The sequence below is a fragment of the Kitasatospora sp. NPDC002227 genome, from assembly GCF_040296285.1.
Lineage (GTDB): Bacteria > Actinomycetota > Actinomycetes > Streptomycetales > Streptomycetaceae > Kitasatospora.
Genome location: NZ_JBEOWY010000048.1, coordinates 1 through 55,005 on the forward strand (window position 1 = coordinate 1; position 55,005 = coordinate 55,005).

Genomic DNA, 55,005 nt, shown 5'->3' on the forward strand with positions numbered 1-55,005 from the left:
CTCTCCAGGCCTTCGACATCGCCTTCGACGGTCGCCTCTCCGTCGGCCGCCGGTAACTCACACAACACGAGATACACCAGTCGCTGGACACACCCCAACCCGGCGGCGGGGTCGTCCTTCGCGTCCGCGAGGGTCGAGAGGCTCGGCGCCCGGCTGGGACCGCTTCTCGGCGGTCTTGCCCTCACCGGCGTCAGATCCACCTGCCGGGCTACCCCGGACGGTGCCACCGGCAACGGCACCATCGCCGGCGGTACCGTCACCCTGCCGTTCCCCCTCCCTTCCGTCTCCCTCGCGGCCGACGCCGCCCCGAACACCGGCGTCAGCCTCCCGCTCGTCGGCACGGTCCTACTCAACGAGCAGACCAGGGACGCCCGAGGTGTCCTGACCGTCAACGCCCTGCACCTCACCCTGCTCCCGGTCCTCGGAGGCACTGACGTGATCATCGGGCACGCCCGGTGCGGCGGTGCCGCTCCCGTCGTCCCGGTGCCCATCGCCGACCCCCAGATCCTGACCGGGGCGGCCGCGCTCGCCATCACCGTCACCGTCCTGCGCCGCCGTCGCTCGGGTATCTCCAGCTCGACGAGACCGTCGGGCTCTGCGATCTGCTCCGGTCCCTGGACCGAAGCGGCACGAACGATCCTGCTCGAAACCGGCGGGAACACCCACGACCCGGTACGCGGCGACCGCCGGTCGGACCCTAACCGCCGCAGCTCTCGCAGCAGACAGGGGTGACCGTGACCCCGTCGAGGACCGGGCCGTACCCCGTGGGTGTGGTGCTCACGAAGCTCAGCACCGTCTGCGGGTAGCTCGCGACGAATTCGAAGCCCTGGGTGCTGTAGCCCATGTCGGTCACGGTCTTGCCGGTGGTGTCGAAGCTGAAGTCCTGGACGTCGAGTCCGTTGACCCGTACCAGCCCGGTCTTGACCGTCGGCGCACCGGCCGGGTTGCCGGCCAGCGCGTAGTTCACCAGGTAGCGGGCGCCGGGCCGGGTCGCGAAGGTCTGGGTGACGGCGCCCGCCTGGTAGCCGCTGAGGTCCACCGACTGGTCACCATCGGCGGCCGCCCAGAATCCGGCACCGATCAGGTCGACCGTGCCATGCGTGACCCGCCACGGTCCGATGTCCCGCCCCACCTCCAGAGTCGTGAAGCCGTACGCCGTCGCGAGCGGCGTCTCGAAGCTGCCGTCGCCGAAGGAGGACGGCGCGGTCACGGCGTGGGGCTGGGAGACCGCCCCCGCGGGCACGGCGCCGGCCGTGCCTAGCAGTGCGACGGTCAGGAGCGCGGTGCCCAGCATGGAGCGGTGGCTACGCATGGCATGTCCTCCGGGGTGACTGTGGTGAAGGGCTGAACGGCCCTGCCCTTGTGGAGTCGCCAGAACGACGGTCATGACGTGCGATCCGGGTACCAGCGGGCCCGGAGCGACCGGACGCTCATCGGGAGCAACCCCTGCTCCCAGGTGCGCCACCGTACACACGCAGGGGGACGCCCAGGACCGCCGCGCGGTTCACCAACTCCTCTTCTCAAAGCCCGAGTCGGCGTGGGACGGGGTGCTGCTGACAGGGATCCGTCCGGCAGCCGATCGAGTTCAGGGGCCGCGGACCAGGCGGCCGCGGTCACCGGGCGGTTGGCGTTCGGGAGCAGGACGAACCGAACCCGACCATGCGACGCGAGGCACCGCTCCTGGAGGTGATCTGCCCAGGGCAGGCGCACAGGTTCCGTCCCCGGCATCACAGCTGCCGGGGACGGAACGCTCACCCTAGCGGGCCCGGCAGCACACGCGTCCAGCGGTGGAGCGGGCGAACGGAGCAACCCCCCGCGCAGCGGACGGCACCGGGCGACCGCTGGAGGCTGAGGAGGCCGAGGAACGGACGTCACATGACGGAGGCCGACGAGCGCACGAGCGAAGCTGACAGGCGGGCAGCGAAGGGCGGCTCCGCCGCCAACGGCGATGGTGCTTGCTCCCCGGTTGCTGATGGTCCTGGACGGTACAGCGGCCGCGGGGGTTCGCAGCGTGGTGACGGATCTGCGGCCGGCTGCCGAGGAATGGCCGGCCGGCGCCAGGACACCGATCGCCATCCCGGCCTGTGCCGTCCCGGATCGAGAACGCGGCGCTGCTCAGGCCGTCCACGCCCCCTGGCACCCGCTCTGCACCAGGGGCGGGCGGGAACCCCGAGGAGGACGGCCGGAATCGGGGAGAGCGGCCCGGGAATCCGGGGCGGCCGGTCCTCCTCCGGGCCGACCGCCCCGACGCGCATCCGGCCCGGATGAGCGTACGGACCGGATGACTCGCATGCCCCGGAAGAGGCCGCTCGAGCGGACCAACGACCGCATCGAGCACAGGATGCGCCTCCACCCGGCCGAACCTGGCACCGGCGGGATCGCCCACCGCGCCACGCACCCCGACCGGCCCGGCCTGACCGCCGGGGGCACCAGCCGCTCGGTCCGATGGGAAGAGCGCGCCCAGGCCGTCGATCACCTGCGAGCCTCCTCCGGCCCGTCCGCGACCACGACCCGCACGCGTGAGCGCACAATCGGTCAGCCGATCGAGGCGGCGGCCGGGGCAGGACCGGCGACCGCAACGCGGCCGGGCGCCGGGCTGAATCGGCGGAGCGGGCTCCGGGCAGGCAGCCGAGTCGGCGGCGCGACACGCGTAGACGACCCCGGCGTGTGAGTTCGGCAACCACCGCGCCGACCTGACAGCATGTCAACCTCTGGAACGATGTCAATGGGAGTACCGATGAATCGCAGTGAGCTGGTGACCGTCCTGTCCGAGCGCGCCGAGGTGACCCGCAAGGACGCCGACGCCATCCTGGCCGCCTTCGCCGATGTTGTCGGCGAGGTCGTCGCCAAGAGCGACGAGAAGGTCACCATCCCCGGCTTCCTGACCTTCGAGCGCACCCACCGTGCCGCCCGCACCGCCCGCAACCCGCAGACCGGCGACCCGATCCAGATCCCGGCCGGCTACAGCGCCAAGGTCAGCGCGGGCTCGAAGCTCAAGGAAGCCGCCAAGGGCGCCTGAGCACCCGTCGTCGACCGCGGCGGTCCGCAACACACCACCCGGGTGGCGGCGAGACCGTCGGCGGGAACTCCGCCTCCCGCGACACCGCTTGCGCAGTGACCGGTGCCGGCCCACTCCGATGGCCCCTGACCAGCTGCGTCAGCGCCTCCGGACAGCCCCGGGCCTACAACTGCGCCCCACGGCCGAATCCAGTGCCCGAAACCTTGATCCCGTTCCTGTGCCGGGACACCGGGTGAGGCCGCTCATCCGCACACCCCCCGGGCGGGCAGGGAGCGTCATTCGGTGACGGTCCGCCCCCTTCCGCGCGCCGGATGCTGGAACTGACCGGCCGTCAGAGCTCCGGGCGGCGGCAGGCAGGGCGGCCGTCGTACGGAGGGATGTCGTCGGTCCTGGACGACAGCACGGTCCAGCACCGACGGCCGAGCGGGTGGATACAGCGCGAGGAGCACCTGCGCGGACGAGCCGTCGCCCTGGATCCCGTCCGCACCGGCTGCAGCGGGTTTCGCGGCCGGCGCCGGACGTGGCCAACCGCCACGTACCCGCGCAGATGCTGCACATCCCCCGATCACTGCGTCCGGCCCGGATCCCCTGTGCAGCGCGCCGTCGGACAGCAGCGGGGCGCCAAGTGGCCGTCCGCAGGGACTTCGTGCGCGGGCGGGATCCTGGCACTCGCCCTAACGTGAGAACGAAAACAGCTCAAACCGGCATCAAGTCCCTGCAAGGAGTCCACGTCATGAACAAGGGCCAGCTCGTCGATGCGGTCTCCGGCAAGCTCGGCAGCCGCACCGCCGCACAGGACGCCGTCGACGCGGTCCTCGACGCGATGGTGCGCGCCGTGGTCGCCGGCGAGCGCGTCTCGGTCACCGGCTTCGGCTCCCTCGAGCCCGTCCAGCGCCCCGCCCGTTACGCCCGCAACCCGCAGACCGGCGAACGCGTGCGGGTGAGGAAGAGCGTCGTGCCGCGCTTCCGTCCCGGACAGGGATTCAAGGACCTGGTCTCCGGTGCCAAGAAGCTTCCCAAACAGGGCCCGTCCATCATGAAGGCCCCCAAGGGCTCGCTCACCCCCCTCAGCACGACCCTGAGAACAGCCAAGCGCGCGGCCGGCAACGCTCCCTCGGCGGTGAAGAAGACCGCTGCCCGGAAGACCGTCGTGGCCAGGACCACCACTCAGCGCACCGGCGCCGCAGCCGCACCGGCCCCGAAGAAGAAGGCCACCACGAAGAAGACGAGTGCTGCCAGGGCCACCGCGAAGAAGGCGAGTGCTGCCAAGCCCGCCACCGCGGCCAAGAGGTCGGCGGCCCCGGCCCGCAAGAGCGCCGCGATCTCGAAGAAGGCTGCCACCGCCAAGAGCCGCGTAGCACGCTGACCACGATGGCGGCGCAGCGCCGGGAGCCTGCCGGACGGTGGGCGGTGTCGTGTTGCTCTGCGTCCTGCGCCGACCAGCAACCGGTGCAGGGGGTCAGCCGATCCAGACGATGTCGATGACGTGCAACCGGCCGGCCGTCCTGTTGACCAGGTAGACGAGAGTGAGCTGGCCGACAGCCGCGCACCTGATGTCCTCGCCGTCGCTGTCGGTGGCGTCCCACTGGGGCCATCCCCAGGGGGTGCCGGCGGCGTTGTCCAGCAGTACGATGGCGCGTCGGCTGTGCATCCGGTCCCGAAACATCGCGGCTCTAGCGTCCAGCCCGGCGGGGATGTGCTGGGCGGGGACTTCCAGGGCGCGCAGGAACCCGTCCAGCACCTCGGCCGGGTCGGCCGGTTGCTGCCCGGGGTCGAACCCGCGCAGGTTCACGTACAGCTGCAGGTCGCGGTAGCGGCCGCGGCGGACCAGTTCATGTGCGGCGTGCACGGCGAGCCGGGTCTTGCCGATCCCGCCCATCCCCTCGATCGCCGACAGCACCACCGTTCTCGGCTGGCCGCCCGCCGGGGCCTCGGCCGCTTTGAGGAGCTCCCGCAGTGCGGCCTCGCGCCCGGTGAACGTCGCCAGATCCGCCGGCAGTTGCCGGAACACCCCGGCCGGCCCGCCGGTCCTGGCCTCGGCGTGCAGCCGCACGCACGCGTCCCGCCACCGGCCGACTACCGGCTCGTCCAGGCCGAGCGCCCGGACGATCCCCACCACCAGCTCCAGGTTCAGCCGGCGTCTCGTGGGTACGAACGCGTCACTGATCGTCGACTTCGACAGCTCCTGCGGCGGCCGCAGAAGCGGCCCCACCCGCCTGGCCAGCTCCCGGTGCGACGGCGCACCCGCCCACACCACCAGCTTCCCCAGCTGCCCGATGAACTCAGCCAGATCAGCAGCCTGACCCGGATCCGGACATTCCTCGCTCAACCCCGTGCCCCCGTCGTGATCGCTAAAACTGCCGCACAGAGTGTAGGGGCGGATGGCCGGAGTTGGCCGGGAAACGTGACCACGGCCGGCGGCGAGCGGGACGCTTTCCCGTGAGGACGGGTCAGCGGGACTCGTCGACAGGAGGTTTCGAAGATGAAGAAGAAGCTGTTCGTCGTGCTGGCGGTTGCCGTGGGCCTGTCCCTGCCGGCCGCGACGGCCTCGGCCTGGGCGTCCGGGCCGGTCAAGCCCAACTGCTTCGTCAACATGGCACAGCCGCAGAACGACACCGTGACCCCGAACGTCTGCGGCTGACCTCACACCCTCACCGCTGCTGTGCTGCACCCACTGGCGAAGACGCCGAGCGCGGCGAGACCGAGCAGGATGCGGCGTACCTTCGTGGTCACTGTGATCTGTCCCTGTCGGTAGGGGCGTTGGCCGCCCACCAGCGTGCGGCGGGCGGCCAACGGAATGTCTGGTCAGCTGGTCCAGGTCTGCCAGCCGACATACCACGGGCTCCACGCGGTGAGAGCCGCCGAGGAGGTGGAGCAGTCTTCACGCTGGATGTTGTACGTGCCGTAGGTCCTCAAGCGCCAGACCCCGTAGATGGCGTAGGCGGTCTGACCGGGCTTGGCGGTGACGGTGGTGGAGTTGCCGAGCGAAGCGGTCAGGGAGACGGAGAGGCTGGCTCCCATCGTCATGCTGGCGTCAGCCACGACGGTGTTGGCATCGGCACTCAGGCTACTGCTGATACTGGCAGTGACCGTGCCGCTGACCTGGGCGGAGAAGGTCGAGGTCGCGTCCGACCCGGTGCCGTTGTAGTCCGCCTGGGTGGCGCCGACCGCCTGCATGGTCTTGCCCTGGTTGCTGACGGAGCTGTACCACTCGTCGTAGTGGCAGAAGGTGGAGTCGGGCCCCGCCTTGCCCGAGGGGCTGGCGACCGGATCGAGGCCTTCGCCGCCTGGGCCACCACCGAAGCCCATGCCCACCGTCTGCTCGGCGAGACGATCCCGCCCGACCCCCACGGCGCCATCGGCACCGCCCGCTTCCGCCGCACCCTGGCCTGGCACATCGCCCGCCGCCCGATGCGCAGTGCCGAGAACAGCGCCTCCTCCGCCCGGACCTGCCCGAGGCGGGGCTGGGCAACGGGTCACTGCCAGGCCGGGGAGATCGAGGGGCTCCGGGGCCCACCGGACAGCTGCCGGACGCTCCGGGCCCGATGCGCACCGTTGTGGGGCGAAGCCCAAGCACCAGGTGGAGGGCCGGCCGTACGCTGTGGTCGGGCCCCTCGCGTCGACGAGCGTGAGGGGCCCGACCATCTCCCGGCGCGGTGCTGACGCGTCCGCCGGAGTCGGAGGTCGAGTTGGTGTGGGCGGGCACCGGGATACCGAGCCGCGGGTGGACCGCCAGGCGCTCGACGAGCTTCTCGGCCGCGTCCAGCTCGCCGGGGCGCAGCGTGGCGAGGGCATGTTCGGCGGCGTCGGAGAGGAAGACGTGCAGCGGGCTGGTCGGTCACCGGTTGCCGTCGGCGGCGCGGAGCCGGGCGAGGACGCCGTGGCCGGGGTCCACTGCTGGCTGCCGATCGGCGCGGCGAGGGAGTCCATGGCCTCGGTACTGGTGCGCAGGGTCAGGCGGTGGCGGTAGGCGGCGATGACCTCGGCGAGCTTCCCGACCTGGGAATCACAACCAGGCCGCCGGTTCCCAAGTTGGGCAGCCTCCACCAGCTCGTCGGCGGCGTCTCCGCCGACGTGGCGCCAGTCGCTGAGAGACCGGACGATTCGTCACCCCGCGGCTGGCCATTTCGCCGGTGGCCCAACGCGGCGTCAACTTATCCCGTTCGGTTGAATGCCCGGGGCCGGTGGGGGCGGGGCCAGGAGGTCGGCGGCGCGAGGGGTCTGCCGGTACAGGACGTGTTGTCCGGTGCGGGTGCGGGTGACCAGTCCGGTGCGGTGCAGGATTCCCAGGTGGTAGGAGACCGTACTGGCAGCGAGGAAGTGCCGCTCGCCCAGCTGCGCGGTGGTGCGGGCGGTGTGCAGGTCGGACAGCAGGCGCGCCCGGGTCGCCCCGAGCAGGGCGTGGACCGTGGGTCCGGGGCGGGTCTGGGGCCCGGGCCGGCAGGGGTAGGCGAACATGGGCTGCCGCTTGGCGGGTGCTGGTATCGAGTCGATGGCGATGCGCAGGTCGGTGGTGAACACCGAGGGAGTCAGAACCAGGCCGGTACTGCCGGGGATCCGGGCCTGGAAGCGGCTGACCAGGCTCAGTTGATCGTCGTCCCAGAGCATTCTGGGGTGCAGGGTGGTCAGCATGCCGGACAGGCCGTCTCGGGCGATGGTCCGTGCCCGGTGGGTGATGTCCTCCTCCATGCGGGTGCGCAGGGCCGTCCACTGCGGGGCGAGGGCCGACTCCCACAGCTGGTGCAGCTCCCCGGCCACCTGCTCGGCGAAGTTCCGCTCACCCAGTTCCAGGGCATTGCGGAGGATCACGGGGATGACCCGGCCCGCCAGACGTTCCTCGCTCACCCCGTGAGCCATGGTCTGCAGTTCCCAGCACAGACGGGCTGAACCAGTGGTGGCGACGGTGTGCAGTTCCTCGTGCACCCCGGTTTCCGGAGCTTGTGGCTGCGGTGTCAGAAAGTCCGGCACGTAGTCCCACGAACCGCTGAACATCGAGCCCAGCAGAGCGAGCCTGCGGTCGCGGACCGCCTCCTGGACCCTGCCCCTCCAGCCCTCTCCGCCGGGCTGGTTGTCGCGCAGGAGACGGAGCGCGCCGATCACGGTGCTGAGCGGCGAGATCGCGAACCGGGTGTTCGCAAGTGCGGCGCGGTCCATGTCGAGGTAGAGCACGACACCCCCGAGGTCAGCTGTCGGCCGCCCGAGCGGCCGGCGTCCTGGGTCTTCGAACCTGATCGAATCACTCGAGGGGCAGGCCTGTCTTCCGTTTCCCTTGAGTTGTCGGGAACGGGCGGCACGACCACCGATCGCGTCCACCGTCCGTCCCACCGGCGGGTCAGGGACCACTGACTTCCGCTCGTCAGGGTGAACCGTCCCGATCAGGGCAGCACGGCAGGACTCGGACCACCTCGATCACCGACATGGGATCGGGGCCACCGCAAAGCACAGGAGATGATCTTGATAGTGCGCAGGAAGCTCTCGGCCGTGGCCCTCATCGGCGGCATCCTGGCCGGCGGCGTGGCCGCCACACCGGCCAGCGCCATCGACCAGGTCGCGTGCCCCACCCAGAACAGCAGCTACCCCATGAGCCACGGCCTGGAAGTCTGGACCACGCATGGGAACTTCTGCTACGCGGGCACCCCCGGCGGGTGGAACGTCAACCAGGGCGGCGTCTACAGGATCACGGCCGACTGGAACCACGGGACCTTCATCACCGACCTCGGCGCCATCGGCCTCGGGCCGACCGGTACGCGGGCCAACGAGCGCGACTTCTCCTCCACCACCTACGTGTGGAGCGTGACGATCCTCAACGGCTAGAGCGGGCCCTGGTGATGACCTGAGGACGAGCCTGGCGCTGCCACGGGCAGCGCCAGGCAGCCCCGCGACCCGATGCGCTCCTACTCTCGACTGCTTCCACCGTTGCGGTATCAGGTAGATCAGTACGGTTCACCCTGACGCGTCGAAGTCAGTAGCGCGGCGGGCGTCGGCCGTCGTGGTGGAGGGACGGTTGGTCTGCCGGGCGAACTGGTGGATCTCGTCCACGGTCTGGCGGGGTAGACGACCAGGGCGGCCTGCTCGGCCAGCGTGTGCCGATCGGTGACCACGTCCGCCAGCTCGTTGGCCCAGTCGACTGCCGACTCGTCGAGGACCAGGCTGTCCCGGTGTTCAGGAGCAGTAGGCACGCCTGCCGCACCCGCTCGAACCGCCGCCGCTCACGGGCGTGCCGGTCCCGGCGCTCCTGCCCCTCGGCGGCTTCGCGTTGCTCGTAGCCCCGGACGAACTCCGGGCTCCGCCGCTCGCCCGGGCGGGTCCGGACCTGAGCGGCCTTCAGCCGCCGGCCCGCTGGCACGCGCCCTGAGAAGCCGTTGTCTTTCCGATAGTGACGGGTGCATTTCCGCTGATCAGGCATAGTGCCGCCGCCTTGGTGGCAGAGACGGGGCGTTGTTTCGTCTCTTCGATGGAGGTGCCGGATGCCGTCGGTGATGGGGCTGCTGGAAGAGCGTGAGCGTGCTGCCCGGCAACGGGTGGAGGCCCTGCAGGCCGAGCTGCAGGAGGCGGAAGCCGCGTGGGAGCGGTTCGTGATCGCCCGTCAGACGGTGGCCGAGGTCCTGGCAGAACCTCCTGCAGGCGAGAAGAAGCCGCTGGCCGAGGTGGCCATTCAAGGGCCTGCGCGGGGCGCAAAGGCAGTGCGCGGATCGGTGGTTCCCGCCTGGAGGGAAGGGCTCGCTCTCGACTCGCTGGCGCGGGACTACCAGCGGCTCGTGGAGGTCCTGGCCGATCGGGGCCGGGAGGCGATGGACTGTCGGCAGCTCGCGGCGGCCTTGGGCCTGGAGGTGGTCGCGGCGAAGGTGGAGGGGGTGCGGTCGAAGGTGAAGCGCTTGGCGGTGCGGGGCTGGCTGGCCGAGGGCAGCCCGGGGATGTTCAGCGTGATTGCCGGGCGAGCCGGCGGCTCATGACCATGGTCATCGACCAGCGGATCATCGCCTCGGAGGTGTCGGTGCGGGTCTCGTAGTCGCGGGCCAGGCGGCGTGAGTGCATCAGCCACGCGAACGTCCGCTCGACCAGCCACCTCTTGGGCAGCACGGTGAAGCCGGTGGCGTCGTCGCCGCGTTTGACCACGCTCAGCGCGATCCGCAGAACCTCGCGGGCGAGGTCGACCAGGCTTCCGGTGTAGCCGCCGTCGGCCCACACCGGCGTGATGCGCCAGTGGCGCTGACGCAGCCGCTCCAGCAACGTCCCGCCGGCCTCGCGATCGGTGACGGATGCGGCGGTGACCAGCACCGTCAGCAGCAGCCCGAGGGTGTCCACGACGATGTGCCTCTTGCGGCCGTTCACCTTCTTCCCGCCGTCGAAGCCCCGGCTCGCGGCCGGTAACGACGCCGCCGCCTTCACCGACTGCGCGTCGATGATGCCCGCGGTCGGCTCCCGATCCCGGCCCGCAGCCTCGCGGACCCGGTCGCGCAGCTGGTCGTGGAACTCCGCGACCAGGCCCTTGTCCCGCCAGCGCCGGAAGAAGGCGTAGACGCGGTCCCAGGCGGGGAAGTCCGCGGGCATCGCCCTCCAGGTGATGCCGCCCGCGACCAGGTAGCGCACCGCGTCGACCAGCTGCCGGTGGCAGTAGCCCTCCGGCTGCCCACCGCAGCCCTCCAGCCAGGCTGGCACGGGCATCGCGTCCCGCACGACGGCCCACTCCGCATCGGTCATGTCCGAGGGATACCTCGGACGCCTGTACGGGTTGTTCCCGGCGTTCCCGAACCGGCGGGCGAGACAATCACACTCCCGGGCAAGCGAGTTGGACCCGACCGGCGTGAAGGCGTACAACTGCGGCATCAGGACCTCCTGGCGCGTTTAAGGTCTCGACAACCACGAGCTGCACCAGAGGCCCTGTCTTCATGCTCGGCACGCGGCAAGACCACCCGACCGAGCTGGTGTAATCGAACCCATGCCCACCGCGATCGGCACGACAACGACCGGCCAGGTCACCGAGTCGGGGCCGGCCGTTGCCCATGCTCGTGGGCTCACCGCCGAACCTGCTTGGACCAGTCACCCTTGAAACGGTAAGCACGGCCCTCACCGGCCTGCCTCAGCCCGTCCGGGACGACGTCCTCGTGGTACGGGTACTGCTCCGTGACCGTCGCCAACAGGAACTCCAGGAAGCCGCCCTCGAACAGGTCCCACTCCCGCATCGAGTGGAACTTGGCGGCGACCGGCCATCGGTCCGGGTCTGGGCCCCGCATCAGCCAGAAGAAATGGTCGGAGTTGCAGTTGTTTCCCCACTTCAGCAGTCCGCCCTCGGCTGGGAACAGCGGATATGGGCTCTCGTCGTAGTCGCCGTCCTGGTAAGCCTCGGCCAGCCAGGCGCAGTACCCGTAGGGTTCCGTCGTGTTGTACAGGAATCCCTCGAAGCCGACCGGCTCCGCGATCTGGGGACTGACCGCCGCCGATGGTGTGTGGATGTGCAGTTCGTCGCTGATGCTGACCGACCCGTACCGGTCGGCGAACGCTCGGTAGTCCGTGGGCAGCTGGAAACCGAGTGCCTTGGGCCCGAGCTCCCACGGGACCGGGACCACGCCGTCCGCAGGCGGCGGCCCGATCACCGCGCCGAGCCGGTCCAGCATCTCCTCGATCTCCACGTCCGCTCCCGTCAACCGCCCGTTTCCCGCCGGAGGCTATCCGCTTCCGGTGACACCGTCGGCAGAAGGCCCCACTCACGCCCGGCGCGCTTGCCCTCACCGATCACCCTGGTCCCGCCGATGCGACGGCTGGACCAGGGGCGTCGCTGCCCCGTCGCTCAGCAGCGAGTACATGAACATGTCCCGACGCTCGGCCCCGACCTGCTGCCAGCTCCTCATCAGGCCCTCGCGTTGGAAACCGACGCGCTCTGCGGTCCGCATGGAAGCGCTGTTCCACGGCTCCACATAGAGCTCCAGCCGGGGAATGCGCAGTTCCCGCCGAGCCCAGCCGGCAACTGCCTCGAGCGCGAACCCGGCAGCACCCCGACCTCGGGCTGACTTGACGACCCAGTAGCCAAGTGACGCGCGGCCCTGCCCCAGGTCCTTGAGCCACAGCCCCACGTTGCCGACCGGCTCACCGGCAGGATTGACGATGACGAACGAGTACCCAGCCCTGGTCGTGGCCCGCTCCCACTGCCGCTCGACGAACGCGACGCCCTCCGCGTCGGAGAACAGCGAAGGCACCGTCGTGATCAACGGAATGTGATCGTCCTCTGCCGCTTCACGGACGAGGTCAAGGTCCGACAGCCGCCACGGTCGCAGTGTGAAACCCTCACCCGCAGCGAGTTCGGGCACATCAAGAGGTTGCTCCATCCGCCCATCCTGCCGGGATCCACGCCCGACCTCACTCAGGTATTCGACCACGCTCCGCACTCGTCGCTCCCCAAAACTCCCCGCGTGCTCCGAGAGCGTGACAATCCGGCTGTCAGAACCGTCTTGCTGTGGCGCTTCGGCCGAGACTCCATTCGACCAGCGCCCAGATCGGAACGACAACAGTCACTGAGGCCAAGGTATATCGGCCGGCTTCGCTCCTCCGTGGTCGCCGGCAACTTCAGCGGGACGGCTCCTGGCGGCGGCGGCCGGTCAGGAATTCGCGTGTCCTCTGGGTGAGACCGTGCGAGCATCGACGGGTGATCGACGATGAGGAGCTGCTTGCCGCCGGCCTGATCGGGAGGCGACTGCTGAAGGTGACCACAGCTTGGCATCACTACGCTGACGACGATCCGTCGCTGGTGCACCTGTGGCTTCATCTGGAGGGGCTGGGCCCGGTTCTGTTCCACACACCCTCGACCGGCGTGTCTCTGCGGGCCGACCAGCCGCACGGTCCGTACTCGATGGAGGAGTACGGAAGCGTCTCCGTGATCGACGATTCGCCGGATGTTCCGGTGACCCAGTTTGTCGGACAGACGATCCGGTCGGTTCGGCAGACCGACTACAACGACGGCCGTGTCAGCTTCACGGCCGGCCTCACGCTCCAGTTCCCCGGCGGAAGCGTCCGCCTGCTCGGTCTCGTGGACGACCTCCTCATCACCCACGACCAGCATCTGGGCGCTGTCGAGGCCCACCTGCACGAGGATGTGACCCTCGCGCGGGTGGTGCAGACCTCCGGGGGCTGCCCGTCGCAGTGGGACGCCTGGACGACCACGGGTCAGTACCTGTACCTGCGGTACCGGCACGGCGAGGGGACGGTCGAGCAGCATCCGAGTCAGGACGTCGACACCTGGGACGGCGAGGAGTCGAGGCTCTGGACCAGCTGGGACGGCGGAACCAACGGCGGCTGGATCGAACTCACCGACTTCCTCGCCGCGGCCGGTCTGCGGCTGGCCCCGGACGCCGAGGTCCACACCACACCGCCGATCGGCCCGAAGGCATGAGAACGATGGCCCCGCACCCCAGCAGGGACTACACGATCACCGCGATGTACTCCGTGCCCGACGACGCCTGGTACCTGGAACTGGACCTCGTCCGGGAGCAACGGGCCGTCGTGACCGCGGTCATCCCCGACGAGGACCCGGCGCGCGAGCCGACGGTGTGCTTCGATCCCCGAGGACGGCACCTGGACATCCCGTACGAGGTCATGCGCTGGTTCATGGATCAGGTCGCGGAGGAGATCCGGACGTCCCGCGCCTGGATGCGGCTGAGGCCCGAGCTGGTGGAGGTCATCCACCGCTTGCGCCAGGAGTATCTGGGCGCCATCGATGACGTCGGCTTTCCTGATGTCCTCGCGGAGCTGCGCGTCGGTGTCCCCGAGGCCGATCTCCCCGTCATTCTTGCGGCCGCATTCGGGCTGCATCCCGATGGCACCCCGATGGATGGCATGCAGGCGTTCCAACTCGTCGCTGCGGGGGCGGTGGGAAGTGATCACTGTCCCACCGCCCCCGCGTCCGAGGCCAGTGGCTCGTGTTGAGCCGGCCGATCAGCTGGCGGTTGGCAGCTCGGCGCCCTGGAGTTCTTCGTTGCGCTCTTCCAGTTGACCGGTGAGATCGACCACTTACGGTGCGTCCGTATGCGAAGTCGTACATGGCACTGGGAACCACGGAGGCCACAGCAGCAGCGTTTACGGCTTCCAGCCCTTCGGCGAGGGCGAGCGCTTCGACAGCTGCCATGATCGCGGTTTCATCGCGGGGCACGCCCGGCCGACCGGCGGGTCGGCGGGTCGGCGGGTCGGCGGGTCGGCGGCGGCGCTCATAGCGGGCCCGCGTCGCCGCCGCCCAAGGCACAGCTGGCCGAAGCCGCACACGGCACCTGCCTGGCCCGGTGGCGCGCCCGGGCCGAAGATCTGGGCCTGCCAGGGGACCTGGAGCGGCTTCGCCGAGCCATGTCCGAGACTCGGCAGGCCGGGCGAGACCTGACCGAGGTGGCCCAGGGGCTGGGCTGGCTGCTCGACCGGGGGCGCGCCCTTGCCGTCCGCGTCGCCGATGGCGCACTCAAGGTGGTCGGCCATGCGACCAATCCCGATGCAACGCCTGCCCTGCTGGAACACCTGGCCCGACACCAGCCGCCGGTGCAGAAGGCGTTCCGCGAAATAGCCCGCCACCGCAACCCGACGGCCCCGGCCCTGCTCGCGTGTCTGACCGACCGGCATGCCAGGCCGATCGCCGCCGGCCATCCGGCCCTACCGCCTGCGGCCATCGTCGAACTACTCACCGACGACAACTGGCAGGTAGTGGAAGCAGCCGCGGCCAACCCGTCACTGCCACTGGTATCGATGCTGGAAATGGTGCCGCTGACCGGCCCGGCCGCAAGCTTGCTCTGCTCGCCGCCGCCATCGCCGACGACGTACGGGCGTGAGCCGACACCCTGCGGCACGGCGGACCCCGCGCCCAGCGACGCAGCCTGACGCCCTGCGCCATTACCTCGCAGCCAGCGCGTCGCGCCGCCCGGTCAGGCAGCCCCACCCGCCCCGGACCGGGCCGACCGCCGGGCTCGAAGAACAAGGGGGCCGCCACCCGCCACGAGGTCGGCCGCGTCCTGGCCACCGGCGAGGCCTACGCCCAGCCCGCCCACCACAAGAAGGGCACCAAGCCCCGGCGGTCAGGCTGACAGACAGACCTCAGGTCCGCCAGACTGCCGACGTGCGAATCGACGAGACAGCCAAACGGGCCGCGACCAGGGTGTTGGTCTACACGGGGATCATCATCGCCTCGCCCGTCCTGCTGCTGGCCGGGGCCCCGATCCGTACCCGATACCTCCAACACATCTACCGAGAAGACGCGCCGCCAGTCGTTGACAAGCCGAACGGGGAAGTCAGCGTCCACTACTACGTGGTGACGAACCCGCTCCTGTACCGGCTCTGCAGGCCCTCAGAAACCGTGATCTACCTCGCTCGGCGAATTCGTTAAACGACAAGGTGAGAACGTGTGCCGGAACGCGGTCGACGGTCGGCCGGACATCTCGGCTCTGCCTGCGCTCGCCTCGCAGCTGGCTCCTGTCCGCGGTCATCACGCCGGATCGCTAACACAGCTGCGCGGGATCGACGCCTGGCGGAGGCCACGTTCCTGCGGGTCGGTCAATTCCGTCGGTCCCTAGGGGATGACGAGAAGCTTGCCGGTGGTACGCCGAGCCTCCAGATCGCGGTGAGCCTGGGCGACCTCGGCGAGCGGGTAGCTGGCCGTCACGGTGGTCTCAAGTGCCTTGGTGCGCACCAGTTCAAGCACGTCGGCGGCGCGCCGGAGCAGCTCGGACCGATCGGCGATGAAGTGCCCGAGGCTCGGCCGGCTCAGGGTCAGCGAACCGCCCTGGGCGAGCCGGATGGGGTCGAAGGGCGGCACTGCGCCACTCGCGGCGCCGAAGAGCACCAGGTGGCCGCGGGTTCGCAGGCTGGCGAGGCTCGCATCGAAGGTGTCCCTGCCGACGCCGTCGAAGACGACCGGCACTCCCTGGCCGCCATGGAGCCGCTTCACCTCGGCCGCGAGATCGTCCACTGCAGAGTAGAGGATCACCTCGGCGGCCCCGGCGCGCCGCGCCAGCTGGGCCTTCTCCGGTGTCGAGGTTGTGCCGATCACTCTGCCGCCGAGATGGGTGATGAGCTGGGTCAGCACAAGCCCCATGCCGCCGGCGGCAGCGTGCACGAGCACCGTGTCGCCTGGCTGGACCGGGTAGGCGTCCTTGACGAGGTAGTGCGCCGTCATACCCTGCAGCAGCACGGCGGCGGCGGCCTCGAAGTCGACGCCGTCGGGCAGGGGCACGAGACGAGAGGAGTCCACGACGGCCTGCTCGGCATAGGTGCCGGGAGTCTCCACCCAGCCGACCCGGTCTCCCACAGCGACGTGGGTGACGCCGGGTCCGACCTCGAGGACCGTGCCCGCGCCCTCAGTGCCCGGGGTGAAGGGCAGCGGGAGGGTGTACCGGCCCTGGCGGTGGTACACGTCGAGGAAGTTGACGCCGGACGCGGCGACCTCCACGACCGCCTGGCCCGGGCCCGGCACCGGTTGATCGATGTCGACCAGTCGCAGCACCTCAGGACCGCCCACTTCGGAAACCTGAATCGCTCGCATGACCCCTCCTGAAACGGCTTACCTCCCTCACCAACTCCGGTCGTGGCGATCCGATTCCCGCTCACGGTGAGGTGTCGTAGCCCTCTCGTGCCCACGTGGGAGAAGGGTGCCACCGACGGAACGGGCCTGCTCAGGTGACGAAAACACGGTCGACGGCCGGCCGGGCAATTCGTCTCTGCCTGCGCTCGCACCGCAGCTGGTTCCCGTTGGCGGCCATCACCCGGGATCGCGGAGCGTTCCTGCACTGCCGCGTACCGTCCTTGGGTACGGGCGACCACGCGCCACGGGCGGCCGGGGCAGTCGCGCGCCCCGTCGGGAGGTTCGAAGGGTTGTGCTGTGTCGGGCGCCCGCCCGGCTCGGCGGCCGGACCTGTCGCGGTTCTTCCTCCGCCTGTCCCGGATCGACCACCGGCCCGAGTACCTGGACGCCGCGCGCATGGCCGCCGCCACCACGGTGGCCGCGATGCCCCACCGCCCCGCCTCCGGTCTGTGCCCTGGGACCGCGGGCGACGGAGACCTCCCCCTCGGCTGCCACCTCGCCCTCAGGGACCGGGCCCTCCCCGGACCGGCCGCGGCCGCAGCCCGTGAGCCTCTCGGCGCTGTCGGTATCGGCTGGATCGGGGTGCCCCGGCGCCGAGTTGCAGCCTCACGCCATGGCCAGGGTGCGCTTGATGCCGCGCCGTACGAAAGCGCGGGCGCGTATCGCTCGGCGGATCCGCTGTGGGCGGCTGATCGGTACGGGGGTCGAGTAGCGGCGGGCGTGGATGTCTCGGACCACGTCGGCCGGTGCGCCGATCTCCAGGAGCTCTGTGAGGGCTTCGCCCTTCGTGATCAGCCGGCCGTCGCGCAGGGTGACGGTGGCGCGGGCCAGGACCAGCAGGCCAAGGTCCACCCAGATGTCGCGGAGCCAGAGGAGGGGCTTGCCGGTGGCCGGGAGCCAGAACTCTCTCAGGTCACGGCGGATGAAGTCCTCCAACTGGCCGGGGAGGAGCGGTGGGAGGAGTTCTGCCGCCGGCGGGCCGTAGAGGGTGAGCCCGCCCTGGAGCAGCTCTTGGCGCGTCACCGGGGTCACCGGGCGTTCCAGGGTGTGGTTGTGGGCCCAGGTGAAATGGTCGGCCTCTGCCTCGGGGAGCACTGCTCTGACGATGTACGAGCAGTGCAACTTGGCTGCGGCCGGTTCTTCCTCCAGCAGTCGCTGGTGGAGGGCGGCCAGCCTGGTCCGGTCGTCACCGTTCAGGGTGGTTTCGACGATCGCGAGGAGGTCGAGGTCGCTACGGCCGGGTTGGAAGTCGCCCAGTGCGAGTGAGCCATGAGCCCACACGGCTACCGTCGGCACCGTCTGCTGTACCGCGGAGACGAACCGTTCGAGTACGAGATCCGTTTCGGTTGCAGTCATGACCGAGATCCTCGCACGCGGCCGCCGGAGCGCCGACCGTGGCGTAGTAGCATCGGGCCGACGACAGAAGTTGATCACCGGTGGCGTGGCCGAGGCGTTCTCGGGCCGCCCGAACCGCCGGCGCCTCGGCTGTCATGACATCGGGGGAGCGGCGGCGGCTCTCAATGCTCGGGCATCACTGGCCAGTTGGCGTTCATCGATGCCCGGCGGGTCGCCGGTACCGCCATCAGTGAGGAGATCGCTCCATGGAACCTGTCACGTTGATCACCGGCGGTTCGAGCGGAATCGGTGCGGCCACCGCCCGCGGCCTGCTCGAGCAGGGTCACCGGGTGGCGGTCACCGGCCGCGACGCCGACCGGCTGGCCGCGTTCGCCGCCGCCACCGGCGCGGGGGAACGGCTGCTGACCATCAGCGGGGACGCCGCCGACGAGCACCACGTCGCCGCCGCCGTGCGTCAGATCACGGACTCCTGGGGCCGGTTGGACACGGTGGTCGCCAACGCCGGGTTCTCCCTGCCCGGCACCCTGGAGAACCACGACGCCCAGGCCATGCGCACCATGGTGCTCACCAACATCCTCGGCCCGGCCCTGCTGGTGCAGCAGACGCTGCCGTACCTGAGGCAGTCCAAGGGCCGGATCGTGGTCGTCGGTTCGGTCGCGGGGATCAGGAACACGCCCGGCAACATGTACTCGGTCACCAAGTGGGCCGCGCACGCCCTGGTCGAGAACGTCCGGCTGCTGGTGGCCAAGGACGGCATCGGCGTGACCCTCGTCGCCCCGGGGGTCGTGGATACCCCGTTCTGGGACGAGCGCGGCGGCTGCCCCGACGCGGCACCGACCCTGACCGCCGAGCAGGTCGCCGAGACGATCCTGTTCGCCGTCAACCAGCCCGCCGGTGTCGACATCAGCCACCTTGTGGTGCGGCCCGCCGGCCAGGTCAACTGATCCCGTCCGGGCCGGAACGCAGCGAGGAGTGACAGCGTGGTCGAGGTGCCGGTGCCCCCGCTGGGGAGTTACGAGTCGGGGCAGCTGTTCCACCGCTTGCTGCTGCTCTTCCTGCGGGATCTGAAGGAGGCCGGGGAGCCCGTCGGCCGGCATCAGTATCTGCTCGGGTCCGTGGTGGAGCTGCACGGACCGGCCTGGGCGGAGGGCGGTGGCGCCGAGCCGAGGCAGCCTCGGTGTGCGTGCTGCCGTACGCCCTACCCGTGCCGCACGGTGCTCGGGGTGGCGGTGAGTGCCGGGCTGCCGATCGCCTGGGGCTCCCCCGCCGCGGTGGTGCCTGCCCTGCGGGACGTGGGCGTGGAGCCTAGGGCCGGGGGCGAGGTCACGGCGGAGCACGTGTACTGGGCCAACGGCTGGGGCGCACGGCGGCTGGCGGACGGGGGTTGGGAGGTCGGCGTCATGGTCGACCGGGGCGAGGTCGAGACCAGGGCGGTGTCGGACGACGCGGCCATGGCCGACTACCTCGCCACGGCGGCGGTGGGCCTGGGCGGCCCTTACCCGTACGGCTGGGTCGAGGACGGGACAGCCGTGGCGGCGGTCCGGGCGGCGGCGTACGAGCGGGCGGCCGACTGGCGGGAGCGGGTGCGGCTGCCGTACCTGGACGCGCACCGGGAGTTCGGCGCGAGCTGACGCCGGGGCAGGAGGCCGTCAGCCCTGTGGGCCCGGAGAGGCGGGCTGCGGGGCCGGGTCGGCCTCCGTCGTGTGCGGTGGGAGCGGGGCGGACGGTTCTGCGGGTGGAGGTACCGCGACCGGCTTCTGTGCGGTGGAGACGCGGGACTTCTGCTGGTATCCCTCGCTGGGCATGGTGGGTCTCTCCTGTCGACTGGCTCGGCTGACGTGAGGGGCTCGTTCCCGGCCTCGGGGCCTGCTATCCCACCGGAGTCCGCGGAGCCGCTCCCCCGGCCGTCAGGACGGAGGAGCGGCTGCGGGTTGTCAGGACTCCGGGTGGTACGGCGGGGTGAGGCCCCAGCCCCACCGGGGCATGGGGGTGTGGGTGGGGCGGGCGGCTCCTGGGGCGGAGAACATCAGGGCCATCCGGGTGCCCCATTCGAGGTAGCCGCGGAAGGCCGCGCGGAACTCCGGGTCGGCGGGGAGCGAGACCTCGTCGGCGGCGTCCTCGAGGAGCCAGATCCAGCGGCGGCGCATCGGCTCGGTCAGGGCGCGGCCGAGGTGGCGGGAGACCATGTGCGGGTGGCCGCCGCGCTCGGCGCTGTAGGCGGGCGGGCCGCCGAAGACCTCGCCGAGGAAGAGGGCGACATGCCGCGGGTGGTCCGGGTCCATCCCGGCGAAGACCGGGGCGAGCAGCTCGTCGGCGCCGACCTTGGCGTAGAAGACCTCGGCGAGCCTGGCCAGCGCGGGTGCGCCGCCGAGGTACTCGTACAGGGTCGGGTCGGTGCGCTCGGCGCCGCGGCCGGTGCCGGCGACCTCGGTGGCGCGGTAGTAGCGCATCTCCTCGATGTCGCCGACGTAGGGCTGGACGGCGGCGAGGAACTCCTTGAACTCCGGGGAGCGGCGGAAGCCTTCGAGGTGGGCCTCGACCGAAGTCCAGCGGATCCGCAGGACGTAGGCGCCGGGCTCCTCCTCGCACTGCGTCAGCTCGTAGTCGAGGCAGTGCTCGGAGGCCGCGAGGGCCGCAGCGGCCTGGCGGTAGGCGGCCTCGAACGCGGTTCGGCGCTCCGGGTCGAGGTGGTAGCGGATGTATTCGACGGTCATGCGGTTCTGCTCCTGCGGTCGGTGTGCGGGCGCGGGGTCAGGCGCCGACGGCGGCTATGACGGCCTGGGCGACCTTACGGCCCGAGTAGTGCTGCTGTCCGGTGATCAGGCGGCCGTCGCGGACGGCGAACGGCTTGAACAGGCCGGCGCTGATGTAGGGCCTCTCTTTCGGATCACGTCGGATCAGCGGGCGTCGTTGGGTGACGCGCGGGCGGCGCCGACGCGGGGGCACCTCCCGGCCGAAGGCTGGGGGCGAGTCCATGTCGTCGAGGGCGGGTGTGGCCTCGAGGAGGGCGGCGAGTTCGGGGGTGTTGACGAAGCCCATCCTGATCAGGTCCTCGGCGGACCACCTGGAGGGGTCGCGGGGGTCGGAGAGGGCGTCCATCTCCACCCTGCCGCCGGCCGGGGAGGCGATGGTGACCTGGAAGCCGGCCTCGGTCAGTTCGTAGTAGGGGTGGGTGAGTTCGGCTCCCCAGAAGCCGACGGGCCAGTGGTTGTTGCTGCTGACGGCGGGGTTGGCGACGACGATCAGGATCTCGCGGGGGCGGCCGGTGCGGGAGTCGACGCGCATGTGGTGGTCGGAGGACGTCGCTGCGACGTCTGCCGTGGTGTCGGACACGGGTCGGGCCTTTCGAGGGGGAAGGGATGGAGCAGATATTGCTTGAGTCCAAGCAATCGGCTCAAGGGAAGTATTCCGCCTATGATGGGGCCGTGGCAGAGAACAGCGGCGTCCGCGACAGCGTGGACGCGATCCTGGAGCAGTGGCACCGCGAGCGGCCCGACCTGGCGGTGGCGCCGGTCGGGGTGATCACCCGGCTCGCGCGAGTGCGGGGGCACCTGGACACGGCGCTCACGGAGGTCTTCGCCGGGTTCGACCTCACCCCCGCGGACTTCCAGGTGCTGGTCAACCTGCGGCGCACCGGCTCCCCGTACCAGCTCGGCCAGGCACGGCTGATGGACTCGCTCGGGCTGACCTCCGGCACGGTCAGTGTGCGGCTGGCCCGGCTCGAGCAGCTCGGGGTGGTGGTGCGCGAGCCCGACCCGGACGACCGGCGCAGCTACACCGTCCGGCTGACCGACAGCGGGCTGCAGCTGTTCGACCGGATCGCGCCGGAGCACCTGGCCAGCGAGGACCGGCTGCTGTCCGCGCTCGATCCGGGCGAGCAGGAGCAGCTCGCCGCCCTGCTGCGAAAGCTGCTCGTCTCGTTCGAGAGCACCGGGCCGGACGCCGCGCGGTACCGGGGAGCGACCCTCGAGCCCGCCCGCATCGCCCGCCGGACCCGCGCGCTGGTCGGTCTGAGCGACCGCACCGGGCTGCTCGTGACCCGGGTCGGCCCCGGCAGCCCCGCGGACCGGGCCGGAATCCGGGCCGGCGACCTGATCACCCACCGCGGCGCCGAGCAGGTGCGCGGCGGCGCGGACCTCGCCTCGGGCGGCGACGGGCCGGTGGCGCTGCGGCTTCTTCGGGCCGACGAGCCGTTCGAGACCACCGTCGATCCGACCACTCCCGCTCAGGACTCCGTGTGAACGACACCGCCTCCCCGACCGGCGCGAGCGCTCCGGCGGCGGACTTCAGCACCAGCCGGCTCGAGGCGTTCAGCGACGGCGTCTTCGCCATCGCGATCACGCTGCTCGTCCTGGACCTCAACGTGCCCGAGCCCGAGGGCCTCGGCGGCCGGAGCCTGGCCTCGGCGCTGGCGCACCAGTGGCCCGCCTACTTCGCGTACCTGGTGAGCTTCCTCGTCATCGGCATCATCTGGATCAACCACCACGCGATGTGCTCCCTCGCCCGGCGGGTGGACCGCCGGACGCTGTTCGCCAACCTCGGGCTGCTGCTGACCGTCTCGGTGATCCCCTTCCCCACCCGCCTGCTCGCCACCTACCTGGTGGCCCGTCATGAGGACGCGCACACCGCCGCCGCGGTCTACGCCGCTTCCATGGTCGCGATGAGCATCGCCTTCTCCCTGCTCTTCCTGGCCTTCACCCGCGACGCCCGCACCCTGCACACCCCCGTCCCACCGGAGGCCATGCGGGCGGCCAGGCGCCGCTTCGGCATCGGCGGCCTGTGCTACCTGGCCACCGTCGGACTCGCCTTCCTCAGCCCCGTCGCCATGCTCGCCGTCCACGCACTGATGGCGCTCTACTACTGCTTCGACCAGCTCGCCCACGCCCGCCCCGCCCGCTGAGCCGATCGCGCGGGCGGGTCGGGGGCCATGCCTCCTGGGAGCCCGGACGTCGCGGGGCTGTTGGAGAACGACGCCGTGGGCGAGGTCGCACCGGCCGTCGAGCTGGTCGAGTTCCCGCTCGGGGCCTGGCTCGACAACACCAAAGGCCCGGCGGGCAAAGCTGACTGCTGGTCGGTTGGCGCAGCTGCAGGCTCTCGGGGTGCGGTGGTGACGGCGGTGGGCCGGGCGCGGGTCATGACTGGTGGAGCGGGGTGTGCCAGTCGAGGAGGCGCAGGAGGGCTTGGTCGGGGTGGGCCGGAGGGCGTTGGGAGTCCTGGGGTGCGGCCTGCGGGCGGGTGCCGGTCGGGGGGCGGCTGGCGGTGAGGGTGGCGCTGATGGCCATGTTCTGTTCGGCGCGGGGGCGGCGGTGGTGTTCGTAGCGGGCGAGGGCCTCGGCGGGGGTCGGGGTGTCGCGCAGGGCCTTGGCGAGGACCAGGGCGTCCTCGAGGGCCATCGAGGCGCCTTGGCCGGTGGCCGGGGAGGCGGCGTGGGCGGCGTCGCCGATCAGGACGGCGCGGCGGGTGCGCCAGGGGGTGCCGGGCCGCAGGTGGAGGGCGTTGGTGACCATGAGGTCGTCGGCCGTCCCCGCGACGATGTCGGCGCAGGGGGTGCGGTCGGGGCGTAGCAGCGGTTCGAGCCGGGCGCGCCACTGGGCGGGGGTGGTCCGGGCGCGTTCCTCGGCGCTGACGGGCGGGCCGGGGACGCGGGCGAACCAGAACGTCCGGCCGGTGGGCGAGACCAGGTAGCCGAAGGCGACCTCGCTGCCGCGGACCATGGTGATCAGGTCCGGGCCGGCGACCGGTGGCGGGGTGGCGGTGCTGTAGCCGTAGAAGACGGCCTGGCCCGCGTAGTCGGGGCCGGGGCCGGCGGGGTCGAGCCAGCTCCGTACGGTCGAGTGCAGGCCGTCGGCGCCGACCAGCAGGTCGCCGGTGGCCGTGGTGCCGTCGGCGAAGTGGGCGGTGACCGAGTCCTCGGTCTCGGTGACGGTGGTCAGCCGGGCGGCGTGCCGCAGGTCGATACCGCGGCTTCGGACCTCGGCCTGGAGCACCGCGCCGAGCTCGGCTCGGCGCAGGCAGCGGTAACGGGTGAGGGGCTGGTCGGGCTCGCCGAGGGGAACGGCGGCGAGTTCGGCCCCGGTCTCGTCCAGCACGGTCATGGCGGTGACGTCGAAGCCGACGTCCGCGACGGCCCGCGCCGCGTCGAAGCCGGCCAGGGCGCGCATGCCGTTGCTGGCGAGGGTCATGAAGGCGCCGATGTCCGCCCCGGTGTCGGGGTGTGCCTCGTGGACGACGGGCTCGTGGCCGGCCTTGTGCAGGGCCAGTGCCGCCGCCGAGCCCGCGATCCCTCCCCCGATGATCACGATCCGCGCCATCTGCCGCCCCCTGTCATGGCCGTGCCGTCGCCGATCCGGCCATCCTCGCAGAGCGGCGGCGCCGGGCCGGGCGGGACGGGGCGTGGGCGGTGAATTCGGCCGGAATCCGCCACCCAGGGCGCAGGGCCCGCCTTCCGGATCAGGTCGGCTGTGACATCAGCGGCCGGCGCCGCGGGCGGGCGTCGTCGGGTGACGCCGCCGAAGGCTGGGGGCAGGTCCTTGGAGAGCATCGGCGACTGAGGAGGAGCCGTCGACGAGCGCCTCCTGCCCGGCGGCGACCGCCCGGCGTGACGCGGAAGGCGGGCCCTACGACCGGGTGGTGCCGAGTGGCCAGGCCTCGATGTCGCGGTAGCGGATCGGGCCGGGGCCGCGGCCGATGTTGCTCCCGACGAGGTGGAGGCGTTCGGTCTGCCAGGGGCGGCCGACGAAGCCGGTGAGGGCGGCGGCGGTCTCGGGGACGCTGGTGAGGTCGTCGCGGCGGGACCGGGCCAGGGTGAGGTGGGGGCGCAGCGGGCGGGCCCGGTAGTCGATGTCGCAGGACCGGACCAGCTCTCGGACCTCGTCGGCGAGCTGGTGCAGCCCCGCCAGGTCGCCGTCGATCCCGCTCCACAGGAGGCGCTCGTCGAAGTGGCCGCCGCCGTGCAGGCGCAGGGTGAGGGCCGGCCAGGACGCCGCCCGGGCGGCGAGGGCTGAGCGTAGTGGGGGCACGGCGGTGGCGGGGAGTTCGCCGAGGAAGGCCAGGGTGATGTGCCAGTCCTCGATGCGGTTCCAGCGCAGGTGCGGGTGGGCCGTGTAGGCGGGCCGCAGGGCCCGGGCCAGCTCGTCCTTCGCGTCGTCGGGCGGGGCGAGGGCCACGAATACGCGCAGGGTCGTCGGCTCGGGTTGATGGTCCACGGGGGATTTGTAACACCTTGCCCGTCCCCGGCCCGCACGCGGGCCCGCCCCGGGGTCAGGGGCCTGGCGCCGGGGCCGGCCCGGCTGCGCGCTCGTCGGCGTCGGCGTCGGCGTCGGCGTCGGCGAGCCAGAAGTAGACCGGCGGCAGGCCCAGTTCGAGTGCGGTGAGCACGATCTGGAACCAGTGCGGCCAGCCGTGCAGGGCCACCGAGAGCAGGCGGCCGAGGCCGCCGAGCAGGAACACCGCGGCGAGCAGCCGGACGGCGCCGGCCGGGACGGGCCGTTGCCGGGCCGCCCAGAGCCAGGCCAGGCCGTAGCCGACGAAGGTGGCGCCCATGAAGCGCCCCCAGCTGTCGACCGTGGTGCCGGCGTGGGCGGCGCCGGGGATCGCGGCGTTGCCGAGGATGAGATGGAGCAAGCCGATCGCCACGCTGGACCAGCCCATGAGCTGCAGGAGCAGGCGGAGGGTTCTGGCCATGGTTCACCGTCCGGTCTTGTGGTGTCCGACGACGAGTAAGTTGACATATGTCTACTTGACCTGATGTCAGGGTAGGCCCGGCAAGTGGACACGTGTCAAGTAGGCTGTCGGGATGCCGCCACCCCGCAAGCGCCTGAGCCTGGCCGGGCGCCGGGCCCAGCTCCTCTCCGTCGGGGCCCGGCTCTTCGCCGAACTCCCCTACGAGGACGTCCTGATGGAGGACGTCGCGCGGCAGGCGGAGATCTCCCGGGCGCTGCTCTACCGTCACTTCCCCAGCAAGCAGGCGCTGTTCGCCGCCGTCTACCAGGAGGCGGCGGACCGGCTGCTGGCGCAGACCCGTCTCGACCCGGCCGACTCCCTGCTCGAGCAGCTCGTCCAGGGCATGGACGTGCACCTCGACTACTTCGTCGCCAACCGCAACGCCGTGATCGCCGCGAACCGCGCGCTGGCGGGCGATCCCGTCATCCAGACGATCGTGACGGGCGAGCTGGACGCCCTGCGCGCCCGGCTGCTCGCCGCGCTCCCGCTCGCCGACGAGAACGCCCGGGCTGCTCTCTCGGCCGTACTGCGCAGCTGGCTGGTCTTCGTCCAGGTGCTCGTCGTGGACTGGCTGGTCGAGGAGACCTGCACCCGCACCGAACTGCGGGACGTCTGCGTCGGCGCCGCGCTGGGCGCGATGCGGCCGCTGCTCGGCGAGGCGGCCATTCCCTGACGGCCGCGTACGCCGGGCGCGCAGGGTGGCGGTTTCGGGCCGGGCGGGCGCGGGGTGTGCTTCTCCAGGCCGGTGACCGGGGCGGGGCGGGCGCGTAGCCTCGCCGTGCTCGCGGAGGTTCGGGGAGGTCGCGGATGAACGCACCCGTCGTGGTTCAGGGACCGTCGGTGTGGCGAGGCTCGACGCTGCGGGAGCGGGACTGGCTGGTCCCGGCCGGGCGCGGGCGGGACGGGGCGGGCGGTGAGACGGTGGCGCGGGCCGCGCGGGCCCTGCGGGAGGGGCCGCGGGTGGCGGTGGTGCGGGGGCTCGACCTGGAAGGGCTGACGGACGAGGAGTGCGCTGGGGTGTGCCGGCGGTTCATGGCGCAGCTCGGCGACGTACGCCCCGAGGACCCGCGGCGGCCCGCGGACAACCTGGTGACGGCGCAGGACCGGACCCGGATGCCGCCGCACACCGACCGGGGGATGCTGCCGCGGCCGTCGGCGCTGCTGGGGCTGCTGTGCGTGCGTCCGGCCGGCTCGGGCGGGGAGTCGGTGCTGGCCAGCGGGCACACCGTGCACAACACGCTGCTGCGGACCAGGCCGGCGGAGCTGTCCGCGCTGTACCTGCCGTACCGGTTCGGGGACGGGCCCGCCTTCCGGCGGGACTACCCCGTCTTCGAGCGGCACAGCGGGCGCCTCGACGTGCACTACAACCGGTACTGGATCACCCGGGGGCAGCGGGAGTGCGGGGCGCCGCTGACGGTGGGCCAGGAGGCGGCCTTGGACGCGTTCGACGCGGTGCTGGCCGATCCGCGGACCGCGCTGCGGGTGCGGCTGGGGCGCGGGGACCTGCTGCTGGTGGACAACCGGACGGTGCTGCACGGGCGGGCCGCGTTCACCGACCCGCCGGCGCCCCGGGGCGGCCGCTGCCTCGTCAGGGTCTGGGCCGACTGAGGGCGCCGGGCGGGTGCGGGAGGACGACCACCTGGTGCTGGTCCTCGTAGACGACGGTGCCCGGGTCGGCGCAGTGGCGGGTCTCGCAGCCGACACCGTGCAGCGCGAGGATCTCCAGGTGGCCGGCCACCTGGGCGAGGTGGGCCTCGGCGGAGGCCTTGAACCACGCCTCGGCGCCGGGGTGACGGTCCCGGTCGTAGACCGTGGGGTCGACGTGCGAGGGGTTCGTGAGGTTGGCGTCGTACCAGTCGTAGCTCGACCGGCGGAAGGACTCCTGCTCCGGCGTCAGGCGCCCGTCGGCCGCAAGGCCGTTCATCAGGGCGAACACACCGGGGAACCTCCCGCGCCGGTTGGGTGCCGTCGCCTGGAAACGCACGTACAAGCTGCCTCCCGCCGTCGTGGCGCGCGGTGACGGCGCCAGGACGGGAGTGTGCCGGACGGGGGTGCTCGGGCTCAACGGGATTCCGGTGGGCGGGACGGGGCGACGGTCGCGTTTTCCTCTCTCTGCGGAGACTGGGGTGGGCCCCGGGTAACGGCCGGGGGTGGCTCGCCATAGGGTTTGCCCCATGAACGCTGATCGACTGACTCCCCGCGCGGCCCTGGACACCCTGCTGGCCGGTAACCTGCGCTTCACCGACGGCGCGCCCGAGCACCCCAACCAGGACGCCGCCCGGCGCGCCGCGACGGCTCCGATCCAGAGCCCCTTCGCCGTGCTGTTCGGCTGTTCCGACTCCCGCCTCGCGGCGGAGATCATCTTCGACCGGGGCTTGGGCGACCTGTTCGTCGTCCGCACCGCCGGGCACGTGATGGGCCCCGAGGTGCTCGGCAGCATCGAGTACGGGATCAGCGTGCTCGGCAGCCCGCTCGTGGTGGTGCTCGGCCACGACGCCTGCGGCGCCGTCGCCGCCACCCGCGCCGCCGTCGAGGACGGCACCACCGCCGTCGGCTACGTGCGGGACGTCATCGAGCGGGTCACCCCGAGCGTGCTCGCCGCCCGGGCGGCCGGCCGCACCGAGGACAGCGACTTCATCCACGAGCACATAAGGCACACCGTGGACCTGCTGCTCGAGCGCTCCCGCACGCTGGCGGAGGCCGTGGACGCCGGCCGCGCCGCCGTGGTGGGCCTGGCCTACCGGCTCACCGACGGCACCGCCCACCTGGTCACCTCCCGCGGTCTGGAGGGTCAGGCGGACGCGGCGGCCTGATCAGGCCGACAGCGCCTCGCGCAGCGTGGCCAGGGTGCGGGCGAGCAGCCGGGAGACGTGCATCTGGGAGATGCCCAGCTCCCGGCCGATCTCGGACTGGGTGAGGTCGTCGCAGAAGCGCAGCGACAGGATGCGGCGCTCGCGCTCGGGCAGCTCGGCGATCACCGGCCGCAGGCTCTCGAGCGCGACGACCTTCTCGTAGGCCGACTCCTCGACGGCCAGCCTGGCCGCCAGGGCGGGGCTGCCCTGGCCCGCGCCCTCGGTGGCGGGCGCGTCCAGCGAGTGGGCGCTCTGCGCCTCGGCGGCGACCATCGCCTCCCGGACCTCCTCCTCGGGCAGCTCGAGGTGATCGGCCAGTTCCGCGCTGGTGGGCGACCGGTCGAGCTGCTGCTCCAGCTCGTCCGAGGCCTTGGCGAGGTGGATCCGCAGCTCCTGGAGCCGCCGGGGCACGTGGACCATCCAGCCGGTGTCCCGGAAGAACCGCTTGATCTCGCCGGTGATGGTCGGGATCGCGAAGGTGGAGAACTCGACGTCGTAGGAGGGGTCGAACCGGTCGATCGCCTTGATCAGGCCCACCGTCGCGACCTGGACGATGTCCTCCGCCGGCTCGTGGCGGTGGGCGAAGCGCCCCGAGCAGAAGCGCACCAGGGCCCCGTTCAGCTCGATCAGGGTGGCGCGTACGTAGGAGTACTCCTCGCTCGCCTCGTCCGCGGCGTGCAGCCGGGCGAAGAGCACCTTGGAGAGCTCGCGGGCGTCGGCCGGGCAGACCTTGGTCAGGTCCCCCAGGTGGGTCAGCCGCTCGGGCGCGCTGGGGAGGCGGGTGGTGGGCGAACCTATGGACACGGCAGCCGGCATGTCCGCTCCTTCGGTTTCGGTGGCTTGCTGGACGGATGGCTCGGTGCAGGTCGCAGGACTGGTGACAGGCGATCGGTTGCCCTCGATCCGCCGGGCCAATACCGCTCTCGCGGGATCCTCACCGTCTGTGCACGCTTCCCCCGCATGCCCTGGTCCGGCCGGGGCGGGCGGGCCGCCCGGCCACTGGACTGGGCGCCGGGCCGTCGTGAACACTGGCCGTCGCGCCATGTCCCAGTGCGGAGGAGTGCCATGCCCAGGAGTGCTGTCGAGGGAACCGGGCCCGCTGCCGACCGCCTGACGGTGGAGGTCCGGTGCCAGGACCGCAGTGTCGTCGTCTCGCCGGCCGGCGAGCTGGACCACGACGGGGTCGGCCTGCTGCACGAGCGGCTGGCCCACGCGCTGGCGCAGCCCGGCGCCGACCGGCTGGTGCTGGACTGCCGGCGGCTGTTCTTCTGCGACTCGAGCGGGCTCAACGCGCTACTCACCGCCCGGCGCGAGGCGGAGGAGGCGGGCCTGGCGCTGGTACTGGCCGAGCTGCAGCCGGCCGTGGCGCGGGTCCTCGAGATCACCGGCGCCCAGGCCGTGTTCACCATCTGCCCCGACCTGGACTCCGCCGTCGCCCGCTGAACCTGGCCGGGTCGGGTGTCCGGTCGCCTCCAGCGGGCAGAAGACCCGGCGGCGGTGAAGAACCGCTCCCCCGTTGCACCAGCTGTCAGAGTTCGGAGTGAGGACTGATGAGAGTGGGCGATCCGCAGGTCGGCGACCAGCCCGTGCTGCTCTCGCTCCCCCCGCAGGGCCAGGTCCGGCGGCTCGCTCTCACCGGTGCTCCCGGCACCGTGGGGCGGTGCCGGGACCATGCCCGGCAGGCGCTGCACGACTGGGGCTGGCTGCCGACCGAGGACCGGGACCGGCGGGCGCGGGCCGACGATGTGCTGCTCGTCGTCTCGGAGCTGGTCACCAACGCGTGCCGGCACGCGGGCGGGCCGGCCCAGCTGGTGCTGGCGGCGACCGCGCGGCTGCTGCGGGTCGAGGTCCTGGACGCCAGTGCCGCCGCGCCGCAGCCGCGGCGGCCGCACGCGCCGGGGCGCCTGGGCGGCCACGGTCTGTACACGGTGGGGCTGCTGGCCAGCCGCTGGGGGTTCACGCCGGCGGAGAGCGGGAGCGGCAAGGCGGTCTGGGCCGAGTTCGACCTCGGCGGCCCGGGCGCCGGGAGCGCCTGAGCGGGCCCTGGGCGGGCCCGGCGCACCGGCGGTCAGGCTGCCGGCTGGCGCCGGCGGCGGCGGGCGGCCAGCAGGCGGAAGCGTTCGTCCTCGGTCAGGCCGCCCCACACGCCGTACGGCTCGCGGGCGGCGAGGGCGTAGCGCAGGCACTCGGCCCGCACCGGGCAGTGGTGGCAGACGGCCTTGGCGGCCTGGTCGCGCTCGTCGTGGGCGGGCCCGCGCTCGCCGGATGGGTGGAAGAACAGGTCCGCTCCGGTGGTCCGGCAGCTGCCGCGGTACTGCCAGCTCCAGTGGCGGTCGTAGGCGCCGGGAAGTCGGGAGAGTTGCACGGGAACCTCCGCTGGGATCTCGGGAAGTCGGCCGTACGCTCGTCTGTCCCGGTTCCGCGGGCTCAATCCCCCACCCGGCCCTGGCATGGGACGGGGTGGGCCGGGCGGGCGCAGGTGCCCGGGCCCCTCGGGGCCGGATGCTCAGGCGGACAGGAGGACTCGAACACCCTCCTCCCAGTCGATCCAGGAGGGCTCCCTGCCCTGCGGCACCAGGCCCTCGGTCTCGGCCAGGAAGCGCTCGAGGGCGGCGGCAGGCGCGGCCAGGAGGGCCGCTCCGGTGCGGCCGATGAGGGCGACCAGGACGCTGCCGTCCTCGGCCGGTTCGACGTGGACGTCGCCGTCGCCGGCCGGGCGGCGCAGGCCGGCGGCCAGGGTCTCGCGGGAGAGCAGCCACCCGGTGGTGGCCGGGCCGAAGTCGAGCCGCACGGCGTACGGGTCGTCGGGCCGGTAGCGCCACTCGACGTCCAGTTCGTGCCACACCCCCTCTCCCGTGTGCAGCCGCATGGTCACCCGGTTCCGCACCCTGTCCAACCGGCATCCCGCCCTCTCCGCGCCACGGACACTGTCGTCCGACGCGTCTGCCCCGGCGGCCGTGGCTCAGCCGGGCACGGGTGCGAAGATCCGGTGAAGGAGCCGCGGATCACCGCGGGTCGGCGCGCCCTCGGTGGTCGTCCGGCTCGGCGGCCGCGGGTTGGAGCAGGCGCGGTCCGCCGCGTTCGGCAGGCGCTGGACGGGGTTCATCGCCCGGTCGGGCCGCCCTGCGGCGGCCCGGACGGGGCGGCTCCGGTCAGGCGAGCGGGATGTCCTCCTCGCCGAGGAGGTGGGCGATCAGGGCGTCCATGTCGAGGCACTGGGACTCGGCGCCGAACGGGACGACCTGTTCGGTCTCCGCGAGGAACTCGCGGACGAGCAGGGCGGGGGCTCTGAGCAGGGCGGTGGCGTCGTCGTCGCTGAGAGCGATCATGATGGAGTGCAGTCCGCCGCCGACCTCGGGGTAGACCGAGACGTCGCCGGTGCCGGACCAGCCGTCCAGGCCGGCGGCGAGGATCTCGCGGCCGAAGACCCAGGTGACCGGGTCCTCGAGGTCGACGTGGTTGTCGAGGTAGACCGCGTACGGGTCGTCGCGGTGGTAGCGCAGGCAGGCGAGCACGGGCACGCTCAGGCCGGGGAAGGTGACGGCGTGGAGGCGGAAGATCACCGCGCAGTCGGGGATCCCGACCGGGCTCGGCGGGGTGGGCGGTACGTCGTGGTAGGTCATCTGTCCTCACCGGCCGGGAGTGCGTTGGGAGTGGTCTCGACGGCGGGGGTGACGGTGGGTGCGGCCCACGGGCCGTACGTCTGGCAGACCGTCGCCGCCGGGGCCGCCGGCGGTGGCGCGACCAGTCTTGACCACTCCGGGTCGCGCCAACCGGGTACCGTCCGTCCGCTCTCGAACCAGAGCGTGGCGAGGGCTGCGTAGATAGGAACCTGCTGAAGAATCGATTCTTCAAACACTCGGTCGAGAACCGGGCGGTCAAGGGTCATACCCGAAGCAACGACCCAGCCTGATCTTGGTAACCCCCCGTTTCGGTCAAACCCGGCCGAGTGGCGTCAACCGCCCGTACGGGTCGGCGAGGTGGGCGGTCAGCTCCGGGTGCCGCTTCAGCAGCGTCTCGACGTCCTCGCGCAGCTCGGCCGAGTCGGCCGCGCCGGACGGCAGGACCAGGTAGCCGCCCTGCTCTGGCGGCAGCAGGCCGCCGACCAAAGCGCGGCGGACGATCCGCTCGTGGCGGGTGGCCCGACCCGACGCGCCGCCCGGGTGCCGGGTCAGGGCCACCACGCCGCCGCGGGCCGAGAGCTGGTCGATCTCCGGCACCAGGCGCCAGATCTGCTGGGCCTGGTGGCTCTGCACCGAGCCGGCCAGGTTCGCCTCCAGCCCGTGGCTGTGGCACAGCTCGGTGAAGTACCGGATCTCCTCCAGCGACAGGATGCCGACCCGGGCCAGGCCGTGGCGGTCGAGGTCGTGCCGGTCCAGGTCCACCAGCTCCGGGCTCCCGGTGGTGGAGATCAGCCCGATCCGGGCCACCTTGAGCAGAATGCTGGTGTCGATCATGATGGCGTCCGCGCCGGCCGCCGCACTGGCCTCGACCATGCTGCGGATCGCCGCGCGGTCGGTGCGGCGCGCGGCGGTGAGACCGTACCGGCTGTGCGGGAAGGGCTCGTTGACCGCGACCAGGGTGCCGGACGCGTCGACCGGGAGCGCACCGCAGGCCTTCAGCAGCGCCTCGCCGGGGCACCCGTCGGCGAACATCGGCTCGCCGTCCTCGCCGGTGAGCGCGTCGGCGTACTCCGCCAGGTCGAAGGCTCCGGCCGTGCCCGCGTCGCAGGGGTAGTACTCGCGCAGGCCCACCAGCGCCCGCCGGACCTGGGGCAGCGCCTTACGGGCGTCCCAGAGGTCGAGGTCCTGGGCGAACAGCACGGACATCACCCTGGTGTGCCGTAGCTCGCCGCTGCGGCGCAGCGTGCCGACGATCTCGCCGAGCACCTCGGCGACCTCGTCCGCCCGCATGCCGTCGAGGCCGACCTTGACGATGTTGCCGGGGTTGACCTCGGTGCCCATCGAGAAGGCGACGCCGAGGGCGGCCTGGGCGGCCTTGCCGATCTGCTCGTAGGCCGGCTTGGCGACCGCCCGGCCGTTCTCGGCCCGGCGGTGGAGCAGTTGGTCCTCCCCGATGTTGGTGCTCAGCTGGACCGGCAGGCGGCGCCGGGCCGCGAGCACCGCGTCGGCGATGTCCATGATGCGGCGTGGCTTGATGGTGCCGAGGGCGCTGCGCGGATCCTCGCTGTCGATGATCCTGGCGCCGCCCGCGACGGCCTCCCTGGCCTCCTGCGGGCCGAACACGCTGACCAGCAGCCGCCGGTCGGGCGCGGCGGGTCCGGGGGTGAGGATCGATCCTGTGGCCGACATTCGCACGCTCCTGTCCGTAGTCCTTGATCGCGCTCCTTCCTAGTGGCGGCCGGTCATCTGACGGCGGGTCCATGACAGTTCCTCACCCGATCGAGTGAGGATTGTGCGGAAGTCCCCGCGCGGGCACGGCGGGTGTGTTCGAGGCCTGAGCTGCCCGCGGTGCGGGCCGGGCGTAGCGTGGAGGCAGGGTGGCCCGGGCTGTCGGCCCCGGTGGTGCCGCGCTCCCGGCCGCGCCGAGGGGGCCGCTGTGCACGGTGGGAGCACGTGATGGCAATACCGACGATCGAGGACCTGGCGGGCCGGGTGCACGGCACGGTGGTGACACCGGAGGACCAGGGGTACGACGAGGCCCGGCGGGTCTACAACGGGATGGTGGACCGTCGGCCCTCGGCCGTCGTGCGGTGCGTGAACGCCGGCGACGTGCTGGCCACGGTGGGTTACGCGCGCGAGCACGGGATCGACCTCGCCGTGCGCGGCGGGTCGCACAGTGCGCCCGGGTACGGGACCTGCGACGGCGGCGTGGTGGCGGACCTGGGCGCGATGCGCGGGGTGCGGGTGGACCCGACCACGCGGACCGCCCGGGTGGAGGGCGGCGCCACGCTCGCCGACCTGGACGCGGCGACCCACGCCTTCGGCCTGGCCGTCACCGGCGGGGTGGTCTCCACGACCGGGGTGGGCGGGCTGACCCTGGGCGGCGGCTTCGGGCACCTGGCCCGGGGGCTCGGTCTGACCTGCGACAACCTGCTCTCGGCCGACGTGGTCACCGCCGACGGCCGGCTGCTGGTGGCGAGCGAGCACGAGTACGCGGACCTGTTCTGGGCGCTGCGCGGCGGCTCGGGCAACTTCGGGGTGGTGACCTCCTTCGAGTTCCGGCTCAGCCCGGTCGACCTGGTCCACGTCGGGATCTTCTTCCACGAGCTGGAGCACACCGAGGCGGTGCTGCGGCACTACCGCGAGTACATCGCGACGGCGCCCGAGCAGCTCGGGGCCTTCCCCGGCTTCCAGATCGCGCCACCGCTGCCGTTCATCCCCGAGGACCGGCACGGCGACACCTTCGTCATCGTGGTGGCCTGCTGGTCGGGGCCGCCGGACCAGGGCGAGCGGGCGATCCAGCCGTTCCGGGACGCCGCCCCGGTCGCGTTCGAGTTCACCTCGCCGATGCCGTACCCGGCGCTGCAGGGCATGTTCGACGCGCTGCTGCCGCCCGGGCTGCAGCAGTACTGGAAGGGCACGTTCGCGGTGGAGCTCACCGACGACGCCATTGCCGCGCACGCGGCGCACGGCCCGAAGGTGCCGGTGGTCAACTCGACCTGCCACATCTACCCGGTCAACGGCGCCTGTCACCGCGTCGCCCCCGAGGCGACGGCCTTCTCCTACCGGGACGCGAACTTCGCCACCGTGATCGCCGGGGTCTGGCCGGACCCGGCCGACAACGAGGCCAACACCGCCTGGGTGCGCGGCTACTACGACGCGCTCGCCCCGCACTCCGCGCCCGGTGCCTACGTCAACTTCATGGACGGGGACGACCAGGGCCGGATCGTCGACAACTACCGGGACAACTACACCCGGCTGGTGGAGCTGAAGCGGACGTACGATCCGGAGAACCTGTTCCACGTCAACCACAACATCCGGCCGTAGGCGGGTCAGCCGGTCTGCTGGCGGGTCAGCAGGTCCATCTCCAGCGCCTCCAGGCGCGCGACGGTGTCCGGACCGCTGCCCAGCAGTTCGACGGTGAGTTCGGCCAGGTGGACGGCGAGCAGCCGCATGCCGTGCTCGCCGAGCCGCTCCTCGTACGCGCTCAGCAGCTCCGCGCTGGGGTCGGTCGCCGCCTCGGGGGAGGCGGCCCCGGCGCGGGCCTTGAGCAGGGCCAGGGCGAAGAGCTGGGCGTCGTTGCCGAGGTGGCGCGGTCCGTGGGGGGAGATGGTCATGTCGATCATCATCAACCGCGCGGGGGCCTCGACGCGACCCGCCCCCACGGGACATGAGCCCCGGGGCGGACACGGAACGGTCACGTTCGGATAACGGCCGCATCCGCCTGTCACCTCGCGCGTCCTGACAACCGTGTAGAGGTCAGAACCGCGTTCGAGCGGGTCCGCATGGCCGGCGTGCGAAGTGACGACAGAAGGTAAGTCAGACATGAAGGATTTCCGCTCAGACCTGAGCGACGAGCTGTCCGCCCTGACGCCGCCGCCCCTGGGTGACCTGGTCGCGGAGGCCACCCGGAAGGGCCGCCGGGCCCGCCGGGTCCGCTCGGTCGGCCAGGTGGCCGGGTCGGCGCTGGCCCTGACCGCCGTCGCGGTGCTGTTCGGCGGTCAGCTGCACGGCACCGGCGGCAAGGGAGAGCTCGCGGGCGCGGCGGCCGGTGGCACGCCGGCCGCGACCGCCACCGCGAGCCCGTCACCGAAGGCCGCGACCGCCACCGCGAGCCCGTCACCGACGGCCTCGCCGTCCGGCGACCAGGTCCACGTCAGCGGCGCGGCCGTGCTCGCGACCGTGCTCGACGCGCTCCCGGCGGGCATCACGACCAGCGACTACGCCGCGAACAACTTCGCCGAGGCCCACGGGCAGTACGGCACGGAGTCCCCGGTCGCCCAGGTCAACGTGCACACCGCCAAGGGCCTCGGCATGATGCGGATCTTCGTCGGCACCGCCAACCCCACCGGCAAGTGCACCGCGGACACCGGCTGCCGCCTGGACAAGTACGGCCAGGAAGTCCGGGTCGACCACGTCTCGGACAACTGCATCCAGAACACCCTGGTCTCCGTCCGGCACGCCGACGGCACCGACGTCACCGTGCAGATGGCCAGCTGCCTGGCCTGGGACGGCAAGGCCAACAAGCCGGGCGTGGTGCCGCTGACCGAGGAGCAGGCGGCCGACCTGGCCGGGAACCCCGCGTTCCACGACATGATGACGCCCGCCCAGGGGGCGGCCGCGGCCGCCCGCTTCCCCTCCCTCCCGCAGATCTACTGACCTGCCACCGCCGCGGCCCCGGACTCTCCGGGGCCGCGGCCCCCATGCTTTCCGGAATCTCAAGACACGCACGATCGGGGAACAACTGGTGCGCAGAGAAGAAGAGTTCACCGCCTTCGCGGAGGCCGGCGCGGTCCGCCTGCGCCAGATCGCCTACCTGATGTGCCGCGACTGGCACCTGGCGCAGGACCTCACCCAGACCACGCTGACCAAGATGTACCTGGCCTGGCCCCGGATCACCCGCCGGGATCTCGACCCGTTCGGCTACGCCCGCAAGGTGCTGCTCAACAGCCTGCTCGACCACAAGCGCCTGCGCAGCAGCGGCGAGGTGGCCGTCGACCGGATCCCCGACCGGATCCCGGACACCGTGCACGAGTCGGTCTCGGCCGACATCCGGCTGACCCTGGTCGACGCCCTGGCGCTGCTCTCCCCCAGGGACCGGGCGATCGTGCTGCTGCGGTACTGGGAGGACCACAGCATCGAGGCCACCGCCGAGATGGTGGGGGTGAGCATCTCCGTGGTGAAGACCCAGAGCCTGCGTGCCCTGAACACCCTCCGGGCCCACCTCGGCGAGGACCGCGCGGAGCTGTTCGCCTGAGACTGAGACGCCCCAGGGCGCCTACGACCCCGGCTCGGTGAGGGTGCGGGCTGTGGCCAGCTCCTCCCGGGCCGCCTGCTCGGCCGCGGCCAGGTAGTCGTAGGCGCCGGGGCCGACCGGGACCCGTAGCGGGGTCGGGCCCTCGGCGCGTACCACGTGGAGGACGGAGGCGGCGAAGTCCTCGGCACGGCCGAGGCCCGGCATGCTCTCCATCGTGCGGAAGGCGCCGAGCGCCTCGTCGAGCAGGCCCGCGTAGGCCGGCAGCCGGACGGCCGACTCGGCGAGCGCCGTACCGTAGCGGGTGGCGTACCCGGCCGGCTCCATCACGGTGACCTTGACGCCCTGCGGGGCGGCCTCCGCCGCGAGGGCCTGGCTCATGCCCTCCAGGGCGTACTTGCCGGTGACGTAGGCGGCCAGGCCCGGGAAGGACATCCGCCCGGCCAGCGAGGACACGTTGACGATGTGTCCGCCGCGCTGGGCGCGCATCAGCGGCAGGACCAGCCGGGCCAGCCGCCAGGGGCCCACCACCAGGGTCTCGAGCTGGTCGCGCAGTTCGGCGTCCGAGACCTCCTCGACCGCGCCGAACACGCCGTTGCCCGCGTTGTTGACCAGCACGTCGATGCCGCCGAGCAGCTCGGCGGCGGTCCGGACGGCCTCCGCGCACTGCTCGGCGTCCCGGACGTCGAGCGCGACCGGTCTGATCCGGCCCGGCCACCGCCGCACCAGCTCGTCCAGCGCGGCGGTCTTGCGGGCCGTCGCCACCACCTGCCCGCCCGCCTCCGCCACGGCGGCGGCCAGCGCCTTGCCGAGCCCCGAGGAACACCCCGTCACCAGCCAGCGGTCCACCTTTGCTCTCCCCTCTGTCGCTTTGATGCCCAAATGACCCTACTGACCGTGGAGTTGGGTGTCACCGGGCGTGCACGGGAAATCACCGGACGGAGGCGAGTAGACAGTGTCTACGAATGTCCGGTAGACAGTGTCCTCATGGAATCCGATCCCTCCCTGCAAGAGCGCCTGGTCGACGTCGGTGTGGAGCTGGTCAAGACCGAGGGGCCCGGCGCCCTCGGGCTACGCGAGATCGCCCGGCGGGCAGGCGTCTCCCACGGCGCGCCCCGGCGGTACTTCCCCACCCACCACGCGCTGCTCTCCGCGATCGCCCGGCGCGGCTTCGGCGAACTGGCCGCGCGGTTCGCGGCGGCGGACGACGCGGCGGCGGCGCCCCGCGAACGGCTGGCGGCGCTGGCGCGGGTGTACGTCGGGTACGCGGTGGAGTGCCGTGGCATGTTCGAGCTGATGTTCCGCCACGAGCTGCTGGCGGGGGCCGGGGCGGCGAGCGGGCAGGGGCGGCTGCGCGACGCGACACTGCCGCTGTTCGGGCTGCTGACCGAACTGGTGGGCGCCCACCGGGCCGCGGACCCCGCGCCACGGGTGACCGCCGCCGCGCTCTGGGCCGGGCTGCACGGCCTGGCCCAGCTCTGGGCCTGGGACAGCCTGCCGCTGGTGCTCGGTCCCGAGACCGGGCTCGACACCCTGGTCGGCACGGTGCTCGACGCCCACCTGGGGTCTGCGCGGTGACGTGGCGTCGGCGGCTGCCGCTGATGGTCAGCGCGGGCGGCGCGATGGTGGTGGCCCTGGACGGCACCGCGCTGCTCACCGCCCAGCCGGCCCTGCTGCGGGAGTTCGGCGCGAGTGTCGGGCAGGTGCAGTGGACCAGTACGGCGTACCTGCTCGCGGTCGCCTCGCTCCTGGTACCGGCCGGGCGGCTCGGCGACCGGTACGGGCACGCCCGGCTGCTGACGGCCGGTCTGCTCGGGTTCGGCGCGGCCTCGGCCGGGATCGCGCTCGCCTCCTCGGTCGGCTGGGTGATCGGCCTGCGCGCCGCCCAGGGCGCTTTCGGCGCGCTGCTGCAGCCCGCCACGCTGGCCCTGCTGCGGCTCGCCTATCCGGACGTCGGACGGGCGGTGGCGGTCCGCACCGCCGGGATCGCGCTCGCGGCGGGGGCCGGGCCGCTGCTCGGCGGCCTGCTGGTGGCCGGCTTCGGCTGGCGGGCGGTGTTCCTGGTGAACGTACCGGTGGTGCTGGTGCTGGCGCTGCTCACCCTGGCGGTGCGGGTGCCCTCACCCCGCGGCACCGGCCGGCTCGGGTTCGCCGGGCCGGTGCTGCTGGCGGGCACCCTGGCCGCGCTGGTGCACGCCTTGGTGAGCGGGCCGGCCCACGGCTGGTCCGCCCTCTCGGTGCCGGCGTTCGCCGCCGGGGCGGCCGCTCTGGTGGTGCACCAGCGGCGGACGGGCCACCCGGTGGTGCCCCGCGCGGTGGCCCGCTCCCGTCCGGTGCTCGCCGCGACGGCGCTGCTGCTGGTCACCGGCGGCGGCATGTTCGGCGCGCTCTTCCTCGGCACCTTCCTGCTCCAGAGCGTGCGGGGCCTCGGGCCGCTCGCCGCCGGCCTCCAGGTGCTGCCGCTCACCGCGCTGATGGTGCTCGGCTCGCCGTTGGCGGCCGTGGCGCTGCGCCGGCACGGGCCACGGCGGACCGCCTGCACCGGGTCCGTGCTGGTCACGACGGGCGTGGCAGGCCTGGCCGCAGTCGGCCCGGCGGGCGGACCGCTCGCCGTCGGGGCGGTGTTCGCGCTGCTGGGCGCAGGGTTCGCCGCCGTCATGTGACAGCCACCGGCGCCGTGGTCGCCGAGGCGCCTCCCGGCTACGCGGGCGTGGTGGGCGGGCTCAAGCAGACCGCGATGAACATCGGCCCCACCCTCGGCATCGCGCTCGCCTCCAGCGCCTCGCTGCTCGGCGGCGGGGTCCGGGCACCGCTGCTCGCCACCGCCGCCCTTGCCGGGCTCGGGCTGCTGCCCGCCGCCCTGCTGCCCGGCGCCGCCGGACCGTCAGATCACCGCCCCCCGTTCGTTCGTGGGCAACCTGAAGCGGATATGCTGCCCGCCGACCGCACTTGACGGTGCGGCCCGAACGTCTACCGAAGGACCATTGGTGAGAGAACCGATCATCGTCATAGGCGCCGGACCCGTCGGACTCACCGTCGCGGGAGAGTTAGCCCGACGGGGGGTGCCCGTGCGGGTCGTCGACCGGCTCGCGGAGCCGACCGACCAGTCGCGCGCGATCCTGGTGCACGCTCGCAGCCTGGAGATGCTGGAGCGGGTCGGGGTGGTCGAGGAGATCATCACGGCGGGTGTGTGCACCGATGCGATGGAGCTGCACAGCGGCGGCCGGACCGCCGGGCGGATCGAGCTCGCGCTGGTGGACAGCCCGTACCCGTACTCGGTGACCATCGCCCAGACCGACACCGAGCGCATCCTCACCGCCGCGCTGGCCCGGCACGGCGTCACCGTCGAGCGCGGTGTCACGCTCACCGGGCTGGAGCAGGACGAAGCCGGCGTCCGGGCCCGGCTTCAGCACCCGGACGGGCGCGAGGAGACGGCCGGGGCCGCCTGGCTGGTCGGGGCCGACGGCGGTCACAGCGACGTCCGGCACCTGATCGGCAGCAAGCTGGAGGGGTCGTTCAAGGGCGAGAAGTTCCTGATGGGCGACGTCGCGGCGACCCACGACTTCGACCCGCACACCATGTACACCTTCTTCTCGCCGCACGACGGCCCGCTGCTGGTCTTCCCGATGGCCGGTCAACGGCTGCGGCTGATCGCCCAGATCGACCGGGAGGAGCAGGCGACCGCCAGTCAGGAGTGGCTGCAGCAAGTCGCCGACGCGCGGTGCGGGCGGCTGCGCATCACCGGTTCGCACTGGCTGACCACCTTCGAAGTCCGGCACGCCCAGGTGCCGCAGTACCGGGTGGGCCGGGTCTTCCTGGCAGGGGACGCCGCCCACGTGCACAGCCCGGCGGGCGGCCAGGGCATGAACACCGGGATCCAGGACGCCTTCAACCTGGGCTGGAAGCTCGCCCTCGCCGCCCGCGCGGGCCTGGCACCCGACTCCGGCCTGCTGACGAGCTACCACGCCGAGCGCCACCCGGTCGGCGAGCAGGTGATCCGCTTCACCACCGCGCTCACCAAGGTCGCCACCCTGACCAACCCGGTCGCGCAGAAGGTGCGCAACGGCGCGCTGCACGCTCTGACCGCGCTCGCGCCGGTGCGCCACGCGATGGCCGACCGGACGGAGGAGACCGCCCTCGCCTACCGGGGCAGCCCGCTGGTGGTCCCCTCCCCCGGTCGCCGTCGGCTCACCGGCGGCGACCATCTGCCCTATGCCTCGGCCGAGTTGAGCGCCACCCTGGCCGAGGGGACGGGGCACGTGCTGCTGACCGTCGCGCCGGGCGGCGCGGCGGCGCCGGCCGCCACCGGCGCCCGGCAGGTCCTGGTGAACACCGACGGGCGGCCCGTCGAGGGCTACCACGCCGTGGTCGCCGACCCAACCGGTGCGGCCGCCGAGCGGTACGGGCTGCCGCACGGCGGGCGGATCATGGTCCGCCCGGACGGGTACGTGGCCGCCGTCGCCCCGCTTGACGAGGACGGCCCGCTGCTCGCGTACGGGCAGCTGGTGCCCGTAACCGGCTGAACGGATCAGGGCGGGGTGGTCACCACCCCGCCCTGGGACTCAGTAGTTGGGCAGCTTGCGCAGCAGGTGGCGGCGGTCGGTGATCTCCGGGGTGTAGACCTGGTCCTGCCAGTCGGCGGGGTCGACGGGCTCCAGGGCGATGGAGATGACGCCCTCCTCACAGCCGAGGTTCTCGGTCACGGCGGCGGTGATCGCGGCGACCAGGCGGGCCGACTGCTCCTCGGTGACCTCGACGGGGAAGTGCTTGATGCTCACGTGGGGCACGGGACGGTCCTTGTCTGAGTGGGTGTCAGCCGCGGGCGGCGGCCAGGCACTGGCGGATGCTCTTGACCAGGGCGTTGATGCCCGGGTCACGCAGGATGGCGTAGTGGTCGGCCTCCAGGTCGACCACGGTCGGTGCCAGGGCGGAGTAGCCGGTGGCGCCCTCGATGAAGGAGTAGTCGTCGCCCTGGGCCTTGAGCACCGTCACCGGGGCCTGCACCGTGCGGGACTGCAGCTCGGTGAAGCGGTAGGTGAACTCGTAGGTCTGCCGGACGACGTTGATGATCCGGGAGACCAGCTCCGGCTCCAGGCCCTCGAAGGAGCCGACCATGTGCTCGGTGAAGCTCGCCTCGTCCTTGGTGGCCGCCAGGCAGTCCGCCAGCTTGGGGCAGGTGACGCTGCCGCCGAAGACCGAGAACAGGATGGTGACGAAGGCCGGGTCGGTGAAGACCGAGTCGTCCCGGCGCTCCGTACCGCTGTCACCGGAGCTCAGCTTGGGTGAGCCGGGGGCGATCAGGAAGAGCTGCTCGACCTGCTGGCCCGCCTGCTCCAGCTGGTGGGCTGCCTCGAAGGCGACCCGGGCGCCGAAGGAGTACCCCCACAGGGTGTAGGGGCCCTCGGGCTGGATCTCGCGCAGCACGGCGATGTCGGCGGCGGCCATCTCGGCGATGGTGAGGTAGGGCTGCTCCCCTTCGTTGATGCCGTGCGCCTGAACGCCGTAGAAGGGGCGGTCCTCCTCCAGCTTGCCGGCCAGCAGGCGCAGGTTCATCGGGTAGCCGCCCAGGCCCGGCCAGCAGAACAGCGGGCGGCCGGAGCCCTCGGCGCGCAGCGGCACCATCCGGGAGGCCGCCTCGCCGCGCTCGCCGTCCACCTGCTTGGCGAGCTCCTCGATGGTCGGCGCATCGAACACCACCTGGAGCGGCAGCGCGCTGCCGAACTCCCGGTTGATCCGGTTGACCAGGCTGACCGCGATCAGCGAGTTGCCGCCGCACTCGAAGAAGTCGTCCCGCACCGAGGCGGTCTCGCGCTTCATCGCCTGCTTCCACAGGTCGCGGATGCGGCGCTCGGTGGTGGTGCGCGGGGCGAGGTAGGGCCGGTCGGCCGCCGAGACCTCCGTCTCGGGAGCGGCCTCCAGGGCCTTGAGGTCGACCTTGCCGTTGGCCGTGAGCGGCAGCCGGTCCATCACCACGACGCGGTTGGGCACCATGTAGTCCGGCAGCAGGTTGACCAGGTCCACCTTGATCATCTCGGCCGGGCCCTGCATGTGCACGGTGTCCTCGTGCATGCCCTGGTGGGCCTGCTGCTCGGCGCTGACGGCGCCGCCGACGAAGAAGTACATCGGCCCGGTCGGCAGCCCGCGCTCGGCCAGCACGCCGGCCATCCGCTGGGCGGCGGGCAGGTCGTTGCCGGTCTTGGAGCTGTAGCCGGAGGCCATGAAGCCGAGGCCGGTGTCGTTCATCATCAGCCGCTGCTGGGCCCGGCCGAGGTCGAGGTAGGCCCGCCACGGCTGGTCGGTGCGGCCGACCACGGTGATGCCGAAGCCGGCCCGCTCGTACACCTGCTGGTTGATGGCGATGACGTGCCGCTTGAGCACCAGCTCCTCGCCGATCCGCTGCAGCCCGCCGCCGGTGTACCGGTACTGCCCGGCGGGCAGGCCGGTGACGCCGCCCGGGTGGGCCTGGACGTAGAGGTCGGCCGGCAGTCCGGGGCGCTCGGCGCTCCACGGCACCAGCTCGAAGGCGCCGAGGTAGTAGTCCTCCGCCGCGCAGTCCAACGAGTCCATGGCGGACGGCCGGTGCTCGCTCGCCCGGACGTCCAGGCCGTGGGCCGGGAGGATCTCCTCGAGCAGGCCGACCATGTGGCCGGCCTCGATCTCCAGGACCTCCTGGACGTTGTTGCGGTAGACCGGCTCGATCGCCCGGCGCTTGCCGAGGAAGTGGAACCGCAGCAGCCCCTCCTCGCCGCCCGCGCGGGGGCCGACCAGGACCAGGCGGTGCTCGACCGGATGGTGGTAGTAGAAGCCGGGGGCCAGGCCCGCCACGCCATCGGTCTCCAGGTAGAGCTGGGCGGCGTAGAGCGAGCCGGGCGAGGCGTAGGCGTACTTCGGCAGCAGCCGCTCCTGGCTCGGGTACGGGCCGAAGTACCGCAGCAGTTCGCCGAGTTCGGGCAGCGTGAGCTCGGCGGGGCGGCGGGCGGCGGCGCCGGCGGTGCGGCGGGCCAGCAGGGCGAGCAGATCGGCCTCGGTGACGTCGCCGCCCTCGTAGAAGCGGTAGGTCTTGCGGGCGAAGGCGCGGCGGCGCTGCTCCTCGGTGGGATCGGCGCCGGGCAGGTCGAGCGAGGGGCGCCCGGCCAGCTCGCCCTCCTCGCGGCAGCCGCCACCGGCCAGCTGGGCGCGCACCTGCAGGCGGCTGGCCTTGGAGACGTGGTGCGAGCCGTGGTTGCCCTGGTCCATCAACGCGGCCTCGCGCGGGCTGAGTTCCACGCAGGCGATGACGTTCTGGTACCCGGTGGCCGGGTCGTCCCGGACCACCACGGCGGCGTTCTTCACCCAGTCGTGGGCCTCGATCGCCAGCCGGATCTCGTCCAGCTCGACCCGGTAACCCCGCAGCTTGACCTGCCGGTCCACCCGGCCGGCGAACTGGGCGCTGCCGTCGGCGTTCCAGCTCGCCAGGTCGCCGGTGCGGTAGAGGCGGTCGTGCGCCGGGTCCTCGGAGTAGGGGTTGGGCAGGAAGCGCTCGGCCGTCAGGTCGTCCCGGTGCAGGTACCCCCGCGCCACCTGCACCCCGCTGATGTACAGCTCGCCGACCTCGCCGTGCGCGACGGGCCGCAGCTGCTCGTCCAGGACGTGGTACGCCGTGCCGTCCACCGGGGTGCCGATCGCGATGGCGAACGGGCCCTCGGCCACCTCCGCCGGGTCGACCGTGTGCGCCGAGGCGTTGATGGTGCACTCGGTGGGGCCGTACAGGTTGACCAGCTCGGCCTTGGGCAGCGTCTCCAGGAAGCACGCGGCCAGTTGGCGCGGCAGCGCCTCGCCGCCGCAGAACACCTGGGTGAGCGAGCCGCACTCGGCCAGCCTGTCGGTGTCCAGGAGGGCGCGCAGCAGGGTCGGGACGCACTGCAGGGCCGTCACGCCGTGCCGCTGGACAGCCTCGACCAGGCCCTCCGGGTCGCGGTAGACGCCGGGGGCGCCGATCACGGTGCGCGCGCCCCGGGCGGGGGCGAGCAGCTCCCACTGGGCGGCGTCGAAGCTCATCGGCGTCTTCTGCAGCACGGTGGTGGCCGGCCCGAGGCCGTAGGCCCGGCCGAGCCAGCGCATCTGACGGACGATGCTGTGGTGCTCGACGGCCACGCCCTTGGGGCGGCCGGTGGAGCCCGAGGTGTAGATCACGTAGGCCAGGTGCTCCGGCCGGGGCCGGGCCTGGGGTGCGGCCAGGGCCCCACGGGAGGCCTGCTCGGCGGGGGTGACGATGCTGACGCCGGGCGGGGCCAGTTCGGCCAGCCGGGCGCGCAGCGCGTCCTCGGTGACGATCACCGAGGCGCGGGAGTGCTCGACCATGTACCGCAGACGCTCGTCGGGGTAGTCCGGGGAGAGCGGAAGGTAGGCACCGCCGGAGAAGAGCACCCCCCAGATCCCGACCGGCAGGTCGAGGGAGGGGTCGAGGAAGACGCCGACGCAGTCGTCCGCGCCGACCCCCAGGCCGCGCAGCCGGGCGGCCAGGTCGGTGGCCCGCTCGGCCAGCTCACGGAAGGTCAGGCTCTTGTCGCCGTACTCGACCGCCGTGGCGTCAGGACAGCAGTGCACCTGCTCCATCAGCAGGTCGGTGAGACTCATCCGCTCCGGGGTCTCCCGACTCCGCGAATCCGGATTACCGGCGAACAGGATCTCCACTGTGCCCTCCTTTCGCAGGAGAAAATTGGGTAGGACGGGGAAACTATGTGTTCCGTCCGGTGATTCTGGCAAGCATTCATCAGGTTCCGGATGCTTCGGAAATAGGAAGTCAAGGGCGCCTGACAAGGCAGAACGGGCAGGTCTGTCCGATTTTGCAGGCGGATCCGGCCAAAGTTGCAGTAACCCGAACCACCACGGGCATGGCCATCGACCGGAATGCGCGGCAGAGTAATGGAATCAGCGGGCCCTGATAGCCGACCCTATTTCGGTGCATTCGGACTGAGCCAGCGCGACAGTGAGCTGAACGCACGGAGGAATCTGCGATGAGCAACCAACTGGCCACCCGCGTGGCCACTTCGTTCGAGGACCTGGTCGGCAACACCCCCCTGCTGCGGCTGGACCTGCCGGGCCTGCCGCTGACCACGAGCGTCCTGGCGAAGCTGGAGTCGGCCAACCCGCTCTCCAGCATCAAGGACCGGGCCGCGCTGTCGATGCTGCGCGCCGCCGAGGCCGCCGGCGAGCTGGCCCCGGGGGCCACCGTCATCGAGGCCACCTCCGGCAACACGGGCATCGCGCTGGCCGCGCTCGCCGCGGCCCGCAACCACCCCTGTGTGATCGTGCTGCCCGAGAACGCCTCCACCGAGCGCATCCTGACGCTGCGGATGCTCGGCGCCGAGGTGGTCTTCACCGACCCGGCGCTCGGCTTCACCGGCTGCGTCGAGCGGGCCGAGCAGCTGCACGCCGAGCTGCCCAACTCCTGGTACGCCCGCCAGCACGAGAACCCGGCCAACGTCCGCGCCCACTACGAGTCCACCGGACCGGAGATCTGGCGGGACACCAACGGCACGGTGGACGTGCTGGTCTGCGGGGTCGGCACCGGCGGCACCCTGACCGGCACCGCGCACTACCTGCGCGAGCGCAACCCCGACCTGCACGTGGTGGCCGTCGAGCCCGAGGGCTCGGCGCTGCTGTCGGGCGGCGAGCCGGGCCCGCACCGCATCCCCGGGCTCAACGGCGGCTTCATCAGCCCCGTCACCGACCTCTCGGTGATCGACGAGGTGATCGCAGTCTCGGACGCCGACGCCGCCGCGACCACCCGCGCCATCGCCGCCCGCACCGGCCTACTGGTCGGCATCTCGTCCGGCGCCGCCGCCTTCGGCTGCCTGCAGCTGGCCCGCCGCCGGGACGTCTGCGGCCTGACCGTGGTCACCGTCTTCCCCGACAGCGGCGAGCGCTACCTCAGCTGGTGGCCCGCCGCGGAGGAAGGCGCGTGAGCTTCCGGGAACTGCACCCCAACCTGCGGCTGCGGATCGGGGTCGGCTTCTTCCAGCGGTTCTTCGACATCATGCTCGTGCCGCTGATGGTCATCCACTTCTCCCGGCTCTACGGCGCGGCCACCGCCGGTCTGATGACCCTGGTGGTGGCGCTCGCCACCGTCGCCTGCAACCTGGTCGGCGGTCACCTCTCGGACGTCTACGGCCGCCGCCGGGTGCTGATGGCCGGTGAGGCGGGCGCCTTCCTCTCCTTCGTGGGCCTGGCGGTGGTCAACTCCCCGCTGACGCACTCCGGGCCGGCCACCTACCTGCTCTACCTGACCGCCACCTGCTCGGCGGGCGTGGCGCTGCCCGCCAACGAGGCGATGATCGTGGACGTCTCCACCCCGGAGTCGCGGACCACGGTCTACACCGTCAACTACTGGGTGGTGAACCTGGCGTTCATGTTCGGCTCGCTGGTCGGCGGCATCCTCTACGACGGGTACTTCTTCCAGCTGCTCCTCGCCGCCTCCTGCTCGACGCTCGGCATCTTCCTGGTGACCCTGCTCGCGCTGAGCGAGACCGCCCCGCCGGAGGCCGCCGCCAACCCGCGCGGGGTGCGCTCCGCGCTGGTGGGCTACGTCTCGGTGGCCCGCGACCGGGTGTTCCTGCGGCTGATCCTGGCGGCGCTGCTGGTCTGGTGCGTCGAGGTGCAGATCTCCTCCTCGATCGCGGTGCGGCTCGGCTCGGACTTCCCCGCGCAGCGCCTGATCAGCCTCGGCTCCTGGACGGTGGACGTCGACGGCGTCAACGTGCTCGGCATCCTTCGCGCAGTCAACACCCTGCTGATCGTGGCCTGCGCCCTGTGGGTGGGCAGGCTGCTCAGCCGGTACGACAACCAGCTGCGGATGGTGGTCGGCATCTCCGTCTTCACCCTCGGCTACCTGGTCTGGGCCGTCAGCTCGAGCGCCTGGGCGCTGATCCTGGCCACCTTCGTGGTGACCTTCGGCGAGATCGCCGCGCTGCCGGTCAACCAGGCGCTCCTGGCCGACCTGGTGCCGGCCGAGGCCCGGACCAAGTACATGGCGGCCTACGGACTGCACGTGCGGCTGGGCTACCTGGTCGGCTCGCTCTCGGTGATCCTCTCCTCGGTGGCCTCCCGGTGGGTCATGGCGGCACTGTTCGCCGCCTTCGGAGCCGGCTCGATCCACCTCTACCGCCACCTGTTCCGTCTGCAGGCCACCCGCACCGCCCGTACGCCGCAGCTGGAGGCCGCCCTATGAGGACCACCCGGGCCGCCCTGCGCTCGGCCTACCGGGGTGCGCTGGAGACCCTCGACGTGATCGTGGCCCGCGACCCGTCGGTGACCGGGCGGGCCGAGGCGCTGCTGCACCCGACGGCGCTGGTGGTGGCCGGCCACCGGGTGGGCCACGCGCTCCACCGCGCCGGGCGCCGCCGCTCGGCGCGGGCCGTCTCCGCCCTGACCAAGGTGCTCAGCGGCGGGGTGGAGATCCACCCGGGGGCCGAGATCGGGCGCCGCTTCTTCATCGACCACGGCGCCGGCACGGTGATCGGCGAGACCGCCGTGATCGGTGACGACGTGTCGGTCTTCCACCAAGTCACCCTCGGCTCCCTCGGGTGGTGGAACGACCGCGCCCGCGAGTCGGGCGAGCGCCGGCACCCCAAGCTGGGCAACGGCGTCACGGTGGGCGCCGCCGCCACTCTGCTCGGGCCGATCACCATCGGCGACGACGCGCTGATCGGCGCGACCGCCCTGGTGATGACCGACGTGCCCAAGGGCGCACGGGCGCACGCGCCGCAAGCCCTTGTCGACAACCGGATGCCCACCATGGATTGGGAAGGCGAGCAGTGACGAACAACCCCGGGATCCCGCAGGAGTACGAGCCCGGCAGCGGCCGGACGCCCCGCAACAACCGTCTGCTGATGGTCCAGCCCTACAGCCAGTTCGTGGAGCGGGCCGTCGAGCTCGGCTTCCGGGTCTGGTCGATCTGGGACCCGACCCTGCAGCCCGCCTCCTACCTGGCGACGGTCGAGCAGCACGCCGAGGAGATGCTCTACGTCGACTTCTCCGACGAGCAGGCGCTGCGCCGCGCCGTCCGGGAGACCGCGCTCGCCCACGACGTCGCCCACGTGCTGCACCTGGGCGAGGAGGCGACCATGGTGGCCACCGCCGAGGAGGCGGCCGCGCTCGGCCTGGCGGTCAACCCGCCGCAGGCGCTGCACCTGCTCAACGACAAGGCCGCGCTGCGCGAGCTGCTCGCCGCCCACGGCCTCTCCCCCGTCCGCACCGCGCTGGCGGCCTCGGCGGCCTCCGCCTCGGCCGTGGTCGCGGACTTCGGCTACCCCGCCGTGGTCAAGCCGACCGATCTGCAGGGCTCCCTCGCCGTCCGCCTGGTGCGGGACGAGGCCGAGCTGGCCGCCTGGCAGGACTCGGTCGCGCAGCTCGGCCACCGGGGGCCGGTGCTGGTCGAGGAGTACCTGCGGGGCCCGGAGTTCAGCGTCGAGACGCTCAGCGAGCGCGGCAACCACCAGGTGGTGGGCATCACCGCCAAGCGCAAGAACGCCGACTTCGTGGAGACCGGGCACGTCTTCCCCGCCGAGCTGCCCGAGGCGGACGAACTGGCGGTCACCGAGCTGGTGACGGCCGTGCTCGACGCGGCCGGCTACCGCTTCGGCCCGGCGCACACCGAGGTCATCCTCACCGCCGAGGGCCCCCGGATCGTGGAGTCCCAGGCGCGCCTGGGCGGCGACCGCATCCCGGCGCTGATCCGGCTGGCCTCCGGCTTCGACATCGAGGGCGCGATCTTCGAGCAGCTCGCCGGACGGACCGTCACCCCGGCCAAGGCCACCGGGGTCGGCGCGATCTCCTTCTTCGAGTTCCGGCCCGGGCCCGTCACCAAGGTCGAGGGCCTGGACGAGCTGACGGCCCTGGAGTACGTGCGGGAGGTCAAGTTCCCCTACGCGGTGGGCGACTCGCTGCCGCACACCCGGCACTCCTCCAGCCGCCACGGCAACCTGGTCGTGTCGGCGGCCGACCACGCCGAGGCGGACCGGCTGATCGCCGAGGCCAAAGCGGTGCTGCGGGTGGAGACCGGCTCCGAGCTGCTCAACGCGATCAACACCGCCGCCGCGGGCCCGATGGACCCGGCGAAGACCCTGCTGCTGATCGGCCACCAGACCGAGCCGGTGCGGATCGCCAAGAGCCTGGGCCTGAACGTCGTGCTGATCCAGCACAAGGAGAAGTTCGAGCCCGAGCAGGCCCGCCTCGCCGACGTCACGCTGATCGCCGACTACACCGACTGGGCCGTGCTCGAGCCGCTGGCCCGGGCCGCCCACACCATCTGGAACTTCGCCGCCGCCCTCTCGCTCACCGAGCCGGGCCTGGAGCCCGCCGGCCGGATCAACGACATGTTCGGCCTCGGCGGCACCGGCCACGAGCCGGCCCGGCTGCTGCGCGACAAGCTGGCGATGCGTCAGCACCTGACCGCCGTCGGCGCCCCGACGGTCGCCGCCGCCAAGCTCACCGACAGGGCGAGCCTGGCCGAGTTCGGCGAGCGGCACGGCTACCCGTTCGTGGTGAAGCCGATCGACCTCACCGCCGGGTTCGCCATCTTCAAGGTGGGCGGGCCGGCGGAGGTGGACCTGACCTGGGAGCGGGTGGCCAAGGCCCGCGAGGACGGCATGAACCGCGGCAGCACCCTCTACGAAGTCGCCGAGTTCCTGATGGAGCAGTACATCGACGGCCCCGAGTTCTCCATCGAGGGCTTCAGTTTCGCCGGGCGGCACATCGTGGTCGCGATCACCGAGAAGCTGACCCACGGCGACCACTTCGTCGAGCTCGGCCACGCCCAGCCCGCCCGGCTGACGCCCGCGCAGGAGGAGAGCATCGAGGCGGCGGTAAGTGAGTTCCTGGACGCGATCGGCATCAAGGACGGGCCGAGCCACACCGAGCTGCGGCTCTCCTCGCGCGGTCCGCTGATCATCGAGGGCCACAACCGCCTCGGCGGCGACCGCATCCCCGAGCTGGTGCAGGCCTCCTACGGCATCGACCTCACCCGCTACGCGCTGGCCTGGCCGTTCCGCCTGGTCGAGCCGCTCGCCGAGCGGCCGAAGCCGGTCGGCGCGGGCGCCGTGCGCGGCGTGCTCAGCCGGCCCGGCCGGGTGGCGGAGATCAGCGGGGTCGAGGAGCTGCGCGCCCACCCGGCGGTGCTGGCCTTCGACCTGGCCGCCCGGGCCGGTTCGGTGATCCGCGCGGCCGAGGACAACTGGGACCGGCTCGGCCTGCTGGCCGTCACCGCCCCCGACACCGACGAGGCGGTGCGGCTCTGCGAGGAGCTGGTCGGGACGGTCCTGACGATCCGTCTGGAGGGCGAGACCCGATGAGCCTGGTGGTACTCGATCCGGACGGCCGCCACGCGGCCGACTACCCCGCCTGGCTCTCCGACGCCGGCCTGCCGCTGCGCCTGGTCACCGGTACGCCGGTGGACCACCCCGGCTACGCCGAGATCCGGGTGGTCGAGCGGTACGAGCGGAGCGCCGAGGCCGAGCGCGCGGTGCTCGACCTGGCCAGCCGCTGCCAGGTCTCCGCCCTGGTCGCGCTGGCCCCCGGTGACCAGCTGCGGGCCGGCGGCCTGCGCGACCACCTGGGCCTGCTCGGCCAGGGCCGGGCCGCCGCGCTGCCGTTGGCCGACGCGATGGAGGCGCAGGCCGTGCTGCTCGCGGCGGGCGTGCCGGTGGCCCGGCGGGCGGCGGTCCGCCGGGTGTCCGACCTCTACTGGTGGGCCCACAAGTGGGGCTACCCGCTGGCGGTACGGCCCCGGCGCGGCGACCGGAGGGCGGTGCTCGCCGAGCTCGGTGACCGGGCGGCGCTGCGCGCCTTCGCCGCCGGGCCCGTCCTGCCGGAGGACCCGGGCCTGGTGCCGAGCCTGACCGTCGAGCCGCTCGCCGAGCCCGCGCCCGCGCCGGCCTGCCTGGCGGCGGCCGTGGAGGCGGCGCTGCCGGTCGACGCCGGCCACCCGTACAGCGTCACCGCCGTCCGCTCGGGCGAGAACTGGCTGGTGCACGACGTCCGTTACGACCCGGCGGCCCACTCCGCCCGGGCGCTGGCCCGCGCGCAGGCCGGGCTCGCCCCGGTGCCGGCCCGCTCCGAGGCCGAGGAGAGCTGAGATGACCGTACTTGTGCTGCACCACCGGGGCTCGCTGGACGGCACCCCGTACGGCGAGTGGCTCGCCGACTACGACGGCGACAAGCTGCTGATCGCCTCCCGGGACCACCTGGCGCTGGTCGCCGAGCAGCTGCCGCCGGACGGCGAGGTCTTCACCCGATCGTTCGCGGTCGACGGGTACGAGACCAGCGGCGAGCTGGAGGAGCTGGCGCTCCGCCTCGCCGAGGAGTACGACATCCGGTACGTGATCGCCTGTCAGGAGCTGGACCTGCAGCGGGCCGCCCAGCTGCGGGAGATCCTGGGGCTGCCCGGCCAGCGGACGGACACCGTGCGGCCCTTCCGCGACAAGGTCGTGATGAAGCAGCAGGTCGCCGCCGCCGGGGTGCCGGTGGCGCCGTACCGGACGCTGGAGTCGGCCACCGAGCTGCTCGGGTTCGTGGCGGAGCACGGCTACCCCGTGGTGGTGAAGCCGCGGGACAGCGCGGGCTCGGTGGGCCTGCACATCCTGCACTCGGAGCAGGAGCTGGACGCCTACCTGGCCGAGGGCTTCGACCTGTACGGGCCGTACCAGCCGAACCTGATCGTCGAGGCCTTCGTGCCCGGCTCGATGTGCCACGTCGACGGGCTGGTGGTGGACGGCAAGGTGGTGGCGGCCTGGCCCTCGCAGTACCAGTACACGCTGGCCAGCTACGCCACCGACACGGGGCCCCGCCTGGACCTGACCCTCGACCTGGACGACCCGCTGGCGCACCGGCTGATCGAGTTCACCGAGCGCTCGCTGGACGCGCTCGGCGGGCCGCAGGAGTACGCGTTCCACGCCGAGGTGTTCCACACGCCCGAGGACGAGCTGGTGCTCTGCGAGGTGGCCTGCCGCACGGGTGGCGCGCTCATCCGCGACATCGTCCGCACCATGTTCGACTTCGATCCGAGTGCGGCCTGGGTGCGGGCGCAGCTGGGCCTGCCGCTGCCGGAGTCGGTCGGCGCCGAGCGGGCGCTGCCGCGGCAGATGTCGGGGCAGCTGGTGCTGATGAAGCGGCCGGGCCGGGTGCTGGCGGTGCCGGAGGGCGAGCCGCCGTTCCCGTGGGTGACCAAGTACCAGGTCTTCGTCTCGCCGGGGACGGTGATGAGGACGGCGGGATTCTCGGCGGACTTCCTGCTCACCGCGCTGGTGTGCGGGGACGACCAGGCGCAGTGCCGGGAGCGGCTGGCGGAGCTGGAGGAGTGGTTCCTCGCGGGGCTGGAGCTGGCGGAGGTCTGAAGTTGCTTGGGGGCGTGCGGTTCTCGGACCGCACGCCCCCTTCCGCTGGGTCAGGCCTTGGTGGCCATCAGCAGGTACTCGTGCGAGCGGTTGGTGAGCATCGGGTCGTCGCCGGAGGCCGGGCGCGGGTAGAGGTGGATGCGCTCGTCACCGAGGGTCAGGTGGCGGCCGAGCACCCGGGCGGCATCCCAGGCGAGCGGGACGAACCGGCCGTCGATCCGGCGGTTCTGCACGGCTATCACCGCGTGGGCGCCCTGGCGCATGGTCTCGGCGATGGCGGCGAAGGCCTCGTCGAGGGCGTCCAGGTAGGCGTCGTACTCGCGCAGGGCGTAGAACTGGCCCTCGCCAGGGGTGGCGTCGGTGTTGAGGTTGGTGCCGAAGTACGGCAGGTCGCAGAGCACCAGGTCGACCGAGCCCGCCGCCAGCGGGGGCTTGCGGGCGTCACCGGTGTGCAGCTCCTGGCCGTCGTACTTCTTCAGCCAGCCGCGGGCCTCCTCGGCGCGCTCGGCGTCGACCTCGATGCCGAAGCCGCGGCGGCCCTCGACCGCGGCGGCCACCAGCGTGGTGCCCCAGCCGGCGAACGGGTCGAAGACCAGGTCGCCCGGCTTGCTCAACTCCCGGATCAGCGGCCGCAGCTGGGCGACCAGCCCGGCCTGCCCCGCCGCCTCGACGAGCCCGTGCTCCGGGTCCTCGTCGCCGAGGACCAACCAGCTGGAAACGCCCATGAGGGATCACGTCCTTCTGTGCCTCGCCGCCGGCAGGCCGCCGGGCGGCATCCGCTGCGCATGCTAGTGCTCCGGAAGGGATCCCTCCGCTCCGACGGAAGTTATTTCCGCAGGTCAGGGCAGTTTCGGCGGCAAATCAGGTGAGGCTGTGTCAGGTCGCGCACACTGGCCCGGCGCAGCACGGGGCACAGCATGGCAGGGCCCGGGGCACGGCATCAGCCCGGCACAGCACGGGCCACGGGACGGGCCCGGGGTTTGGGTCCGGGCGGGCCGGGACTGCGGCGGTGGTCAGGGCGGCCCGCCCGCGTCGCCGGGGCCGCAGGCGGTGCCGTCGTGGTTGGTGTCCAGGCCGGCCGGGTCGGTGCCGTGCACGGCGAGCTCGGTGTAGCCGTGGGCCAGCAGCCAGATGCAGTGGGCCGCCGGGGTGTCGGGGACGTCGACGGGGAAACTGCGCGGGACGCACTGGTTGACGGCGCCGTAGGCGTGCTGGCAGCCGTCGGCGTCGGCCGGTACGGCGGTGTGGTCGGTCGGGGCCAGC

General features: G+C 72.4%; 56 protein-coding genes and 2 pseudogenes (1 of these 58 only partly in view). 32 read left to right on the plus strand and 26 right to left on the minus strand.

Annotation, left to right across the window (positions count from 1 at the left end):
- On the plus strand, window positions 1–732 hold a 732-nt coding region (locus tag ABT095_RS30615; protein WP_350532803.1), incomplete at its 5' end, for a choice-of-anchor P family protein.
- Here ABT095_RS30615 and ABT095_RS30620 read toward each other — a convergent pair.
- Complete coding sequence (locus ABT095_RS30620; protein WP_350532804.1) at window positions 698–1,312, minus strand: choice-of-anchor C family protein; 615 nt, start codon at window positions 1,310–1,312, stop codon at window positions 698–700. The genes ABT095_RS30615 and ABT095_RS30620 overlap by 35 nt on opposite strands.
- Before the next feature lie 1,425 nt (window positions 1,313–2,737).
- On the opposite strand from ABT095_RS30620, the gene ABT095_RS30625 reads away from it, so the two are divergent.
- On the plus strand, window positions 2,738–3,019 hold the full coding sequence (locus ABT095_RS30625) for an HU family DNA-binding protein (RefSeq protein ID WP_350532805.1): 282 nt from the start codon (window positions 2,738–2,740) through the stop codon (window positions 3,017–3,019).
- 733 nt (window positions 3,020–3,752) lie between these two features.
- Entirely contained in the window at window positions 3,753–4,385 is a 633-nt protein-coding gene (locus ABT095_RS30630) for an HU family DNA-binding protein (RefSeq protein ID WP_350532806.1), read from the plus strand.
- Window positions 4,386–4,478: 93 nt separating this feature from the next.
- Here ABT095_RS30630 and ABT095_RS30635 read toward each other — a convergent pair whose 3' ends face one another.
- Window positions 4,479–5,348: a hypothetical protein gene (locus ABT095_RS30635; RefSeq protein WP_350532807.1), complete on the minus strand. Its 870-nt coding sequence runs from the start codon at window positions 5,346–5,348 to the stop codon at window positions 4,479–4,481.
- A gap of 153 nt (window positions 5,349–5,501) precedes the next feature.
- On the opposite strand from ABT095_RS30635, the gene ABT095_RS30640 reads away from it, so the two are divergent.
- On the plus strand, window positions 5,502–5,660 hold the full coding sequence (locus ABT095_RS30640; protein WP_350532808.1) for a hypothetical protein: 159 nt from the start codon (window positions 5,502–5,504) through the stop codon (window positions 5,658–5,660).
- A gap of 164 nt (window positions 5,661–5,824) precedes the next feature.
- Here the strand turns inward: ABT095_RS30640 and ABT095_RS30645 are convergent, their stop codons facing one another.
- The gene (locus ABT095_RS30645; RefSeq protein ID WP_350532809.1) at window positions 5,825–6,370 is read right to left on the minus strand and encodes a hypothetical protein; all 546 of its coding nucleotides are present in this window, start codon (window positions 6,368–6,370) and stop codon (window positions 5,825–5,827) included.
- Window positions 6,371–6,743: 373 nt separating this feature from the next.
- Here ABT095_RS30645 and ABT095_RS30650 point away from each other — a divergent pair, with 373 nt between their 5' ends.
- Window positions 6,744–6,989 carry a hypothetical protein gene (locus ABT095_RS30650; protein ID WP_350532810.1) on the plus strand — a complete coding sequence of 82 codons (246 nt, stop codon included), beginning with the start codon at window positions 6,744–6,746 and terminating at the stop codon, window positions 6,987–6,989.
- Window positions 6,990–7,168: 179 nt separating this feature from the next.
- On the opposite strand, the gene ABT095_RS30655 is transcribed toward ABT095_RS30650, so the two are convergent.
- The gene (locus tag ABT095_RS30655) at window positions 7,169–7,864 is read right to left on the minus strand and encodes an ArsR/SmtB family transcription factor (protein WP_350532811.1); all 696 of its coding nucleotides are present in this window, start codon (window positions 7,862–7,864) and stop codon (window positions 7,169–7,171) included.
- Between the two features lie 603 nt (window positions 7,865–8,467).
- On the opposite strand from ABT095_RS30655, the gene ABT095_RS30660 reads away from it, so the two are divergent.
- Together ABT095_RS30660 and ABT095_RS30665 are read left to right on the plus strand one after the other, a co-directional pair.
- Window positions 8,468–8,833 (plus strand): hypothetical protein, encoded by a 366-nt coding sequence (locus tag ABT095_RS30660; protein WP_350532812.1) that lies wholly within the window; start codon window positions 8,468–8,470, stop codon window positions 8,831–8,833.
- A gap of 653 nt (window positions 8,834–9,486) precedes the next feature.
- Window positions 9,487–9,972 carry a hypothetical protein gene (locus ABT095_RS30665; protein ID WP_350532813.1) on the plus strand — a complete coding sequence of 162 codons (486 nt, stop codon included), beginning with the start codon at window positions 9,487–9,489 and terminating at the stop codon, window positions 9,970–9,972.
- On the opposite strand, the gene ABT095_RS30670 is transcribed toward ABT095_RS30665, so the two are convergent.
- The 3 genes from ABT095_RS30670 to ABT095_RS30680 all read right to left on the minus strand — a co-directional run bounded on the left by ABT095_RS30670 (window position 9,938) and on the right by ABT095_RS30680 (window position 12,393).
- A complete protein-coding gene (locus ABT095_RS30670; protein ID WP_350532814.1) occupies window positions 9,938–10,720 on the minus strand; it encodes an IS5 family transposase in 783 nt (260 codons plus the stop codon). The two genes, ABT095_RS30665 and ABT095_RS30670, sit on opposite strands and share 35 nt — an antisense overlap.
- Before the next feature lie 314 nt (window positions 10,721–11,034).
- Window positions 11,035–11,649, minus strand: a complete 615-nt coding sequence (locus tag ABT095_RS30675) for a hypothetical protein (RefSeq protein ID WP_350532815.1) — start codon at window positions 11,647–11,649, stop codon at window positions 11,035–11,037.
- Window positions 11,650–11,745: 96 nt separating this feature from the next.
- Window positions 11,746–12,393, minus strand: coding sequence for a GNAT family N-acetyltransferase (locus ABT095_RS30680; protein WP_350532816.1), 648 nt, complete (start codon window positions 12,391–12,393; stop codon window positions 11,746–11,748).
- A gap of 266 nt (window positions 12,394–12,659) precedes the next feature.
- Between ABT095_RS30680 and ABT095_RS30685 the strand changes: the two genes are divergently transcribed.
- The 4 genes and pseudogenes from ABT095_RS30685 (at window position 12,660) to ABT095_RS30700 (ending at window position 15,371) form a co-directional block, all read left to right on the plus strand.
- Window positions 12,660–13,403, plus strand: a complete 744-nt coding sequence (locus tag ABT095_RS30685) for a hypothetical protein (RefSeq protein ID WP_350532817.1) — start codon at window positions 12,660–12,662, stop codon at window positions 13,401–13,403.
- A 44-nt stretch (window positions 13,404–13,447) separates the two neighbouring features.
- Window positions 13,448–13,936 carry a hypothetical protein gene (locus ABT095_RS30690; RefSeq protein ID WP_350532818.1) on the plus strand — a complete coding sequence of 163 codons (489 nt, stop codon included), beginning with the start codon at window positions 13,448–13,450 and terminating at the stop codon, window positions 13,934–13,936.
- A gap of 537 nt (window positions 13,937–14,473) precedes the next feature.
- A pseudogene (locus tag ABT095_RS30695) lies at window positions 14,474–14,752 on the plus strand (hypothetical protein); the annotation flags it as partial.
- 352 nt (window positions 14,753–15,104) lie between these two features.
- Window positions 15,105–15,371: a hypothetical protein gene (locus ABT095_RS30700; RefSeq protein WP_350532819.1), complete on the plus strand. Its 267-nt coding sequence runs from the start codon at window positions 15,105–15,107 to the stop codon at window positions 15,369–15,371.
- Window positions 15,372–15,554: 183 nt separating this feature from the next.
- Here ABT095_RS30700 and ABT095_RS30705 read toward each other — a convergent pair whose 3' ends face one another.
- Window positions 15,555–16,526 (minus strand): quinone oxidoreductase family protein, encoded by a 972-nt coding sequence (locus ABT095_RS30705; protein ID WP_350532820.1) that lies wholly within the window; start codon window positions 16,524–16,526, stop codon window positions 15,555–15,557.
- 645 nt (window positions 16,527–17,171) lie between these two features.
- A complete protein-coding gene (locus tag ABT095_RS30710) occupies window positions 17,172–17,921 on the minus strand; it encodes a nucleotidyltransferase domain-containing protein (protein ID WP_350532821.1) in 750 nt (249 codons plus the stop codon).
- A 245-nt stretch (window positions 17,922–18,166) separates the two neighbouring features.
- Between ABT095_RS30710 and ABT095_RS30715 the strand changes: the two genes are divergently transcribed.
- Window positions 18,167–18,865, plus strand: a complete 699-nt coding sequence (locus ABT095_RS30715; protein ID WP_350532822.1) for an SDR family oxidoreductase — start codon at window positions 18,167–18,169, stop codon at window positions 18,863–18,865.
- A gap of 36 nt (window positions 18,866–18,901) precedes the next feature.
- Complete coding sequence (locus tag ABT095_RS30720; protein WP_350532823.1) at window positions 18,902–19,552, plus strand: hypothetical protein; 651 nt, start codon at window positions 18,902–18,904, stop codon at window positions 19,550–19,552.
- Window positions 19,553–19,855: 303 nt separating this feature from the next.
- Here ABT095_RS30720 and ABT095_RS30725 read toward each other — a convergent pair whose 3' ends face one another.
- Entirely contained in the window at window positions 19,856–20,635 is a 780-nt protein-coding gene (locus ABT095_RS30725; protein WP_350532824.1) for a group II truncated hemoglobin, read from the minus strand.
- 37 nt (window positions 20,636–20,672) lie between these two features.
- The gene (locus ABT095_RS30730) at window positions 20,673–21,254 is read right to left on the minus strand and encodes a type 1 glutamine amidotransferase family protein (RefSeq protein WP_350532825.1); all 582 of its coding nucleotides are present in this window, start codon (window positions 21,252–21,254) and stop codon (window positions 20,673–20,675) included.
- Between the two features lie 92 nt (window positions 21,255–21,346).
- On the opposite strand from ABT095_RS30730, the gene ABT095_RS30735 reads away from it, so the two are divergent.
- Window positions 21,347–22,162, plus strand: coding sequence for a MarR family transcriptional regulator (locus ABT095_RS30735; protein ID WP_350532826.1), 816 nt, complete (start codon window positions 21,347–21,349; stop codon window positions 22,160–22,162).
- On the plus strand, window positions 22,159–22,821 hold the full coding sequence (locus ABT095_RS30740; RefSeq protein ID WP_350532827.1) for a TMEM175 family protein: 663 nt from the start codon (window positions 22,159–22,161) through the stop codon (window positions 22,819–22,821). Before ABT095_RS30735 ends, ABT095_RS30740 begins: the two co-directional genes overlap by 4 nt.
- A 232-nt stretch (window positions 22,822–23,053) precedes the next feature.
- On the opposite strand, the gene ABT095_RS30745 is transcribed toward ABT095_RS30740, so the two are convergent.
- The 3 genes from ABT095_RS30745 to ABT095_RS30755 form a co-directional block, all read right to left on the minus strand.
- Window positions 23,054–24,232 carry an FAD-dependent oxidoreductase gene (locus ABT095_RS30745; protein ID WP_350532828.1) on the minus strand — a complete coding sequence of 393 codons (1,179 nt, stop codon included), beginning with the start codon at window positions 24,230–24,232 and terminating at the stop codon, window positions 23,054–23,056.
- A 306-nt stretch (window positions 24,233–24,538) separates the two neighbouring features.
- The gene (gene thpR / locus ABT095_RS30750; protein WP_350532829.1) at window positions 24,539–25,126 is read right to left on the minus strand and encodes an RNA 2',3'-cyclic phosphodiesterase; all 588 of its coding nucleotides are present in this window, start codon (window positions 25,124–25,126) and stop codon (window positions 24,539–24,541) included.
- Window positions 25,127–25,181: 55 nt separating this feature from the next.
- Window positions 25,182–25,604, minus strand: a complete 423-nt coding sequence (locus ABT095_RS30755) for a DUF4345 domain-containing protein (protein WP_350532830.1) — start codon at window positions 25,602–25,604, stop codon at window positions 25,182–25,184.
- A gap of 112 nt (window positions 25,605–25,716) precedes the next feature.
- Here ABT095_RS30755 and ABT095_RS30760 point away from each other — a divergent pair, with 112 nt between their 5' ends.
- Window positions 25,717–26,316, plus strand: coding sequence for a TetR/AcrR family transcriptional regulator (locus ABT095_RS30760; RefSeq protein ID WP_350532831.1), 600 nt, complete (start codon window positions 25,717–25,719; stop codon window positions 26,314–26,316).
- Between the two features lie 134 nt (window positions 26,317–26,450).
- Window positions 26,451–27,251, plus strand: coding sequence for a TauD/TfdA family dioxygenase (locus ABT095_RS30765; RefSeq protein ID WP_350532832.1), 801 nt, complete (start codon window positions 26,451–26,453; stop codon window positions 27,249–27,251).
- On the opposite strand, the gene ABT095_RS30770 is transcribed toward ABT095_RS30765, so the two are convergent.
- Window positions 27,232–27,579 carry a hypothetical protein gene (locus ABT095_RS30770; RefSeq protein WP_350532833.1) on the minus strand — a complete coding sequence of 116 codons (348 nt, stop codon included), beginning with the start codon at window positions 27,577–27,579 and terminating at the stop codon, window positions 27,232–27,234. The two genes, ABT095_RS30765 and ABT095_RS30770, sit on opposite strands and share 20 nt — an antisense overlap.
- A gap of 238 nt (window positions 27,580–27,817) precedes the next feature.
- On the opposite strand from ABT095_RS30770, the gene ABT095_RS30775 reads away from it, so the two are divergent.
- Entirely contained in the window at window positions 27,818–28,456 is a 639-nt protein-coding gene (locus ABT095_RS30775; protein WP_350532834.1) for a carbonic anhydrase, read from the plus strand.
- On the opposite strand, the gene ABT095_RS30780 is transcribed toward ABT095_RS30775, so the two are convergent.
- On the minus strand, window positions 28,457–29,311 hold the full coding sequence (locus ABT095_RS30780; RefSeq protein ID WP_350532835.1) for an RNA polymerase sigma factor SigF: 855 nt from the start codon (window positions 29,309–29,311) through the stop codon (window positions 28,457–28,459). It lies immediately after the preceding gene.
- Window positions 29,312–29,560: 249 nt separating this feature from the next.
- Here ABT095_RS30780 and ABT095_RS30785 point away from each other — a divergent pair, with 249 nt between their 5' ends.
- Both ABT095_RS30785 and ABT095_RS30790 read left to right on the plus strand, forming a co-directional pair.
- Entirely contained in the window at window positions 29,561–29,938 is a 378-nt protein-coding gene (locus tag ABT095_RS30785; protein WP_350532836.1) for an STAS domain-containing protein, read from the plus strand.
- 113 nt (window positions 29,939–30,051) lie between these two features.
- A complete protein-coding gene (locus tag ABT095_RS30790; protein WP_350532837.1) occupies window positions 30,052–30,531 on the plus strand; it encodes an ATP-binding protein in 480 nt (159 codons plus the stop codon).
- A 32-nt stretch (window positions 30,532–30,563) separates the two neighbouring features.
- On the opposite strand, the gene ABT095_RS30795 is transcribed toward ABT095_RS30790, so the two are convergent.
- The 4 genes from ABT095_RS30795 to ABT095_RS30810 form a co-directional block, all read right to left on the minus strand.
- Window positions 30,564–30,860 (minus strand): WhiB family transcriptional regulator, encoded by a 297-nt coding sequence (locus ABT095_RS30795; RefSeq protein WP_350532838.1) that lies wholly within the window; start codon window positions 30,858–30,860, stop codon window positions 30,564–30,566.
- A gap of 141 nt (window positions 30,861–31,001) precedes the next feature.
- Entirely contained in the window at window positions 31,002–31,340 is a 339-nt protein-coding gene (locus tag ABT095_RS30800; RefSeq protein WP_350532839.1) for an SsgA family sporulation/cell division regulator, read from the minus strand.
- Window positions 31,341–31,647: 307 nt separating this feature from the next.
- Complete coding sequence (locus tag ABT095_RS30805; protein WP_350532840.1) at window positions 31,648–32,118, minus strand: SsgA family sporulation/cell division regulator; 471 nt, start codon at window positions 32,116–32,118, stop codon at window positions 31,648–31,650.
- A gap of 312 nt (window positions 32,119–32,430) precedes the next feature.
- Entirely contained in the window at window positions 32,431–33,807 is a 1,377-nt protein-coding gene (locus tag ABT095_RS30810; RefSeq protein ID WP_350532841.1) for a (5-formylfuran-3-yl)methyl phosphate synthase, read from the minus strand.
- A gap of 267 nt (window positions 33,808–34,074) precedes the next feature.
- Here ABT095_RS30810 and ABT095_RS30815 point away from each other — a divergent pair, with 267 nt between their 5' ends.
- A complete protein-coding gene (locus ABT095_RS30815; RefSeq protein ID WP_350532842.1) occupies window positions 34,075–35,445 on the plus strand; it encodes an FAD-binding oxidoreductase in 1,371 nt (456 codons plus the stop codon).
- Window positions 35,446–35,450: 5 nt separating this feature from the next.
- Here ABT095_RS30815 and ABT095_RS30820 read toward each other — a convergent pair whose 3' ends face one another.
- Window positions 35,451–35,735: a hypothetical protein gene (locus tag ABT095_RS30820; RefSeq protein ID WP_350532843.1), complete on the minus strand. Its 285-nt coding sequence runs from the start codon at window positions 35,733–35,735 to the stop codon at window positions 35,451–35,453.
- 208 nt (window positions 35,736–35,943) lie between these two features.
- Between ABT095_RS30820 and ABT095_RS30825 the strand changes: the two genes are divergently transcribed.
- Window positions 35,944–36,777: a hypothetical protein gene (locus ABT095_RS30825; RefSeq protein ID WP_350532844.1), complete on the plus strand. Its 834-nt coding sequence runs from the start codon at window positions 35,944–35,946 to the stop codon at window positions 36,775–36,777.
- 88 nt (window positions 36,778–36,865) lie between these two features.
- Entirely contained in the window at window positions 36,866–37,375 is a 510-nt protein-coding gene (locus tag ABT095_RS30830) for a SigE family RNA polymerase sigma factor (RefSeq protein WP_350532845.1), read from the plus strand.
- 21 nt (window positions 37,376–37,396) lie between these two features.
- On the opposite strand, the gene ABT095_RS30835 is transcribed toward ABT095_RS30830, so the two are convergent.
- Window positions 37,397–38,221 carry an SDR family oxidoreductase gene (locus tag ABT095_RS30835; protein ID WP_350532846.1) on the minus strand — a complete coding sequence of 275 codons (825 nt, stop codon included), beginning with the start codon at window positions 38,219–38,221 and terminating at the stop codon, window positions 37,397–37,399.
- Window positions 38,222–38,359: 138 nt separating this feature from the next.
- On the opposite strand from ABT095_RS30835, the gene ABT095_RS30840 reads away from it, so the two are divergent.
- The 3 genes and pseudogenes from ABT095_RS30840 (at window position 38,360) to ABT095_RS30850 (ending at window position 41,895) form a co-directional block, all read left to right on the plus strand.
- On the plus strand, window positions 38,360–38,950 hold the full coding sequence (locus tag ABT095_RS30840; protein ID WP_350532847.1) for a TetR/AcrR family transcriptional regulator: 591 nt from the start codon (window positions 38,360–38,362) through the stop codon (window positions 38,948–38,950).
- A 23-nt stretch (window positions 38,951–38,973) separates the two neighbouring features.
- Window positions 38,974–40,325, plus strand: a pseudogene (locus tag ABT095_RS30845) (MFS transporter).
- 34 nt (window positions 40,326–40,359) lie between these two features.
- Window positions 40,360–41,895, plus strand: coding sequence for an FAD-dependent monooxygenase (locus tag ABT095_RS30850; protein WP_350532848.1), 1,536 nt, complete (start codon window positions 40,360–40,362; stop codon window positions 41,893–41,895).
- Window positions 41,896–41,934: 39 nt separating this feature from the next.
- On the opposite strand, the gene ABT095_RS30855 is transcribed toward ABT095_RS30850, so the two are convergent.
- Entirely contained in the window at window positions 41,935–42,159 is a 225-nt protein-coding gene (locus ABT095_RS30855) for a tautomerase family protein (RefSeq protein WP_350532849.1), read from the minus strand.
- Window positions 42,160–42,184: 25 nt separating this feature from the next.
- Entirely contained in the window at window positions 42,185–45,988 is a 3,804-nt protein-coding gene (locus ABT095_RS30860; RefSeq protein ID WP_350532850.1) for a non-ribosomal peptide synthetase family protein, read from the minus strand.
- A gap of 380 nt (window positions 45,989–46,368) precedes the next feature.
- On the opposite strand from ABT095_RS30860, the gene cysK reads away from it, so the two are divergent.
- From cysK to ABT095_RS30890, 6 genes are read left to right on the plus strand one after another with little or no spacing between them, the layout of a single operon-like run.
- Window positions 46,369–47,319, plus strand: a complete 951-nt coding sequence (cysK, locus tag ABT095_RS30865; protein WP_350532851.1) for a cysteine synthase A — start codon at window positions 46,369–46,371, stop codon at window positions 47,317–47,319.
- The gene (locus ABT095_RS30870; RefSeq protein ID WP_350532852.1) at window positions 47,316–48,581 is read left to right on the plus strand and encodes an MFS transporter; all 1,266 of its coding nucleotides are present in this window, start codon (window positions 47,316–47,318) and stop codon (window positions 48,579–48,581) included. Before cysK ends, ABT095_RS30870 begins: the two co-directional genes overlap by 4 nt.
- Window positions 48,578–49,171 (plus strand): serine O-acetyltransferase, encoded by a 594-nt coding sequence (locus ABT095_RS30875; protein WP_350532853.1) that lies wholly within the window; start codon window positions 48,578–48,580, stop codon window positions 49,169–49,171. The genes ABT095_RS30870 and ABT095_RS30875 overlap by 4 nt, the downstream gene beginning before the upstream one ends.
- The gene (locus ABT095_RS30880; RefSeq protein ID WP_350532854.1) at window positions 49,168–51,702 is read left to right on the plus strand and encodes an ATP-grasp domain-containing protein; all 2,535 of its coding nucleotides are present in this window, start codon (window positions 49,168–49,170) and stop codon (window positions 51,700–51,702) included. The genes ABT095_RS30875 and ABT095_RS30880 overlap by 4 nt, the downstream gene beginning before the upstream one ends.
- Window positions 51,699–52,484, plus strand: coding sequence for an ATP-grasp domain-containing protein (locus ABT095_RS30885; RefSeq protein WP_350532855.1), 786 nt, complete (start codon window positions 51,699–51,701; stop codon window positions 52,482–52,484). The genes ABT095_RS30880 and ABT095_RS30885 overlap by 4 nt, the downstream gene beginning before the upstream one ends.
- Window position 52,485: 1 nt before the next feature.
- On the plus strand, window positions 52,486–53,742 hold the full coding sequence (locus ABT095_RS30890; RefSeq protein ID WP_350532856.1) for an ATP-grasp domain-containing protein: 1,257 nt from the start codon (window positions 52,486–52,488) through the stop codon (window positions 53,740–53,742).
- 50 nt (window positions 53,743–53,792) lie between these two features.
- On the opposite strand, the gene ABT095_RS30895 is transcribed toward ABT095_RS30890, so the two are convergent.
- Complete coding sequence (locus tag ABT095_RS30895) at window positions 53,793–54,467, minus strand: TRM11 family SAM-dependent methyltransferase (RefSeq protein WP_350532857.1); 675 nt, start codon at window positions 54,465–54,467, stop codon at window positions 53,793–53,795.
- Between the two features lie 288 nt (window positions 54,468–54,755).
- Window positions 54,756–55,005 carry the 3' portion of a hypothetical protein gene (locus tag ABT095_RS30900; RefSeq protein WP_350532858.1) on the minus strand. 272 nt of this gene lie beyond the right edge of the window, so only the last 250 of its 522 coding nucleotides appear in the window; its start codon lies off the right edge, out of view; it ends in the stop codon at window positions 54,756–54,758.

What these genes read in the sequence shown, in the direction of transcription:
- ABT095_RS30620 (WP_350532804.1), bottom strand. Translation starts at nt 1,312, where the DNA reads ATGCGTAGCCACCGCTCCATGCTGGGCACCGCGCTCCTGACCGTCGCA.
- ABT095_RS30625 (WP_350532805.1), top strand. Translation starts at nt 2,738, where the DNA reads ATGAATCGCAGTGAGCTGGTGACCGTCCTGTCCGAGCGCGCCGAGGTG.
- ABT095_RS30630 (WP_350532806.1), top strand. Translation starts at nt 3,753, where the DNA reads ATGAACAAGGGCCAGCTCGTCGATGCGGTCTCCGGCAAGCTCGGCAGC.
- ABT095_RS30640 (WP_350532808.1), top strand. Translation starts at nt 5,502, where the DNA reads ATGAAGAAGAAGCTGTTCGTCGTGCTGGCGGTTGCCGTGGGCCTGTCC.
- ABT095_RS30660 (WP_350532812.1), top strand. Translation starts at nt 8,468, where the DNA reads ATGATCTTGATAGTGCGCAGGAAGCTCTCGGCCGTGGCCCTCATCGGC.
- ABT095_RS30665 (WP_350532813.1), top strand. Translation starts at nt 9,487, where the DNA reads ATGCCGTCGGTGATGGGGCTGCTGGAAGAGCGTGAGCGTGCTGCCCGG.
- ABT095_RS30670 (WP_350532814.1), bottom strand. Translation starts at nt 10,720, where the DNA reads ATGACCGATGCGGAGTGGGCCGTCGTGCGGGACGCGATGCCCGTGCCA.
- ABT095_RS30690 (WP_350532818.1), top strand. Translation starts at nt 13,448, where the DNA reads ATGTACTCCGTGCCCGACGACGCCTGGTACCTGGAACTGGACCTCGTC.
- ABT095_RS30705 (WP_350532820.1), bottom strand. Translation starts at nt 16,526, where the DNA reads ATGCGAGCGATTCAGGTTTCCGAAGTGGGCGGTCCTGAGGTGCTGCGA.
- ABT095_RS30710 (WP_350532821.1), bottom strand. Translation starts at nt 17,921, where the DNA reads ATGACTGCAACCGAAACGGATCTCGTACTCGAACGGTTCGTCTCCGCG.
- ABT095_RS30715 (WP_350532822.1), top strand. Translation starts at nt 18,167, where the DNA reads ATGGAACCTGTCACGTTGATCACCGGCGGTTCGAGCGGAATCGGTGCG.
- ABT095_RS30725 (WP_350532824.1), bottom strand. Translation starts at nt 20,635, where the DNA reads ATGACCGTCGAATACATCCGCTACCACCTCGACCCGGAGCGCCGAACC.
- ABT095_RS30745 (WP_350532828.1), bottom strand. Translation starts at nt 24,232, where the DNA reads ATGGCGCGGATCGTGATCATCGGGGGAGGGATCGCGGGCTCGGCGGCG.
- ABT095_RS30755 (WP_350532830.1), bottom strand. Translation starts at nt 25,604, where the DNA reads ATGGCCAGAACCCTCCGCCTGCTCCTGCAGCTCATGGGCTGGTCCAGC.
- ABT095_RS30760 (WP_350532831.1), top strand. Translation starts at nt 25,717, where the DNA reads ATGCCGCCACCCCGCAAGCGCCTGAGCCTGGCCGGGCGCCGGGCCCAG.
- ABT095_RS30765 (WP_350532832.1), top strand. Translation starts at nt 26,451, where the DNA reads ATGAACGCACCCGTCGTGGTTCAGGGACCGTCGGTGTGGCGAGGCTCG.
- ABT095_RS30775 (WP_350532834.1), top strand. Translation starts at nt 27,818, where the DNA reads ATGAACGCTGATCGACTGACTCCCCGCGCGGCCCTGGACACCCTGCTG.
- ABT095_RS30780 (WP_350532835.1), bottom strand. Translation starts at nt 29,311, where the DNA reads ATGCCGGCTGCCGTGTCCATAGGTTCGCCCACCACCCGCCTCCCCAGC.
- ABT095_RS30785 (WP_350532836.1), top strand. Translation starts at nt 29,561, where the DNA reads ATGCCCAGGAGTGCTGTCGAGGGAACCGGGCCCGCTGCCGACCGCCTG.
- ABT095_RS30805 (WP_350532840.1), bottom strand. Translation starts at nt 32,118, where the DNA reads ATGACCTACCACGACGTACCGCCCACCCCGCCGAGCCCGGTCGGGATC.
- ABT095_RS30810 (WP_350532841.1), bottom strand. Translation starts at nt 33,807, where the DNA reads ATGTCGGCCACAGGATCGATCCTCACCCCCGGACCCGCCGCGCCCGAC.
- ABT095_RS30815 (WP_350532842.1), top strand. Translation starts at nt 34,075, where the DNA reads ATGGCAATACCGACGATCGAGGACCTGGCGGGCCGGGTGCACGGCACG.
- ABT095_RS30820 (WP_350532843.1), bottom strand. Translation starts at nt 35,735, where the DNA reads ATGACCATCTCCCCCCACGGACCGCGCCACCTCGGCAACGACGCCCAG.
- ABT095_RS30825 (WP_350532844.1), top strand. Translation starts at nt 35,944, where the DNA reads ATGAAGGATTTCCGCTCAGACCTGAGCGACGAGCTGTCCGCCCTGACG.
- ABT095_RS30840 (WP_350532847.1), top strand. Translation starts at nt 38,360, where the DNA reads ATGGAATCCGATCCCTCCCTGCAAGAGCGCCTGGTCGACGTCGGTGTG.
- ABT095_RS30860 (WP_350532850.1), bottom strand. Translation starts at nt 45,988, where the DNA reads ATGAGTCTCACCGACCTGCTGATGGAGCAGGTGCACTGCTGTCCTGAC.
- cysK (WP_350532851.1), top strand. Translation starts at nt 46,369, where the DNA reads ATGAGCAACCAACTGGCCACCCGCGTGGCCACTTCGTTCGAGGACCTG.
- ABT095_RS30875 (WP_350532853.1), top strand. Translation starts at nt 48,578, where the DNA reads ATGAGGACCACCCGGGCCGCCCTGCGCTCGGCCTACCGGGGTGCGCTG.
- ABT095_RS30885 (WP_350532855.1), top strand. Translation starts at nt 51,699, where the DNA reads ATGAGCCTGGTGGTACTCGATCCGGACGGCCGCCACGCGGCCGACTAC.
- ABT095_RS30890 (WP_350532856.1), top strand. Translation starts at nt 52,486, where the DNA reads ATGACCGTACTTGTGCTGCACCACCGGGGCTCGCTGGACGGCACCCCG.
- ABT095_RS30895 (WP_350532857.1), bottom strand. Translation starts at nt 54,467, where the DNA reads ATGGGCGTTTCCAGCTGGTTGGTCCTCGGCGACGAGGACCCGGAGCAC.